The following is a 57,671-nucleotide window of genomic DNA, read 5'->3' on the forward strand; positions in this document are numbered from 1 at the left end:
ATGCCTTCGCCAAAACCGACAAGCACGACAAGAAGAAACAGCCTGAGCCTGACTCGGCCCAACTGTGGGAGGGGGCTTGCCCCCGATGGCGGTGGGTCAGTTGCAGCTGCATCGACTGACAGCCTGCTATCGGGAGCAAGCCCCCTCCCACATTGGATTTTTGCACATCAGATAGATTCCCTGCGCGCGTCATGCCTTCGCCAAAACCGACAAGCGCGACAAAAAGAAATAGCCTGAGCCTGACTCGATCCAACTGTGGGAGGGGGCTTGCCCCCGATGGCGGTGGGTCAGTTGCAGCTGCATCGACTGACAGCCAGCCTGCCATCGGGAGCAAGCCCCCTCCCACATTGGATTTGTGCACATCAGATAGACTCCCTGCGCGTCATGCCTTCGCCAAAACCGACAAGCACGACAAGAAGAAACAGCCTGAGCCTGACTCGGCCCAACTGTGGGAGGGGGCTTGCCCCCGATGGCGGTGCGTCAGTTGCAGCTGCATCGACTGACAGCCTGCCATCGGGAGCAAGCCCCCTCCCACATTGGATTTGTGCACATCAGATAGACTCCCTGCGCGCGTCATGCCTTCGCCAAACCCGACAAGCACGACAAGAAGAAACAGCCTGAGCCTGACTCGGTCCAACTGTGGGAGGGGGCTTGCCCCCGATCGCGGTGGGTCAGTTGCAGCTGCATCGACTGACAGCCTGCTATCGGGGGCAAGCCCCCTCCCACATTGGATTTTTGCACATCAGATAGATTCCCTGCGCGCGTCATGCCTTCGCCAAACCCGACAAGCACGACAAAAAGAAACAGCCTGAGCCTGACTCGATCCAACTGTGGGAGGGGGCTTGCTCCCGATGGCGGTGGGTCAGCTGCAGATGCACTGACTGACCCTCCCACATTGGATTTTTGCACATCAGATAGACTCCCTGCGCGTCATGCCTTCGCCAAAACCGACAAGCGCGACAAAAAGAAATAGCCTGAGCCTGACTCGATCCAACTGTGGGAGGGGGCTTGCCCCCGATGGCGGTGAGTCAGTTGCAGCTGCATCGACTGACAGCCTGCCATCGGGAGCAAGCCCCCTCCCACAGTTGACCTGCACAGACCAGATAGAGCGGTCTTCCCGGTCCCATGTTTTCGCATCCATGCAGTGAATGATCATCGCGGGCAGCCGGGCCCGCATCTATCCTCGATCCACAACCACAAGATCGAGGTAGCCCCATGCGTGAAGTAGTGATCGTCGACAGTGTGCGAACCGGCCTGGCCAAGTCCTTTCGCGGCAAGTTCAACCAGACCCGGCCCGATGACATGGCGGCCCATTGTGTCAACGCGCTGCTGGTGCGCAATGGCATCGACCCGGTCACGGTCGAAGACTGCATCGTCGGCGCCGGCTCCAACGAAGGCGCCCAGGGTTACAACATCGGGCGCAATGTGGCGGTGCTGTCGCAACTGGGCACCGGTACGGCGGGCATGACCCTCAATCGTTTCTGTTCGTCAGGCTTGCAGGCGATTGCCATTGCCGCCAACCAGATTGCCTCGGGTTGCAGCGACATCATCGTTGCCGGTGGTGTGGAATCCATCAGCCTGACCATGAAAAGCGTCAACACCGACCACCTGATCAACCCGCTGCTCAAGGAGCAGGTACCAGGCATTTATTTTCCTATGGGCCAGACCGCCGAAATCGTCGCGCGTCGCTATAACGTCAGCCGCGAGGATCAGGACCTGTACGCCCTGCAAAGCCAGCAGCGCACCGCGCAGGCGCAGGCTGATGGGTTGTTCGACGATGAAATCGTGCCGATGGCGGTCAAGTACAAAGTCGAAGACAAGCGTACCGGTCAAGTGCAGGTGCTCGATGGCGTGGTCGACCGCGACGACTGCAACCGCCCCGACACCACCCTGGCCAGCCTCAGTGGCTTGAAGCCGGTGTTTGCCGAAGACGGTTCGGTGACGGCGGGTAATTCGTCGCAGCTGTCCGACGGTGCGTCGATGACGCTGGTGATGAGCCTGGAAAAAGCCCTGGCGTTGGGGCTCAAGCCCAAGGCGTTTTTTCGCGGTTTTACCGTGGCCGGTTGCGAGCCGGACGAAATGGGCATCGGCCCGGTGTTCTCGGTGCCCAGGTTGCTTAAGGCCAAAGGCTTGCAGGTGGCGGATATCGACCTGTGGGAGCTCAACGAAGCATTTGCCTCGCAGTGCCTGTATGCGCGTAACCGCCTGCAAATCGACAATGCCAGATACAACGTCAACGGCGGTTCGATCTCCATCGGCCACCCGTTCGGCATGACCGGCTCGCGGCAGGTGGGGCACCTGGTGCGCGAGTTGCAGCGCCGCAACCTGCGTTACGGCATCGTCACCATGTGCGTGGGCGGCGGAATGGGCGCAACCGGATTGTTCGAGGCCGTACGTTAGGCCTTGATTGACGGGTTGCAACACGCGCTGACAGGGGGAGCTTTGCTCCCCCTTTTTGCATCTGCCGTTCAGGCATGTCCCTGCACGCTGGTCGAATAGTTAGTTGCAAAATCCCTGTAAGGTTTATTGTTTTAACGGCTATGTAGCCCTATTCTTACAGCTGTTTCCAGTACTAAATAATTCTCATCTAACTTCAGTGTAGTCCTAATCCTTCAGTTGTTTTTAAAGTTTTGGCAAATGGCCATAATTTTCCTGCAAGCCTTGATATACAAAGGCTACGTCATTAAACGAAACGGCTGGCTTACTTCTTCAAGTGTGAAGTGGACACTTGCCCGGCGTTGAGCGTGATCCTGAAATGCAATACAAAAAGTTGGAAAAGCACGTCAGGAATTCCTCTCGATGCAAAGGTCAAACCGCTCTTTTAATCAGCCCTGCGCCTATCGGTGGCAAGGCTCCTTAATGACACTTGTTAGTGGGAATCTGTAGATGAAAACCAAAATGAAAACTGTGCTGTTGTCTGTCGGTCTGCTGGCGGGTTCGATGTCGATGGCGCACGCGGCGGATGGAACAGTGACGTTTATCGGGTCGGTCCACTCGGGTGCCTGCTCTATCAAGCCTGACTCCGTCGACCAAACCGTTCGCTTGGGCGCGATTGCAAAGCATCAACTGCAAGCGGGGGGCAAATCGGAAGCGCGGACCGTGAAGATCGAGCTGGAAGGTTGCGATCTGACGGGCCTCACTGACAACACGGTCACCACGACCTTCACCGGCGCGCCATCCTCGGTTGTGCCCGGTGCTATCGGTACGGTCGGCGGTGCAGGCAACCTGGGCATCATGATGACCCATGGCGGGGACCTCGTTAAGTTGGGTGTGCCTACCGCCCCGCAAGTCATCAGCGTGGGTGATAACACGCTGGAATTCGGCGCGTACGTACAAGGCGCCGCCACTGGGGACATCATTCCTGGCGACTTCAGCGCGGTCACCAATTTCACTTTGGCTTATCAGTAAGTTTCACCCCCGCCACCCGGTGTGGCGGGGGGATTCTGACGGGAGATCCAGGTGAACACATTCATACGTCTGGCTATCGCCTCTTCATTAACGACATTCATCAGCCCTTGTGTTGTCGCCCAGGCGGCTGCGCAAGGCGATGGGGTCGTGCTGCTGGGAGGGGAAGTCGTTGATTCCGCCTGCGGGCTGGAATTGGCCAGCATCGATCAAACCATCGAGATGCCGCCCGAGCCGGTGGGTCGGCTCTTGCGCAACACGCGGGGCGAAGACCATCCCTTTCAGCTGCGTCTGGTCAATTGCTCGTTGAGCCGCCCGGACCCGTCGCGCCCGGGTGCAAGCCTGCCGGATTGGGAACACATGCGCGTGACGTTCGAAGGCCCCACCGACAGGGCAGGGCTCTCCTTCGCAGTGTTTGGCGACTCGCAGGGGGTTGCCCTGCACATCGTCGACGCCGCCGGCCAGGAAAGCCTGCCGGGGCAACGCATGGCGCCGGTCCCGCTGGCGGAAGGTGACATGACACTCAACTACCGGTTTTTCCTGGTCGGCAACGGCTTGCCATTGGTGGTCGGGGCTCACAGTGCCGCGGTGCGGTTCAAGTTGGAATACTTTTGAACAGTGATGGACAGGCTTGCATGTTGAATACGTCGAAGATCAAAAATACGCTGCGTCCCGGGCTGTTCGGCGGGTTGATGTCACTGGCAGGCACTGCAATGGGTGCTGGGGATATCGAGTTCAATACCGACGTCCTCGATCTGAGTGATCGCGCCAACATTGACTTGTCTCAATTTGCGCGCAGCGGATTCATTCTGCCAGGCACTTACTCGATGGCTGTGCACCTCAATGCCCATCCTATTGCTGAGCAATCGGTGGCGTTCTATCCCCCCGATGACGACCCCAAGGGCAGCCAGGCCTGTTTGTCGCGCAGTCTTGTCGAGCAACTGGACCTGAAAGTGTCCGAAGCCGGCAAACTGATGTGGTGGAAGGACGGCGAGTGCCTGGATATAACAAGCTTGCCCGGCATGGAGGTCAGGGGTGATTTGGCCACCTCGACCCTGAGCGTCAACGTGCCCCAGGCCTACCTTGAATACAACGCTATCAATTGGGACCCGCCTTCCCGATGGGATGAGGGGGTGCCGGGGCTGTTGGTGGACTACAGCCTGACGGCGCAGTCCAATTACCAGCGCGACAATGGCCAGCGCAAAAACCTCAGCGGTAATGGAACCGTGGGGGCCAATGCCGGTGCCTGGCGTCTCAGGGCGGATTGGCAGGGGCGTGTGGAGAGCGGTCGGCAGGAGGCCGCCGGCCCGCAAAAACTGGAGTGGAGCCGCTATTACGCGTATCGCGCCATCCCGGCGTTGCAGGCGCGCCTGGTGGTGGGTGAGAACTATCTGTATTCGGACCTGTTCGACAGCTTCCGCTTTACCGGCGCCGCGCTCAATTCGGATCAAAGTCAACTGCCCCCCAACTTGCGCGGTTACGCGCCGGAAGTGGTCGGTGTGGCCAGGACCAACGCCAAAGTCATCATCAGCCAGCAGGGCCGTGTGCTCTACGAAACCCTGGTTGCGGCCGGCCCCTTTCGCATTCAGGACCTCAATGATGCGGTGACCGGCAAGCTGGATGTGCGGGTGGAAGAACAGGACGGTTCGGTCCATACCTTCCAACTCAATACGGCCGGTGTGCCTTACCTGACGCGCCCAGGCCAAGTCCGTTACAAGCTGGCAAGCGGGCGACCGTCCAACCTTCAGACGGGCTCCGATGGTGCAGTCTTCGGTACCGCAGAGTTCTCCTGGGGCGTGAGCAATGGCTGGTCGTTGTTCGGTGGCGGTATCACCGATAACAACTATCGGGCGTTAGCCGTGGGCGCCGGGCGGGACTTGCTGGCGTTCGGTGCCGTCTCGCTGGATGTCACGCAGTCGCGTGCCAATGTCTGGAACGAGACGCTCTCGGGTAAATCCTACCGCCTTCAATACTCGAAGAACTTCGAAGAGTACGACAGCCAGGTGACCTTCGCCGGCTACCGCTTTTCCGAGAAGAACTTCCTGAGCATGAGTGAGTACCTGGATGCACGGCATTACGGGTTGAACGGCGAGCTCGGCGGGCGAGGGGACTACCGCGATCCCAACGAGGGTTGGCGGCCCATCGGTGGCAGCAAAGCGCTGTATACGGTGACGGTCAACAAGCAGTTTCGTGACCTGGGCGCCACTGTCTACGCCAGCTACAACAAGCAAACCTACTGGGACCGGCCGGACACGCATCGCTGGAACCTGTCGCTGTCGCGCTACTTCAATGTGGGCACGGTCAAGAACATGAGCCTGTCGCTGAACATGTACCGCACCCAGGAATACAACTACAAGGACAACGGCATGGCGCTGACGGTCAGCCTGCCGTTGGGGCGTACCGGCACGCTGTCGCTGGACGCCAATCGAGCCGCCGGCAAAAACGGTTTTGCCTCGCGCTACAGCGACCGCCTCGATGAGCGTAACAGCTACCAGCTCAGTGCCAGCGACACCTCCGCCAGCGGTTACCTGAGCCATATGGGCGACAACGTCGACATCGACGTGAGTGCCAGCAGGCAGCAGGGCGGTTCCAGCAACCTCGGTGTCTCCGCACGCGGCGGTGCCACGCTCACGGCCTACGGTGCGGCGCTCCATCGAACCACCAGTACAGGCGGCACCCGCCTGATGGTCGATACCGCCGGTGTGCCCGATGTGCCGGTGCGCGGTTATGGCGCGCCGACCCGCAGCAATGCCTTTGGCAAAGCCGTGATCTCGGATATCAGCAGCTATCAGCGCACCGCCGCCAGCGTTGATTTGGAGCGCTTGCCGAGCAATGTCGAAGCCACTCAATCAGTCACGCAATTGACGCTCACCGAAGGGGCAATCGGTTATCGCTCGCTGGATGTGATTGCCGGTGAAAAAGCCATGGCGGTACTGCGCCTGGCGGATGGCAGCTCGCCGCCCTTCGGCGCGACGGTGCAGAACCTCAAGCAACAGGATACCGGCATTGTGAATGATGGCGGCGAGGTCTACCTGAGCGGCATCCAGGCCGGCGAGCAGATGACCGTCAGTTGGGGCGGCGGCGCACGCTGCCTGCTCACGCTGCCTGCCACGTTGCCTGCCGATGGGTTGACCGATGCCCTGCAATTGCGCTGCCTGCCGGTAGCCGCCGATCCATCCTTGCCCGAGCCCGCCGGGCTGTCCGGCATGCCTATCGATACGGAGAACACAGCCTCATGATGCCCAATACACGTCGCCTATTCCCACCCTTCGCGCTGTTGGCCCTGGCCTTGACTCAGACCGCCAACGCTGCCGTGGGCCTGGACCGTACCCGCGTGATTTTCGACGGTGGCAAAGAGGCCACCAGCGTGAATATCACCAACAACAACACCCAGTTGCCCTATCTGGCCCAGGGCTGGATCGAGGATGAAACCGGTAAGAAAATCACCACGCCGTTGATCGTGCTTCCACCGGTTCAACGCCTGGAGCCGGGCAAACAAAGCCAGGTGAAGGTCCAGGCGTTGCCGGCGGCCAAGTCGCTGCCGCAGGACCGGGAGACGGTCTACTACTTCAACTTGAGGGAAATTCCGCCGCGCAGCGATAAGTCCAACACCCTGCAGATCGCGCTGCAAACCCGTATCAAGTTGTTCTACCGCCCGCAGGCCATCGAGCCGAGCCAGCAGGATTTGTCCAACCCGTGGCAGGAAAAACTGACCCTGACCCGTGAAGGCGATCAATACCGGGTGAGTAACCCCACGCCCTATTACGTGACGTTGGTGGATGCACGCAGCAGCAAGGACAGCACAACCGTGCCGGGTTTCGTGCCACTGATGGTTCCCCCCAAAGGCTCCCTGGTCTTGGGGCCTGCCGCCAAGGCACTGGGCACGAGCCCCTATCTGGCCTACGTGAACGACTACGGCGGTCGCCCGCTCCTGGCCTTCACCTGCACGGGGGACACTTGCACCGTGGACCGGCAGGCCGCGCCGGCGAATGAGTAATGGTGCTGGAGAACGTCATGAAGTCGCAAAAAGTGAAGGTCCTGGGCGGCCTGTTATGGGCCTTGGCGATGGGCGCGCAGGCCGCGGATGAGGACGATATCGAAGGCATGAGCGGCATGCTGAATGTGCTCGGGTCCATGCATGAGTCGCCTTGCAGCCTGGAGATGACGTCGCTGCACCAGACCGTCGACCTGGACGCCGTGTCGACCAGCCAGTTGCAACGGCCCGGTGACCAGGCGACCCCCAAGGCTTTTCAGCTGCGGTTCACCGATTGTCTGCGCACCGCCGGCCGTATCCGCAATGAACGTACCGGCAACCTGACCTGGAGTGCTTACCAACCGGTGCTGTCGGTCACATTCGAGGCGCCGGCCGATGCCGACGATCCGCGGCTGGTCAAAGTGCAGGGCATTACCGGCATGGGCCTGCAGTTGACCGATGCCCTCGGTCGCGACGTGCAGTTGGGCTCAAGGGGCCAGCCGCTGTTTTTGCCCGTGGGCCGCAATACCCAGACCTGGAATGTACGGCCCACGCGCACCGCTGCGCCGTTGACCAGCGGGGCATTCAGGGCCGTGGTGGATTTCAGGCTCACTTATGAGTAGGGGTGCAACGATGGCTAAATCAATCGGCTTGATTGCCGGCGGCGTGTGGATGGCGGTCAGCCAGGCCTTGCAGGCCGAAACCAGTTTGACCATTCGCGCGGTGATCATCGCGCCCCCGCCGTGCGTCATCAACGGTGGCAGCACGCTGGACGTACCGTTCGGCAATGACCTGCTGACGTCACGGGTCGATGGGGTCAATTACCGGCGCGGGGTGCCGTATACCGTGACCTGTGATTCGCCATTCAGCAATGCGTTGAGCCTGGAACTCAAGGGCACGGCGGCGTCGTTTGACAACCGCGCGCTCGCCACCCGCAAGGCGGACCTTGGCGTCAGGCTGTTTGTGAATGGCGCTGACTGGCCGCTCAATACAGCGGTGAATTTTACCTATCCCAATTTCCCCGTGGTGCAGGCGGTGCCGGTCAAACGTGCGGGCAGCACGCTGACCGGCGGGGCCTTCGATGCCACCGCGACCCTGGTGGTCGACTACCAATGATGGTTACCGATAAAGAGAGGAATGACCCATGACAGCTTGGCAGCCGCGAGCCTTGCTCGCTCTGTGCGTCATCGGCCTGTGCAGTGGAGCGTCGGCCAACTTGACGTTCAGCGGGACACTGAACGAGCCGCCTCCGTGCACGATCGATGCGGGCAACACCATTGAGGTCGATTTTGGCGATGTCGGGGTAAAACGCGTCGATGGGGTGAGGTATCGCAGAGCGGTCGGCTACGCGATCAACTGCGGCACCGACACCCTGCCATGGGCATTGAAACTGAGTCTCAACGGCACGCCCACGGCGTTTGACGGTTCAGCGGTGCAGACCAGCGTGCCTGCGCTGGGCATTCGGGTGTTTCAGAACAACCTGCCATTCCCACTCAATACGCCCCTGGACATCACCTTGTCGTCACCGCCGACCCTGGAGGTAGTGCCCGTGCAGCAGCCCGGTGCAACGCTGCCTCCGGCCAGGTTCACGGCGGTGGCCACGTTGTTGGCCGAATACCAGTAGGAGCTGAATCGATGCGATATCAAAGGGTTCAAACGGCAGGCCTGGCCGTTCTGCTCGCCATCGGCCTGATCCCCCTGGGCCAGGCGGCGGACAATCTGCGTTTCAAAGGCAACCTGGTTGAAGAGGCCTGCACCCTGCGCCCCGGCGACGAGGCCGTCACGCTGGAACTCTGGGACCTCACCAGCAAGTACCTGTATATCAACACGCGCTCGGTGGGCAAGCGTTTCAAGCTGCACCTGGAAGACTGCGATACCACGATCGGCAACTCGGTGACCATCACCTTCGGCGGCGCCGAGAACAGAGAGCTTCCCGGCTTGCTCGCACTGGACGGTGGCAGCGGCGCCTCGGGCATTGGCGTCGGCATGGAGACGCTGAGCGACAAACCCTTGCCCTTGAATACCGTCAGCGACAGACAGGTGTTGAGCGACGGCAGCAATGCCATCGAGCTCAAGGCCTATGTGCAGGGCGAGCCGACCGCCATCAAGGATCAGACCATCGGGCACGGTGCGTACACGGTGACCTCAACTTTTACGCTGGACTATCCCTAGGCTGTGGCCGGGTAGAGCAGAGCAACAAGAGATCAAGATGAAACGACTCTATGGCGTTATAGCGCTTCTCGTCCTGCTGGGTGTCAACACGGCCGTTCGAGCAGCTGATTGCCGCGTGAATGGCGGAGCGTGGCGATATGTTGGAGACGGTGGGATCCTGAATCTGCAGGTCCCCGTCACGGTCAGAGTGGGCTCGGACAGTACCCGTCTGATCCTTGAAGGTGCATGGCTGGAGTGCCGATTTACTCCATCCCCCGCTCACCCTGCGCGCATAGATTATTGGGGAACCTCTGCGCAGGCCGGTTCCCCCTGGGTGCCCGGCCCGAAATTTTCCGCGCAAGGTACTGGCTTACGCATAAACGGCGCGTTTTATAACACCCCTGTGCCGTATAACATCCGGATCGCGACCATGCCTAATAACGGTCTGGGGTACCCCATCAACGTAGCCCCCTATATCTTGCTGAGAAACGATCCGAGCAACCCTATCGACGTTCGAAGAGGGGACATCCTGGGCGCGTTGAATCTTCACCAGACCAACAACTACAGTTCGGGAAGTACCAGGCTCGTACTGACGTACACCGCCGATAACAACTTCGGCATCTCTCCATCGACCTGCACGATCAACAACAACAATCCCATCGATATCGACTTCGGCACCGTGAATCAACGGGCCATTGGCACTGACCCGCTGACAACCTCGATTGTCAGCCACCGCAGGCTCACCTACTCATGTCCGGATGGCGGGATCACTACACCGATCACCATTACTTACAAAGGCGGCCCGTCGTCGTTCGATTCACGTTTGTTGCTGATGAACAATCCGGACGTGGGCACGGCGCTTGTCCGCGCGGGTTCAGTGGTACCTGTGAACGATGCGTTCCTGACCCGTATCACCAACAGCACAGGCGGGGACGATGTGACGTTTGCTCTCGTTCGGCGCAACGGGGCGCTACCGAGCGCGGGGGGCGTAAGCGGCAGCGGTGTGCTGGTGATGGGGGTGCCCTGATGCATAAGATCCAGCCCGCTCGCACAGGGTGGCACGCTTTATTTATCAGGCGTTCGAGAGAGATCAGAATGAAACGACTATCTGGAGCCTTGGTGCTTCTTGCTCTGACGGGTTTTGCTACGACCGCGCAAGCTGTCCATTGCCGTGTCAATGGAGGAAACTGGGAAACCGGCAACCCTAATCTACAGGTCCCCGTTACGGTCACCCTCAACGCCGACCGTACACGCATCATGATGGAAGGGGCGAGGCTGGAATGTCGTTACTCCGCTGGGCAGGGCCCGGGGTGGGGGGTGGACTATTGGTCGACGGGTAACGCTTCAGGTACCCCTTGGACGCCCGGCCCGTCATTCGGCGGTCAACAGACGGGTTTGAGTATCAACGGGGCGTTCTATAACACCCCGGTTCCTTCTGGCATAAGGGTGGCGACCATGCCCAACAACGGGGTCGGTTACCTGATCAATGTCGTCCCGTTTATATTGGTGCGTAATTTTCCTTCCAACCCCATCAATGTTGTAGCAGGGGACAATCTTGGTGTACTACGCCTGATCGCCACGAACAACTACAGCTCGGAGACTGCAAACCTCAGGGTTACTTACTTTGCCAAAAACGACTTCACCGTCTCCCCGTCAACCTGCACGATCAACAACAACCACCCCATCGAGATCAACTTCGGTAACGTGCACCAGCGAGGGATAGGCACCGACCCGCTGACATCGTCCATCGTCAGTAACCGCAGGCTCACCTATTCATGCCCGGATGGCGGGATCAATACACCCATCACCATCACGTACAAAGGCACCCGCACCGGTTTCGACTCTCGCCTGCTGTTGATGAACAATGCCGATGTGGGCACAGCCCTGGTGCGCAATGGGTCCGCCGTACCGGTCAACGGTTCGTTCCTGACCCGCATCACTAACAGCACGGGCGCCGACGACGTGACGTTTTCCCTGGTTCGTCGGGCGGGCTCGTTGCCGGCCGCCGGCCCCGTCAGCGGCAGCGGGATACTGGTGATGGGCGTGCCCTGAACACAGCGCGATACCCAAAGCGCACCGCATGCCCCTAGAATGCCCGTTCCACTTCCTCTGGCATCTGGGGCACTCATGCACATCTCTTCGGGCCGCTGGGTCTACGGTTTTCTCCTGACCCTGTTGACCGCGCTGCTCTGGGGCATTCTACCGATCAAGCTCAAACAGGTATTGCAGGTGATGGACCCGATCACGGTGACCTGGTTTCGCCTGATCGTCGCGGGCAGTTGCCTGTTTATCTACCTGGCGTTCACCCGGCGCTTGCCCAGCCGCAAGGTACTTGGCCCCAAGGGCGGCTGGCTGGTGGCGATGGCCGTGTGCGGGCTGGTGGGCAATTATGTGTTGTATCTGGTGGGTTTGAAGATGCTGAGCCCCGGTACCGCACAACTGGTGGTGCAGATGGGGCCGATCTTCCTGATGGTTGCCAGCGTATTTGTGTTCAAGGAGCGTTTCAGCCTTGGGCAGGGCGTGGGGCTGATGGTGCTGATCATTGGCTTCGGGTTGTTCTTCAACCAGCGCCTGGCTGAGTTGCTGACCTCGATGGGCACCTACACCGCCGGCGTGTTGACGGTGCTGCTGGCGACCAGCATCTGGGTGTTCTACGCCCTGGGCCAGAAGCAGTTGCTGACCGTGTGGAATTCGCTGCAGGTGATGATGGTGATCTACCTGTCGTGTGCGCTATTGCTCACGCCGTGGGCGCATCCGCTGCAAGCGCTGCAACTGAGCCCGCTGCAAGGCTGGCTGCTGCTGGCGTGCTGCATGAACACGCTGGTGGCCTACGGCGCCTTTGCCGAGGCGCTGGCGCATTGGGAGGCGTCGCGGGTCAGTGCGACCCTGGCCCTGACGCCGTTGGTGACCTTTGTGGCGGTGGCACTGGCGGCGTGGCTGTGGCCGGATTTTGTGCAGGCCGAAGCGATCAACGCCTTGGGCTATTTTGGCGCGCTGGTGGTGGTGATGGGCTCGGCGATGGTGGCGCTGGCGCCTTCGCTGGTGGCGGGGCTCAAGGCTCGGCGTGCGCGGTTGGTCTAGGGGTATCAAGAGCCAAATGTGGGAGGGGGCTTGCCCCCGATAGCGGCCTCAGGGCTGGCCAGTATTTTGGATCAGACCGAGTACATATCCATTATTCAGTAACGGCCATTGACGGGGCGCCTAAGATCAAAAGCAAAAGCGCGGCGGCCTTGGAGCCGACCGGCATCTTGTGCCGAGCCCGGTACAAATGTGCCCTCTGTAGGAGCGAGCTTGCTCGCGAAAAACGTTAACGATAACGCGTGCTTTCTGAACGAACGCGGTGCCTGTGAGTTTTTCGCGAGCAAGCTCGCTCCTACAATGGGTATCAGGGCAAGCCTCCCACCTTTGATCATCGGTAACCGTTGGCGCTTAGTGCCCGGCCTCCAGCATGTTTTCCGGGCGTACCCACTGGTCGAACTCTGCGTCGGTGAGGTAGCCCAGCTCCAGCGCCGCCTCCCGTAGCGTCAGGCCTTCGGCATAGGCCTTCTTGGCGATCTGCGCGGATTTGTCATAGCCGATATGCGGGTTGAGGGCGGTCACCAGCATCAGCCCACGTTCCAGGTGTTCAGCCATGTGTTCGGCGTCAGGCTCAAGGCCGGCGATGCAGTGTTCCTGGAAGTTGTTGCAGCCATCAGCCAGCAGGCGGATCGATTCCAGCAGGTTGTGGATGATCACCGGCTTGTACACGTTCAACTGCAAGTGCCCTTGGCTTGCGGCGATGCCGATGGTCACGTCATTGCCGAGCACCTGGCAGGCCAGCATCGACAGGGCTTCGCACTGGGTCGGGTTGACCTTGCCGGGCATGATCGAACTGCCCGGTTCGTTGGCTGGCAATTTGACTTCTGCCAACCCCGCGCGCGGGCCGGAGCCGAGCAGGCGCAGGTCGTTGGCGAGTTTCATCAGGGCCACGGCCAGGGTTTTCAGCGCGCCGTGCAAGGTCACCAGCGGCTCATGGCCGGAGAGGGCGGCGAATTTGTTTGGCGCGGTGACGAACGGCAGGCCCGACAGTGCGGCCAGCTCGGCGGCAATCGCTTCGCCAAAGCCATGGGGCGAATTGAGCCCGGTGCCAACGGCCGTACCGCCCTGGGCCAGCTCGCACACGGCGGGCAGGGCGCTGCGGATGGCGCGTTCGGCGTAGTCGAGCTGGGCGATAAACGCCGAGAGTTCCTGGCCGAAGGTGATCGGCGTGGCATCCATCATGTGGGTGCGGCCGGTCTTGACCAGCTTCATGTGCCGCGCCGCCAGCTCCGCCAGGCCGCCGGACAGCACCGTGATGGCCGGCAACAGCTGCTCGTGCACGGCCTTCACGGTGGCAATGCTCATGGCGGTGGGGAAGCAGTCGTTGGAACTCTGGGAGCGGTTGACGTGGTCGTTGGGGTGCACCGGGCTCTTGCCACCGCGGTTGCCGCCGGCCAGTTCATTGGCACGGCCGGCGATCACTTCGTTGGCGTTCATGTTGCTCTGGGTGCCGCTGCCGGTCTGCCACACCACCAGGGGGAACTGGTCGTCGTGCTGGCCGTCGAGGATTTCATCGGCGGCCTGTTCGATCAGGCGGGCGATATCAGCGGGCAGGTCGCCGTTGCGGTCGTTGACCCGTGCAGCGGCCTTCTTGATCAGCGCCAGGGCATGCAGGACCGCCAGCGGCATGCGCTGCTCGCCGATGGCAAAATTCACCAGCGAACGTTGGGTCTGGGCGCCCCAGTAAGCGTCATCCGGGACGTGGACTTCTCCCAGGCTGTCGGTTTCGATACGGCTCATCGGGCACACTCCTTCAGGTTCGTTTGCGCAGTTTAGGCTGTGATTGGCCAAGGGGGTTCCATAAAAGACGTTTCATCGATCAAACCACACCTGACACGGCCCGGGGTTGAGCCGCGAGGTTTTTTAGGCGCAGAATGGTCGCCCTTGGGGGTAAGACCTCGCCAGCTAGAAAAGGAAACTCGATGACTCGTCTTCGTGCCATCTGTACCGCGGTTGCTCTGGTTTGCGCCAGCGGCCAGGTTTTTGCCGATACCGCCAGCCACAACGCCAGTGCCGAAGCCTTCCTTACCCTGGCCCACGCTGACAAGCTGGGGACCCCGGTGTACATGCAAGTGCAGCAAATGTTCGCCCAGCGTTTCGAACAGACCAAGGCGCCTGCCGCCAAGCAGTCCGTACTCGACAGCTACCAGGCCAAAGCCAACGCCGCTTTGGACCAGGCCATCGGCTGGCCGAAGCTGAAACCGGACATGGTCAAGCTCTACACCACCAACTTCAGCGAATCCGAGCTCAAGGACCTGGTCGCGTTCTACCAGTCGCCTCTGGGCAAGAAAGTCCTGGAAAAAATGCCGCAACTGACCCAGCAATCGGCCCAGATGACCCAGGCCAAGCTGGAAAGCGCGGTACCGGTGGTGAACAAGCTGTTGGAAGACATGACCAACGAGCTGGCGCCAAAAGCCGCCGCACCGGCCAAGAAGAAGTAAGCAGGAATGACCATGCAACAGCGTATCGAAACGGCGCTTGCCGCCCTGGCCCCGGATCACTTGAATGTGCTGGACGAGAGCCACATGCACAGCCGTGGGTTGCAGACCCACTTCAAGGCCGTGCTGGTGAGCCAGCAGTTCGAGGGGCTTAATCGCGTCAAGCGCCACCAGAAGGTCTACGCCACCCTGGGTGACCTGATGAGCGAGTTTCATGCGCTGGCGCTGCACACCTACACGCCTGAGGAATGGGCGAAGGTCGACGCGGCACCGCCTTCGCCGACCTGCGCCGGCGGGCATTGAGTGTGGCCCCGACCCGCGTGAGTGGGTCGGGGCGATGCCAGTACCCGGACACACAAAACATCCTCCAGCACCACCTTGCTCAACCCCCCATCCTTAGGCTTTCAGGACTACTTATTCAGCAATAAGGTCTTGAGGTCATGTCTTATTCCCTCCATCGACACACGCCGTCCCTGGTCGCCATCGACCCGCGTGGGTTAATTGTTCGTAACGTCGATTACCACCGCTCAAGCGCAAAGGTTGAACCGCAGGCGCGCATTCATCGTCAGGTGTTTGGCAGTTCCGGCTTGATGATTGAGCAGTGGGATCCGCGCCTGTGGCAATTGTCGCGTTCACAGGCCGGCACTCAGGCCAGTCAACACACGGTCTACAGCCTTGGCGGGCATGCGTTGCGCGTTGCCAGTGCGGATGCCGGCTGGCGGCTCATGTTGCCGGGTGAGGCTGGGCAGTTACTGGAAGAGTGGGATGGGCGGGGCGCCCATCAGGCTCATCACTACGATCAATACGTGCGGCCCGTCGCCGTGTTCGAGCAAGCGGCCAATGACGAGCAACCACTCTGTGTCGAACGTATTGTCTATGCTCCCCACTCGTACGAAGAGGCCGTACGCAACCGCTGTGGCCAGGTGATTCGGCATGATGACGGTGGCGGTTCGTTGTTCCACGAGTTTTATGGGCTGCGTGGAGACGTCGTCCAGCAGACTCGACGTTTCCGGCAGGCGACGGCTGCGCTGGATTGGCCGCCTGCCGATGCGCAACACGACGCACGCCTGGAACCCGAGCGTTTCCAGGCATCAACGGGTTTCAACGCGCTGGGCGAACGCCTGTATCACACGGATGCCAAGGACAATCGCCTGGAGTATGCCTATGGCGTTGACGGCCAGCCGGCGAGCGTCTTTGTTTCGCCCACGGGCGGCGTGCGTACGCAGTTGATGGGCCAGCGTCGCTACAACGCGGCGGGCCAAGTGATCAGCGAACATGCCGGGAACGGCGTTGTGCGTACCCTGCATTACCGTGAAGTCGATGGTCGCTTGCGGCAGATGAGTGCCCGTGTGCCAGGGCCGACGGGCACAGCGCTGCAAGATCTGACTTACGATTATGACGGCATCGGCAACGTTGTGCGGATCGACGATCTTGCCCAGCCGACACAATGGTCGAGCAACACCCGGATCAGTTCGGGCAGCGTCTATGAGTACGACACGTTATCGCAATTGATCAAGGCCACCGGGCGTGAAACCGCCGGCAACAAGGGTGGCCCCGCGTTACCGGCGAGGGTGGCGTTCGGCTCGGCTGACGACAGCGTCTGGCGTCGCTACACCCAGCAGTTCAGCTATGACGAGGCCGGCAATTTGCTTGAGTTGCAGCACGTGCCCAGCAGCGGCACGGGGTTCACGCGCCAGATGAGTGTGGCCGCCGACAGCAATCATTTCGTGCCGCAGGCCGATGGCAGGGGCGTGCCGGGGTTGGGGCAGGGCTTTGACCGCAATGGCAATCTGCAAGCACTGGAGGGCGGGCAAAGCATGGGCTGGGATGTGCGCAATCAGCTGGTGCGCCTCACGCAGGTGTTGCGCGAGGGAGGAAACGACGATGAGGAACGCTACGCATACGATGCGACCGGCAGGCGCATCCTCAAGCGCCGGGTAACCCAGGCCAGGGGCGTGGTGCATACGGCGCAGGTGCGTTACTTGCCAGGGTTGGAGATCCGCCATGACAGTGCAACGGGGGAGCAATTGAATGTACTCGACATCGATGTCGGTACGCTCACCATCCGGGTACTGTCCTGGGATCGTCACCCCTCGGGCGACAGCCAGGCGGTGCAGATCCGCTACGGTTTGTCGGACCACTTGGGCAGCAGCGCACTGGAGCTGGGCGAGCAGGCGCAGCTGTTGAGTCAGGAAAGCTATTATCCCTACGGCGGTACCGCGTGGTGGGCGGCGAAAAGCGCCAGCGAGGCGAGCTATAAATTCATCCGTTATTCGGGCAAGGAGCGCGATGCCAGTGGGCTGTCCTACTACGGCTTCAGGTATTACGCGCCGTGGATGTGTCGCTGGATCAGCCCGGACCCGGCCGGCGATGCCGATGGTTTGAATGCGTACGCCATGGTGGGCGGTAACCCCGTCACGAAAGTCGATGAGCATGGGCTGACGTCGACTCCGGCCTTGGAGCAGCCTCGGCAGACACAACTGCGCAGGCTTTCCATCAGTCGCAGGCTCGCGCATATAGCGCGTATTGCTCGACCCAGGATGCAGGCGGGTGCATCGGCCGCGATTCGCGATGGTTTATCCACCTATATTTCCAATACCTTATGGACGGGCGTCGATCTGGCAGTCTTCAGCACTATCCAACCGACGGCGCAACGCAACCAAATCCTGCGCATTACCGTCGCGGCGCTGGATGCAGTGTCCACGGCGCATATGAGTACGGGTATCGCCGGTAATTGGACGCAATATGCGCCACATATCGGTGCTATTTTTGCAGGTGCCGCAGGTATGGGGTATGCCATGTATGGCGACTCGATAGGCGATCAAGCCGAGCACAGCTGGGACCCGGTGACAGTCCAGCGCTTGGGCGGGCATGTCCGCGCGCTCTCCAGGGAACTTGTGCAGCAGATCATCCGTGGCCACGGTACCGGCGTCTCCTGGGGCAGCACGCCGCTGCGGGGCAGGGTTACGCGCACCGCCGGAGCGACGGCGGCCTATGGCCTTGCAACCGTGGCCAATGCGATGTACGGCGGGGAAGTACCCGCCCTGATGCAACCCAATGTCTCACCTCTGATAGAAGCCTACGATGCAGCAATGGGAACGATGATTCGTGGCGGTCACCCGACGGCCAGCCAAGATATCCATGGTCAAACCCTGCAGCTGCCGGACCCCGCCGCGACGGCGCACGGTGGGCTGAGCCGAATGTTCAATCAGGTGTGGACGCACTGGGCCGCGCGCGGTGTCGAAGCATTGGCTGTTTCGTTGACGGGCTTGCCCATGGCGGCCCAAGGTCGGGTCACTCAAAACCTTGTGATGGCGGCCCGCGGCGTGTTTTCTGCGCTGACCGAATGGCGTGGCTTTTTCGTGCAGTTTGCCAGGGGCGGGTACTCGGCCTTGGCGATGGGCTGGCGCCGAGGCCCGCGGTCCAGATAGGAGGATGAATGGGCCGGCGTCCTGCCGGGCGGCCACGGATTCAAGCCTGCGGTGATCGTTCCCAGGCGTGGGAACGATCAAAAACTGGAGTGCACCTATCCGATCAGCCGGGCCCTTATCGCTCGTCAGTCAGTGCTTTGGAGGCGGCTGCTTGCAGTTCTTCGTAGGTATCGTTTTCATCCTCGTTGACGGTGTACCAGGCCCAATAGGTGGTACGCCGCATGAATCCTCCTGCGGTCAGTGTCTTTGTCGGGCGCCCGAGGGGGTCGTAGAACTGTCGGTCGCTGTGGCCCAGCTCGCGCATGGATTGATCATTGACGTAGGCGTGCTTGTCGGCGAAGTAGGGGCGGTAGACGCGAATGACCAGGCCCTTGTTGTTGTATTCGACACGCTCGCTGACGCGCCAGCGGGGGTCGGCTTGCACGTGGCGCAGCTGTTTCTTGAAGGTGCCGGGTACCGTATCGGGTAGGCTGTCGACCAGCAAATTGCCCTTGTCATCAACCGCATTGGCCAGGCCTGGCTCAGTCTTTTGCTTGGTCTGCAAGGTACGGCTGAAGCCATCCCAACAGGTCAAGGTCATACGGATCTGTCGGGCGGCATCGTCCGGGTAGCGGTCGGCTTGCAACATGAGCCCATGTACCGGTGTCCGGCTGGCTTTGTCGATCAACGCCTTGAGTTGTTTGTCGCTGTCGCTGAGCCCCTGGCGCGCCCGTGGGCCCAGACGCATCCTCGCGCTCGCGCGGATATGCCCGCTGGGGAGCAAATAGGCTGCGGCGACCCACTCTGGCTTGACCAGGGCCATGTCGACCGTGCCCATCCAACTGAATGGGGCATAGCAGTGCAGGCTGGCCATGCTCTGCAACACGCTTTGCGCGTGTTCTATGGCAAACCCGGGCGTTACATCCTTGGGCGGGCGGTAGCTCTCCAAGGCGGCGAAACCTACTTTGCGGTTGTGTTCGTGACCGTGAAAGGTGTTGACGAGCAGTTGCCCGAAACCGTCATAAAGTGCTTCTTGAATATTGCCATTGGGGTCGACGATTTTTGTCGGCAGCAGCAATCGATAGTCATATTCGGCTTTGGTCACACAACCATCGGGCATTTTCACACGCACGGTTTGCAACACGCAGGCGTCATAGCTGAGCGTTGTTTCACCATGGGCCTCGGTGGCTCGCAGCGCCCTTAACCGATAAAACTGGGTGGCTGTGCCATAGCGGGGAAAGTGCCGGCGAATCGACCATAAGCGATTTTCCTTGGGCGGCACTTCGCCGTCGAATAGAAAAAACAGCTCCAGGGTGTGATAGCCGCTGTCGCTGAGCTTTTTTACCAGATCAACTGCAGGTTGGTTGGGCATCGCCGGTATGTCCTTGTAGGCATTCAGGGCGTTGTCATCCAGCTCTGCGGTTTCCAGGTAATCGGTCAAAGCCTGGGCTGTAGCGTTGCCGGGCTCCAGGGTTTTACCCAAGCCACCGGCTTGTCGATAACGCTGCACGGACAAGCCGCTCAGTTCGCGTTTGGCACCAGCGGCCAATGGCCCGTCGCGGTTGTCGATGAACCCTTCATAGGCGATACGCCCAAGGTCTAGCCCGCCGGCCGCTGGTGCCTTGCCCAGCACCAGGGCATTGTTTCGTTGGCGGTACGGTAACGCCAGACGCCAGTTTTGTGCGTCGTCCAGATGAATGTGCTGTGCCAGCGTTTCGCTCAGGTAATAGAACTGCTGCGCGCTGTCATGGGTGTCGCGCCACCAGCGCTTGTGATGTTCATCGACCAGCACGGCGGGCGGTAAGCTGGAGGCGCTCGTACGGCGGGCGTAATGCAGGGTGACGCCATGCACCAGGCAGCCATAGGCATCCCAGCGCAGGTTGATCTGGTGTTGGCAGACGGGATCGTCTTTCACCCCTTCATATTGGTAGGTGATCGACTCCAGGGCCAATGGCAGTAGCCGGGCATAGGGCGTATGGGCACTGTTCGGCGCCAGTTCGCGGATCAGATAACGCTGTTGCTTGACGCAATAGGGCACGGTGCCTTGTGCCGGATCCGCCGCTGCCACCTCCACCCGTAGCACACTGCCGCTGAGTGCGCGTGCCACTTCGCGTGCCAGCGATGGCGCGGGATCGCTGATCAAGTCGTCGTGATGGTCCAGCGGTTGTGCCCCGGACGTCGCCTTGTATCGGCTGACCAGCGTGCGGCCCATGGCCTTGGCCTGTGGGTCGTGAGTGCTATGGCCGAGGGTGGGCATGTCGATGGATTGCCCGGTATGAAACCAGGTCTTGGTGCGCACAGGTGCGCTGAAACCCTGGGAGTGTTGTTCGTCCTTGTTGCTTTCGGTGTCGGTTTGCAGTACCAGCCCGAAACCCCGAAATTCGCGGTCTGTGCGGTCGTAATAAGCCTGGCGATAGCGCCAGTGTCGGGTCAGTTGGTTGCCGGTAATTGCGTCCCGTTGGGTTTGTTGGCTGACCAGCAGCAGCGCAAAGGGTAACTGGCTGACCGCAGGCTGGCCGTTGGCGGGACGCTCACGTTTTTCATCCAGCCATTCCTGGGCACTGCTGCGATACTTGATCAAGGCCTGAGCACCCATGTTGTTGTCGGTTCCCAGGAGCAGCCAGGGCTTCTGGCTGAAAAAGTCGTAGCGCCAGTGTACGGGGGTCTGGTGGGCGGCGGTCAGGATCAGGCTGGGGCAGCCCAGGCCGTCCACGTCGACGACGTTGACCTGACAGTGGTCGTCGTACCGCACGCCCTCCGGCCATGGGACTTTGATCGCCTGTGCTTCGAAGCCGTTGCCCCCTTTATTGAGAAAAATACACAGGTGAGCGTTGCTCAAATACAGCAAGTCGGTAGCGCCACCTCCATTCAGGTCGACGAGCAGTACATCGGCCGCCTTGAATGTTTCATAACGCAACGGCAACGTGGCCAACACAAACCCTTGGGCAAAACGCCCGCGACCCAGGTTTGGCCAACATTTTATTTCGTTATGACGGATACGTACCAGATGCTGCTGGCCTGTGGCGAGCACATCGCTGAACGCCACCAGTTCATTGGGTGAGTCAGAAACGATCGGCAAGGTGTCGTCGAGCGTATGCGGCACTTCGATGGAGGGTTCGAAGCCTTTTTTTCGGCGGTTGGCATACAGGCGCACGCTACGCGGGCCGATCATGGCAACGTCAGGGCGTCCCGTGCCCATCAAGTCGGCAAGTATTCCCTGGGGATGGAAAAATTCCGACGGGAACGCGTCGAACGGCGTGAAGGTTGACCAGTTGCGCTGTTCGTCCAGGCTGAAAAAGCCGTTCATCCCAGGTTGGGCAACCAGCCAGTCCAGACGGCCATCGCCGTCCACATCGGCCAGCGCCTGGTGGATGGGCCGGGTGCTGTCGGCGACCGGCACCCGCGCCAACTCCCGGGCGGCGCCGTAAATCACCTCGTCGCCGGTCTTCGTGTGCTGCGGCCTGAGGGGTTCACGGTAGTACCAACTCTTGTCAGCGCGATACAACACACCGGGTATGCCCTCGCCATACAGATCGACCAGTTGATAACGATCGCTGTCATGCAGCCCGGGCAGTGAACTGAAGGGTTGATAGCGGCTCGGGTCCACCTTGAGCTGGCTCGACTGGTAAAAGCACTCCAACGGCGGGCGGCTCACACTATTGCCCGCGCTGTCGTAGGCCTGCTCATGGACCGCGCTCAACAGGCTGACATGGCTGGAGGTGCGGTATTCCAGCAGCAGACGCTTGACCAGCACCGGGTCAGCGCCCATTCGCGCTTCTTTGGGGAAGTGGTGAAACATCAGGATCTGGCTGCAACGGCGTAGGGTGCGCAACTCGAAGCCGTAGGCAAAGTCCGAGCAGGGGTCGGGTCGTGCCGGCCAGTCCCGGGTTCTCCGGTACGTCGGCCGCTGATCCAGTGCGAGGGCGCGTTCGCCGTAATCGAACAGCAAGTGAAAGTGCCAGCCCATGTCCGGCTCATCGTCGGTCTGCCAGAGGTAAAGCTGTTCCTGCTCCCTGGCGGTGAAGTTGGCGTAGCAGACGCGCTCCAGGTAATGCCGGGCTCGACAGTCCCTCGGGTAGCGTGAGCGATCGGTTTCTTTTTTGTAGTGATAATAAATATGCTCGCCGTGGGCACTCAGGCTTTCCTGCAACAACCATTGCCCCACATGGTGCGGGTGGTCCGGATCGGCAATTCGGGCCAGTGGGGTTTTCCCGTAAAAGTGCTGACTGCCATCGGCACCGCGTAGCAACCAGAAGCCCGCCGTGTCAGCTGCCGATTGCCAGTGTTCGATACGGTCGAAGCGGGTCTCGACCCTGGGGAAGTGGCGGGTAACCGTATATGCGCGGGGCAGTGGCAAGCCATTGAAGGATGCAAGGCTGCTACGGATGATCGCCCCCTCGGCGTCGCGTTCCGGTAGCCAGATTTGCCCGTCGGGGCCCAGCACCGCATCGTGCACCGTGTACCCCGGCACGCCATGGGAGGTGCGTTGGCTGACGGCGCCCAGGTGCACGCCCCAGCCCAGGCCGAAGGGGCCGTTACCGGCGCCGCTCTGGTAGGTCAGCGACATGGCTGGCGTGTAGCCACGCGCGGGCGAGATCGGCAACGCAATTTCAAAGCTTGCCGTACCACTGGAACCGATATCGCCCCAGCCCTTGCCGGTGCCCTGGATAGCGGCACCGCTCTTGGGCAGGGCCGGGGTATTGACCTGCAGGTTGTGAGTGTCGTCGCTCATGCCTGACCCCCGCCGGCAGCGGCCACCCTGGCGGTGTAGCGCAGGTGAATGACAATATCGTTGATGGATTCCAGCACGGCTTTCTGCCGGTCCGGGTTGGGAAACTCCAGGGTCCAGTCGGAAATGGCCCCGGTGTATTCGAAGGGCAAGTAGCGATCGTTGCTCTCGAAGTTGAGCGTGAACAGACCGTTGTCATCCAGCCCGGTGGACAGTGCGATTTGCTGATGGGCACGCATGTCGCTGCGTCGAGCGCCCGTGGGCAGTACGATTTCGTTGTGGGTCTGGGTCAGTATCGCCTTGATGTCCTCATAGGGCCCCAGGGTTGCGGGCAACGACACGCTGATGCCTTTGATTCGCCGCAGGATGTGCTTGGGGTAATCCTCGTCAAACAGCGTCCCGGTCAATTTGAAGCACAGCGTGCCTTTAGCGACCAATTGTTTTTTATGCTCGGCCCACTTGTCTTGCGTAGTCGAGGGTTGAGTGTCGTTTGTACGGGTGGGGGGCGTGGTGACTACGCAATCGATCAGGCGATGACGCAGGGAGATGGTCTTGACGATCTCCAGGTCTCGCACGTTTTGGTTCAGGTAAGCTGCATTCATGTTCAACAGCGACAGCTTCAGGGCCTCACCCGCCAGGTAACCGCGGTAGTTGTTGTTCCAGGCACTGGGCTGGATAAACGTGCGCTCATAATCTGCTATTTCGTACTGCCAGCACGCTTGCGCGGTACGGCACAGGGAAAGGCCAAGGTCATAGACTTGGTAGTAGAACTTGCTCAGTTGTGCATTGAGCCAGTCATATAGTTGCGCCTTGGTAAAGCGCTTGGCCAGTAATTGGTAGTTTGACCAGGCCTGGGCCAGGGAGGTCTCGGCCAGGCGTAATTGCAGGCGCGTGGCTTTTTCCTGCTCCGCATAGGCGTGTGACTGGGCATCGATCTGGGCCAGTTCGAGTTGGGCTTGATCCTGGGCATGCGCCCATTCTTGCGCCCGGCGGTTGAATTGCTCGGTACGGTCCAGGTCCGCGGCAGTGCCGCGCAAGTGCGTCGCAATGCCTTGGGCCACGGCTTGGGCGGCATAAAACGGGCCTTCCCAACGCCACCCGCCGCTACTTGTACCGAAGATGTTCGGCGCCATCATCGCAATGCCGGCCGCTGCGGCGGCGACGGAGCCTGCGGTCTCGAATCCGCTGCTGATCAGGTAGAGTTGGCCCGCGTTCGCTTCTGCGAGGCTGATGCCTTCGGTGAGCAGGCGTTCGTAGTGGCGCATCCGGGACTCGATCATGCTCCGACTGGCGCCGAGTGCCTGGCGGTTTTTTTCGTCGATCAACAACGCCTGGTGTTGTTGGGTTACGACGATATTGGCCAAGTCCCAGGCTTGTTGTTGCTGCAACTCCAGGTATTCAGCCTGTTCCTTGCGCTCAATCAGGCTCAGCACCGTGTTGCCCAATTGAATCACGGCTTCAGTTGCTGTGAGGGCGTGGCCCAGCATGGTCTGAAAGCGATAATGACCGACTTGCGCGTCAATGAACGTCGCCACGCCTCCTTCACCGAAGGCACCTTTGCTCTGGCTGGCCAATAGTTTGAGAGGGGAAAGCGGGGTTGCGTACAGCGACAGGCGCAAGGGCTTGCCGGTGATATCGAGATTATGCCGCAGGTTATGCAGACGGCTTTCGAGCTTGTCCCAGCGTGCGACTTGCTCGGTATTGAAGGGGAGGCACAGATTATCGGTGTCTGTGAGCGACGCCAGTGCGGTAGCTTCGGTCGCAGGGTTCACAGTGATTGATGGGGTTTGCTGCTCCAGTTTTACCAGGGCTTTAGAGCGCTCCTTCGTCAGGTGTTCGAGGGTAATTTCATCCCACGGTTCAGTGGTGGTGACGCGGGGGCGTGGCCCGAGAAAATGATTGGCTCGTGTGTACCAGAGTTTGGCTTGGGTGAGGCTGTCGGGGGTGAGCTGTCGATAGGCTGCATCGCCACGATTGAGCAGTATATCGAGATAAAACAGGTAGATTGCTTTGCGAAAATGCACGGGTGCGCGCATCGCCAGTTTGTGTGGGTCGTTGGTGACGGAACCGGGGCGCAGGTCGGTACGAACAAGCTCTTTGAACCCCCAGAATGCAGGGTGTTCGCTGGCCTGATCGGCCAACCGCCCTGGGTCGAAGAGGTATTTGAGCCAGGCTTGTGCTTGGCCATACTGCTGCTCCTGATTCAGGCGATGGGCAACCAGCCAGGGCACGTACAGGAACAGCTCCCAGAAGTGCTTGCTATTAGCCCGTTAAAATCAATGTCTGCTGCTGCTCCACTGGGTGTGAGTGGAGGTTCTTGCCACGTTTTCGGCGTTAACGAGAACAACGTATCAAGGCTGTCATTGGCCGCCTGGGCCAGCTTGCCGGCAATACAGGTATTTGTGCGAACGGTGGTGGGCATGTTGGCCGGTGGGGTGGAGGCGCTCTCGGAGAAATCAATAAATTCGGCGGTGCCGAGTATTCCTGACGTATGCCTTTTGATCGTCGGCGCCAGTTGCTGGTTGAGCGTTGCGTCAGCGTCGGAAGCGGCCGGTTTCAGGGTTGTCGCTTTCAGGGCATAACCGAGGATTGTCGAGTCCAGGTTGGCAGGCTCAAGCGTCGCCACCCCATGTATCAGGGTGATGCCGGACTCTTTCTGCTCCTGTGTCAGTGCAATACGAGCCGTGACCCGATGCCCCTTGGTTAATTCGGGGGTTGATCCGTGGAGGCTTTCGTGGGCAGTGTTCTGATAGTTGATGATTTGATGTGAGTTGGCGCTGATGAACTCGGTAAATGGATAGTCTTTGAAATTTGCACTCATGATGATGTGCTTATAGGCACGTAATGTGGACGTGGTCACCTCGGCCTTTTTGATGGTCAATGTATTTTGTGCGTGCAGCGAGTTCTTTTTATTGAGCCCTGTGTATCGACTGTAGCGGTTGAGGGCGACAGCGATGTGTTTACCTCCACTGGTGTATAAATTTATGAAGGCCGTCTTGTCGATGAAATTACCTGCCAGTGAGAAGCCGCCTGCGATCTGGTTGTTGTTCGTCAGGCTGATCAGTGATCCGTTCTCGGCATGTACAGCGTTGGGGAACTCCTCGTGTGTGACCGGGTTTTTAAAATAAAGGCTGTAAAAGTCCGTGTTCAATTCGTCAGTCGTGCCGGTGATGTAAGAGCCAGAGGCCAGTTTGAGCTGAGTGGTTTTCGGATTGTCCAGTGCGTCGTCTGTTTTCAGCGTGATCGTAATGTCCCTGGGCGCTTTTGCTTTTAATGTGACACTGTAGGACTGTTTGAAATCGCCATTGAGGGTGGAGAAAAATACAATCTCGTTGGTGTTTGAATCAAAAGAAACATCACTGGGTTCGGTGTCTTTTATCTGTTCTCGAGATTTTTCCAGGTTCCAATCCTTGTTGTCTTCGATATTTGTTTCCAGCGTGATGGTCAGCGAATGCCTGGCTGCGGGCGTCACCTTGAACTGCAAGTTACCCTGGTTTTTGTGAGCGAAGAACGTGAGGTATTGCCGAGCGCGGTCAGGCAGTAACTCGCTGTAATACCCGCTGACGCTTTGATCTTCACCTTTTGCTACAGCCTGCACTTTTGTCTTCTGTGACGGATCGAAGGATTCCAGGAGTCGGTTTATCTCCTCGGCCACCTGTGAGCCGGGCAGCACGCTGTAGCGTTCGGGGCTGCCGCCGTCGGCGATGGTGGTGATGTTGAAGGACTGGTCGATATGGACAGCCTGGAAAAATTTCCCAATAAAATGCTCCTGCTGTTTAGGGTCTTTACGGCTGGTGGCGAGCACACTTAAAAACAGTACAGGGGGACCGTTGCTGTCGACGATTGCCACCGTTTGTGTAATGGTTTTCAGAAAGGCTGCAGTCAATGCGTTGACGTCTTCGGTGGCGCAGTATTGCTCGATGCAGGGTTTAGGTGCACTCCAACTGCTGTCGTGCTTTTTATAAGAAAAATTGAGGCGAAATTTGACGTAACGACTGTTGATCCATTCGGTCTGCTGTTTTTTTTCCGCAGGATCGGGTTGCGTCGGTTTGACGGGACTGGTGGCGGCGGGCTTGATGCATTCGGCCCAGATGAGAAATAGCCGGTTATTGAAATACACCGGCCGGATACTTTGCTCGGCGGTGGCGTCGGAGACCGACACGTTGATTTTTTCCCAGTCTGTCCAAGCGTCCTGAAAAAGTACCGAGCCTGCGCGTTTGGACAGGTCGAGGGAGCGCCAGTAATAGGTGTGTTCGGAACTCGATTTACCGACGAAGTAATAGGTGCCGCTATACAGGTCGCTCAAGCCGGCGTCGATATAACCGTTGATCGTGCGTATGTTGGCGATTTCCTCGAACCTGGCCAGGTAATTGTGAACCGCCGTGGTGACGGTATCCGCTTGAATTCGATACTGGCTCAGGTCGTTTTCCAACTGCTCAAAGCTGTCGGTCTTGGCATGCCGTAATGTCGGGTCCAAGTAGTTGGCGGGGTGATACTGCAACTGCTGGCTGGCGTTCCAGAGTGCGTAGGTGTGCAACTGTTCGCGCCATAACTTGTCCTGTGCCGGGGTCATGCGCCGCTCTTCATAGCCCGGTTCCAGGCCCAGCTGGATGCGCGTGATGTACTGTTGCAGGCTGGAGATGGCACAGGCTACCGTGCTGGTCTGCACGGCTTGGCTGACTTGTACATCGAGCAGCCAGTATTCGTATAGGTCGGCGGCATGGGTGATGTTGTTCTCTAGTTTGCCAGGTACCTTGTGGGTCAGGTAGTACGCGAGCATGGCGTCGCGCAGGCTTTCATTGAGCAATTGATTAAACGAGTGAGACATGATCAGTCCTTGAGCAGGTCGAAAGCGGATAGGGGGTCAATAGGTTATGGATGCGCACTTACGACCGCTTCTCCGACGGTCTTCCAGTCAGCAAATGTCGAGTCGGCCTTCAGTTCGCTGGCTTTAATCAGCATCTTGGCGGGCAGGCCTGTGTCCTTGCTGGCTTGGCGGCAGCGCAGTACCCAGTCCAGGCGGTTCATTGAGGTAATGCGTGGCGGTTTCAGTTGGCTGCTGAAGGCATCTATTTCACTGGCACTCCAGTCTAAAAGTTGAGCGAGACGCTCGTTTGTTTCGTCACTGTCGTTCTGCGCAGCGCTGTTGGGCAGGGTATTGGCTTGTTCGAAATAGTTGAGAAGCTGTTCTTCCGTTACACCACTGCGGTCAATGCAATGTTTGAACTGCTGCATGAGGTAGAGGTTGTTCGGGGTCAGTTCCAGCAACGAAGACTCTTTGTACTCGCGCGCAAGCCAGTGCGGGTTGACCAGAAACTGATGAAGCGCATGTGGGCTGAGGGGCAGTTGCAGAAAACCGGCGGCGTGAGGCAACCGCAGTATCAAGTAGGCGAGGGTTTGCAGCGGCGGGTCATCGGGGGCATGTAAGCGCAAGAAATGGTGGTGAAAGTCGTATTTTTTATAGCCGTTGGCGTTGCCTGGCGCATGGGGGACGTCCTGGATGATTTTTTTAAGGCGTCCATACAACGACCACAACTCATTACGCACCGTGCTCAGCAGATTGCTGAGTTCAGACTTCGCTTGGTCGATCAAGTGTTTCGTACGTGTAGCGTCAATGCTGACTTTAACGGAAGAGAGCACTTCATCGAGCGCCGCCTCGATGGTTGTGTCGAGGCGCATCCGTTGCAACGCTGTATAGGCTAAGGATTTCCAGTCAACGACAGGCAGGCTGGCTGGTTCGTCATCGGGTTGCTTGGGAAGAGTGAGCCGTTGCAACTGTTTGGAAAGAGAGGCCTGGTCATAGCTGGCGAACTCCTTCAAAAGCAGGTTGATGGCCGGGTCCTGGGCTTTGTGATCCAGCAATAGCTGGTGTCTGAACAGCGCCAGGCTGCTGCCGTTTTCCTTGAACCAACGGCTGGCCCATTCCAGGTGCATGAGCATATCGAGAAAGTCAGACACACCTTTCGGCTTGTTTCGTAACGTTGGGTTGCGCAACTGCATGAGAAAGTTTGCTTTCCCGAGCATTTGCGCCAGTTGTCGGCATTCCATGACCGACACGCCAAACAGGCGGGCGATGCGCGCTTGTCGATAGATCTCGCTGACCGTCTCGATCGTACGGGTTGCAGGCTGGTCGGGGCTGATCAGTAGTTGCAGCGACTCCTGAGTGTCTTGCAGGCCCAACCCGGTGCACAGTTGTTGCCGGGTGGTAGCGTCGAACGTAGCACTGTCCAGATACAGGGGGGGCAGGGCAGAGCCGGCGCGATTGAATACCTGGTCGAACAACGACATGCGGTCGCCTGAGGCATGAACGGGCAATTGATGGAGCCAGGCGGCAAACTCTTCGGCTTGCAACCCGTAGCGCTTGCTTAGATAGCAAAACACCCCCAGCGCCCGGAGGGTGTTATGGGTGATCCGCAGCGCGCTGTTTCTGGTGCCTTCGCAGCGCATGGCGCTGACTATCAGAGTGTCCAATTGCGCGAAATGCACGCCCAGCCAGCGCTGTAGGCGAATCATGCGTTGCAGTCTGTCGAAGCGTTCAAGGCTGACGTTGACCAGCTTGGCGGGCGTGCCGTTGTCCAGGCTGATAGTGGGCGTTGCCGTGCCGTTGATGTAGCACGCACCGTAAGTGAGGCCGGTGTCCTGCTGGCAGTGAGGTGATTTGCGCGGTGATTGCGTCTGTTGTGCGAGCAGCGCCTGAAGTTGTCCGGCATCCATTTGTGTATGGTGCAGAAAGTCAGTGAGCGCCTGCGGTCCCAGCAAATCAGTTTTCCAGTTGTAGTACTTGAGATAGAACTTTTGCGCATCCGTTGCGGCTACCCAGCTATCTTTCAGCATCGTCTGTAGTTCAGGGCTCAACCCCGATAACTGACATTGGACCTCGTTGTTCTGTTCGCTGACCTGCCCGTAATGGCTGGTTTCTCCCGCCAGGGGCAGTTGGCGGCTGATGCGATAGCTCAACTCCTCCAGCGCCGGCCTGTCTCCCACCAGGCGCCGTTGGCATTGCTGATGGTGGAAGTGATAGGGCAGCGAAAACGGGTACCAGGTTTTACTCAGCACCTCATAGGTCGTTTCGTCTGTGCCCGGCGCGATATTTTCGAGCAGGATCTGGTTGACGATCGACAACATGGGCACCTGGCCCGACACGCTGTGTTGGTTGATCGTCAATGCCCCGAGGTCCGGGCGTCGCTCCGACAGCTTGACCGCATTTGCGCCCTTGGCGTTTTGTTCCAGTTGCAGGGCGAACAGATAGAGCGCCCGTAGGTAGGCCGCCGGCGAATCGATCGCTGCGATGGAAGAACTGGCACAGAACTGATGCCAGTTTTCGTTGAATAAGGCCTGGTAGGTGGCGCTGGTTTCGGGGGCGACACTGCGTTTATCACGCGGTGAAGGAGGGGGAGATGAGACTTGTTGTTCGCGAAACAGCGTTTCCAGCTGCGCTGCAGCGTTCTGGGCCTTGAGGTACACCGCGCGGGCATCGTCGTCGTTGCAGGTGGCCAATTGCTCTGCAAATGCCTTTTCGCCGAGACGCACAATGTCGAATACCGAGCGAATGTCGAGGCGCTGCAGCGCGGTTTTGAAATCGTCCCGGCCGGGGGCGGGAGGGCGTGAGTGATCAATCAGTTGAGCGAGCAAGGAGCTGCTGTCGGCTTGCATATTCATACGTTCCTTCACGTCCGCCGACGGGTCCGGCGGGCAATGAAAAACGCTATCACGCAGATTAACGGGGCCAGGTATAGGTATTTACAGGCATCGCCGGCACCCATACGCCGATACCACCTTTATCCAGGGTAACAAGCCCAGGCTTTGCTGACCTTTGTGCAATTGAGGTCATGAGATCATGTCTGCTTCACTTCATCGAAATACGCCCTCGCTTGCGGCATTCGACCCCCGTGGGTTGACCGTGCGCAGCGTCGCTTACCTGCGCGATACCCCCCAGGCTGCGCCAACGGCCCGTGTCAGGCGCCAGGTCTATGGGGCCAGCGGCCTGCTACTGCAGCAGTGGGACCCACGCCTGTATGCCCTTAAATTGAGCGTGCCCTTGACCGAGGCGAACCAGGAGTCGGTGTACAGCCTGTCCGGCACGCTGATCCGCCGCAACGATGTGGATGCCGGCATGCGGCTGATGCTGTCGGCGCCCTCCGGGCAACTGCTGCATGCCTGGGACGGGCGGGGTGCGTATCAGCGCCACGACTACGATGCTTTTCAACGCCCGGTGGCGGTGTTCGAACAACCTGCCGACCAAGCGCAACCCCGCTGTGTCGAACGCTTGGTGTATGCCCTGCCAACCCCTGAGCACCGTGCGCTCAACCGCAGCGGCCGTTTGGTCCGCCATGCCGATCCGGTGGGCACACAGGTGTACGACGAGTACGGGATTACCGGCCAGGTGCTGCAGCAAACGCGGGGGTTTCGCGAGCTCGCCGGCGAGGTTGACTGGCCACTTGCCCAGGCCGATCAGAACCAGCAATTGGAGCGCGCGCGTTACACCACACGCTGGACGTTTGACGCCCTCGGCGGCACCTTGAGACAGGTCGACGCCAAAGGTAATGGCCGCCACTTTGCCTATGGTCTGGATGGCCAGGCGAAACATATCTACCTCGCTTTGAAAAGCGGTGTGCGCAAGACCGTCATAGAACGCTACGACTACAATGCCGCCGGTCAGGTGGAGGCGGCCCTGCTGGGCAATGGTGTGAGCAGCCTGTCCGCCTATCGGGCTGAAGATGGCCGTATGCATCGGCTGATGGCTTACCGTAAAAATGAGATGGCCGAGCCGCTGCAGGATTTGAATTACGACTATGACCCGGTGGGAAATATTTCAGCCCTGCGGGATCGGGCGCAACCGACACAATGGCGTCACAACACGCAAGTGGAGGCTTGCTCTCGCTATGTATACGACTCGCTGTACCAACTGACCCAGGCGAGCGGTCGCGAGAGTGCCGCCGCCGCCATCGGCCCGGCACTGCCCGCGCGTATTTCGTTCGGTTCCACCGATACCGGTTTATGGCGCAACTACACCCAGCACTATGCCTATGACGAGGGGGGCAACCTGACCCGGCTGCGCCACGTGCCGTCCAGTGGCGTCGGCTACACCCGCAGCCTGCAAGTGGCGACGGGCAGTAACCGAGGATTGTCGAGCGAGCATCCGGTAGCCGAGCTGACGCAGGGCTTTGATGCCAATGGCAATCAGCAACAGCTGGAGCGCGGCGTGCCAATGACGTGGAATGTGCGTAATCAGTTGGCCCGCGTTACGTCAATTTTGCGCGAGGGCGGGGCCTCGGATGAGGAGGCTTATGTGTATGCAGGCGACGGTCAGCGTGCGCTCAAGCTCACTCACCAGCAGGTGGCCGGCAGCCGGCAAACGGCCCGTGTGTATTACCTGCCAGGCCTGGAACTGCGCCAACGGCCGTTGCGTCGGTTGAACGTGGTGCGCCTTGAAGTGGCGTGTTGCACGGTTGAGGTCTTGCAATGGGAGCTGGGACGCGATGAGGGGGCCGCCGATGAAACCCTGCGTTTTTGCCTGAAGGATCAGCAATCGAGTCATGGTCTGGAGCTGGGCGAGCAAGCCGAGTTATTGAGCCAGGAGAGTTATTTTCCGTATGGGGGGACGGCGTGGTGGGCCTCACGCAGCGCGGTAGAGGGCAGCTACAAAACCCGCCGATATTCGGGCAAGGAGCGGGACGGCGGTGGTTTGTATTATTACGGTTTCCGCTATTACGCCCCGTGGTTGCAACGCTGGATAAGCCCCGACCCCGCAGGGGATGACGGGCAGCTCAATCCTTATCTCATGGCGTTCAATAACCCGGTCACGTTCGTTGATTCAATGGGGCTGCAGCCTGCCTCCGTGGAAAATACCCGGATACAGGGCGGTATTGTAATTTTGCTGTTTTTAGTCTTGCTGGGCCTGGGTGTGGGAGCGTTGCTGGGGAATGCAAACTTGGGGGCTGCCGTGGGCGCGCTGGTGGGAGGTGCACTCTTTGGTGCCAGCCGCCTGAGTGCCTATCGACAAATGCAGCCGGAGGCCGTGGCCAGTGCAGCGCAACAAGTGGAACAGCAGTTCGCCAGGGATACTACGGAGATGGCAATCAATTTGGCGCAGCAGGGGTCGTTGAGTGACGAAGAAACAGAGCGGCTGGTGAATTTTGCCTATGCGCGTCGCCCTGCTGAAGGAGGCATTTTCCTTGGAGTCCATGAACGTCAGGGGACCCTCTATGGCTACGCGGGACCTATGGACCAACGGCCCGCTGTCGAACGCGTATTGGAGGGGAGTGGTAACCCGATGCCTGAGTTGAGGCGCATGGGTTATAACGAAATAGTGCTGCGAAGGCCTGGGCTTGAATCCGTTGGCGCGCGTGGTCAGCAGGCAGGGCCAAGTGCGTTTGAGGTCGAGGCGACCACGCAGGTGGCGGGTTCAAGTCACGCCCGCGGTGCTCGGCAAGCACAGGCGCAGGTGCCGTTGGCGCCGCCGGCGGCAGCGAGAGCCGCTGCCCCGCCGATGATGATTGACACCGCCAGGCTTGCAGATACCCAGCTATCGGGCCGCGAGCGCCGCAGTATTGCCCTTGCCCTCGGCCACTTGCGTGAAGGGCGTTTCGCTGCGGTTCATTGGCATCTTCACGCAGATCAACTGTGGTCCGCTGATTTGCACGGCTACGCCGGTGCGCGTGGACGCGGTGTCTATCGTTTGATGCTCAGCCATCAGGGTGGCCGGCGGTACCGAGTGGAGGGCGTACGCAACCCACACCGCTGAGGGCATATCAGCGGCTGCGTGTCGGTGCGGTGGCGGCGTGGTTTTGCTAGAATGCGCGCCGCGTCGCCTGGTCGGCGTCATTTTGCATCCGGTTCACCCCTTACGAGGGTAGCCACCTGGAGAGATTACCCATGACTCAACCTATCGTCGTGGCGGCACTGTACAAGTTCGTCACCCTTGAAGATTACGTCGCCCTGCGCGAGCCACTGTTGCAGGCGATGGTCGACAACGGCATCAAAGGCACCTTGCTGATCGCCGAAGAAGGCATCAACGGCACCGTTTCCGGCAGCCGCGAAGGCATCGATGGCCTGATGGCCTGGCTCAAGAAAGACCCACGCATGGTCGATATCGACCACAAAGAGTCCTACTGCGACGACCAACCGTTCTACCGCACCAAGGTCAAGCTCAAGAAAGAGATCGTGACCCTGGGCGTGGAAGGCGTGGACCCGAACAAAAAGGTCGGCACCTACGTCGACCCCAAGGATTGGAACGCGCTGATCAGCGACCCCGAAGTGCTGCTGATCGACACCCGCAACGACTACGAAGTGTCGATCGGCACCTTTGAAGGCGCAATCGACCCGAAGACCACCAGTTTTCGCGAATTCCCCGACTACATCAAAGCCAACTTCGATCCGGCCAGGCACAAGAAGGTCGCCATGTTCTGTACCGGCGGCATTCGTTGCGAGAAAGCGTCGAGCTACATGCTCAGCGAAGGCTTCGACGAGGTCTATCATCTCAAGGGCGGTATTCTCAAATACCTCGAAGAGGTGCCGCAGGAAGAGACCAAGTGGCAGGGCGACTGCTTCGTGTTCGACAATCGCGTCACCGTGCGCCACGATTTGAGCGAAGGCGACTACGATCAATGTCATGCCTGCCGCACACCGGTCAGCGTGCAAGACCGCGCGTCCGAGCACTACGTGGCCGGCATCAGTTGCCCGCATTGCTGGGATAAGCTGCCGGAGAAAACCCGTCGCAGCGCCATCGACCGGCAGAAGCAAATCGAACTGGCCAAGGCCCGTAACATGCCGCATCCGATTGGTTTCAACTACAAGCAAACCCCTTCCGAGGCTTGAACCATGACCGCGCGCCTGCTCTATGTAATGGACCCGATGTGTTCCTGGTGCTGGGGCTTTGCCCCGGTGGCGCAGGCGCTGGTTGAGCAGGCCCGGGCGGCCGGCGTGGAGTTGCACCTGGTGGTGGGCGGATTGCGCACCGGCAGTGGCGCGGCGCTGGAACCGACTACGCGGCGTTACATCCTCGAGCACTGGCAGGCGGTGACCGACGCCACCGGCCAGCCGTTCAAGCGCGAAGGCGCGTTGCCCGATGGGTTTGTCTATGACACCGAGCCTGCGTGCCGGGCCATCGTCACTGCGCGCAGCCTGGCGCCCGATTGCGCCTGGAAGCTGGTGGGGCTGATCCAGCAGGCGTTCTATGTAGAGGGCCGCGACGTCACCAATGCCCATGTGCTGGTGGAGCTGGCCGAACAGGCCGGTATTCCGCGTATCGAGTTTGCCGGCGAGTTCGACCGTGCCGAGCAGCACGCGGCCACGGCAGCGGATTTCACCTGGGTGCAGGATCTGGGCATCGCCGGTTTCCCGACCTTGCTGGCCGAGCGCAACGGACAATTGGCGCTGCTCACCAATGGCTACCAGCCGCTGGACGAGTTGTCACCGTTGCTCGCCCGATGGCTGGAGCGAGCCACCTGTGCAGGATGAGTCAAAAACCGGCGACCGCCTGACCTGGGCGGAAATCCGCCGCCTGGCCCTGCGTCACAAAAAATCCCTGTGGATCGCCAACAGCGTCGCCGTGCTGGCGACCTTGTGCAGCGTACCCATCCCGTTGCTGTTACCGCTGCTGGTCGACGAAGTGCTGTTGGGCCATGGCGACGCCGCGCTCAAGGTGATGAACCACGCGCTGCCCCTGGGCTGGCAGAAAGCTGCCGGCTATATCGGTCTGATGTTAATGGTGACTCTGGCCCTGCGTTGCGGTGCTCTGGTGTTCAACGTGGTACAGGCGCGGCTGTTTGCACGCCTGGCCAAGGACATCGTCTACCGCATCCGCGTGCGCCTGATCGAGCGGCTCAAGCGCATCTCCCTGGGCGAATATGAAAGCCTGGGCAGCGGCACGGTGACCACCCACCTGGTCACCGACCTGGACACCCTGGACAAATTCGTCGGCGAAACCCTCAGCCGCTTCCTGGTGGCGATGCTGACCCTGGTCGGCACCTCAGCGATCCTGGTGTGGATGCATTGGCAGCTGGCGTTGCTGATCCTGCTGTTCAACCCGTTGGTGATCTATGCCACGGTGCAGTTGGGCAAGCGTGTCAAACACCTGAAAAAACTGGAAAACGACAGCACCTCACGGTTCACCCAGGCGCTCACCGAAACCCTGGATGCCATCCAGGAAGTGCGCGCCGGCAACCGCCAGGGTTTCTTCCTCGGGCGCCTGGGCCAGCGTGCCCGTGAGGTGCGGGACTATGCCATCCACTCGCAATGGAAAACCGACGCGTCCAGCCGCGCCAGTGGCTTGCTGTTCCAGTTCGGTATCGACATCTTCCGCGCCGCAGCCATGTTGACCGTGCTGTTTTCCGACCTGTCCATCGGCCAGATGCTCGCGGTGTTCAGTTACCTGTGGTTCATGATCGGCCCGGTGGAGCAGTTGCTCAACCTGCAATACGCCTATTACGCGGCAGGCGGCGCGTTGACGCGTATCAACGAACTGCTGGCCCGCGCCGACGAGCCGCAATACGCGGGAGGCGCCGACCCCTTCAGTGGGCGTGCGACCGTCGGTATCGACGTGCGCGGCCTGGACTTCGGCTACGGTGACGACCTGGTGCTCGACCAATTGAACCTGGCCATCGCACCGGGGGAGAAGGTCGCGATTGTCGGCGCCAGCGGCGGCGGCAAAAGTACCCTGGTGCAACTGTTGCTGGGTCTCTACACACCGCAGGCTGGCAGCATTTGTTTTGGCGGCGCGAGCCAGCAGGAGATCGGCCTGGCGACCATCCGTGAAAACGTCGCGGTGGTGCTGCAGCACCCGGCGCTGTTCAACGATACCGTGCGCGCCAACCTGACGATGGGCCGCGAGCGTACGGACCAGGCCTGCTGGCAGGCACTGGAAATCGCCCAGCTGGATGCTACCGTCAAGGCATTGCCGTTGGGCCTGGACAGCATAGTGGGGCGATCCGGCGTGCGTTTTTCCGGTGGTCAACGGCAACGCCTGGCTATCGCGCGCATGGTCTTGGCCGAGCCCAAAGTCGTGATTCTGGATGAAGCCACCTCGGCGCTGGACGCGGCCACCGAGTACAACCTGCATCAGGCGCTGGCGCGGTTTCTCAGTGGGCGTACTACACTGATCATCGCCCACCGGCTCTCGGCAGTGAAACAGGCTGACCGTGTATTGGTGTTCGATGGCGGGCATATCGCCGAGGATGGCGACCATCAGCAATTGATTGCCGATGGCGGGCTGTACGCCAAATTGTATGGACACCTGCAACAGGTACGTTGATTTAGCTTAGGCTGTGCTATCGGGAGCGGATTTTCGCGTGCGTATTGAGCTGTGCATGTGCAAGGGACTTCATGAAGCAAAAGCGGACTCTCGGAACGCCACGGCTGCTGGGCATTGTCTGGCCCTTTATTGCCGTTGTACTGTTCCAGGCATTGTTAGGCTGCGTCAGTCTCTACGTGCTCTCGGCGGTGCGTGGCTATGTGGCAGGTGAAAGTCTGTGGTCCAAGGGCCAGAAAGACGCTATCTATTACCTGACCCTCTACGCCGATAATCGCGAAGCCGCCACCTACCTCAAATATCAGCAAGCCATTGCGGTGCCTCAGGGCGGGCACGAGTTGCGCATCGCCCTGGACAGCCCCACCCCTGATATCCCCGCTGCGCGCCTGGGTATCATCAAGGGCGGCAACCACCCGGACGACGTCTCCAGCCTGATCTGGCTGTACCTCAACTTCCGTCATTTCAGCTACCTGGAAAAAGCCATCGAACTCTGGACGGTGGGCGACGGCTACCTGTTGCAACTGGACGACCTTGCTCGCCAAATGCATGACGCCATTGCTGCCGATCGGGTGAATGCCGACGATGTGCGGCGGTGGAAAGCGCGTATCACAGCCATCAACGAAGGTGTGACACCGGCCGCCAAGGCGTTCAGCGATGCCTTGGGCGAAGGTTCGCGGATGATCCTGCGCCTGCTGTTGATCACCAACCTCGCCACGGCCCTGGGCCTGATCGTTCTGGCGCTGCTGCGCACGCACAAGTTGCTGGCCCAGCGCCATGCGTTTGCCGATGCCCTGCAAGCGGAAAAAGAGCGGGCGCAGATCACCCTGGAGTCGATTGGTGACGGTGTCATCACCACCGACGTGGACGGTTCGATTGCCTATATGAACCCCGCCGCCGAAGCACTGACCCACTGGACGTCGGCCCAGGCCCAGGGCCTGCCGCTGGCGGCGTTGTTCAAATTGCTGGATGAGAACGCCGAGCCGGACGGCTTCACCCTGATCGAGCACATCATCAAGGGCGAACTCAGTGGCGGCAGTGAGCATTCCAAGCTGATACAGCGCCTGGACGGCAGCACTGTCTCGGTGACCCTGGTGGGCGCGCCGATTCGCAGCGCGGGCAAGGTCAGTGGCGCGGTGCTGGTGCTGCATGACATGACCCAGGAGCGCCAGTACATCGCCAATCTTTCCTGGCAGGCGACCCACGATGCCTTGACCGGCCTGGCCAACCGGCGTGAATTCGAATACCGCCTGGAGCAGGTGCTGCAGCAGGTGGTGCGCCAGCCAAACGGCCGGCATGCCTTGATGTTCCTCGACCTGGACCAATTCAAACTGGTCAATGACACCTGCGGCCACGCCGCGGGCGACGAGTTGCTGCGACACATTTGCGCGCTGCTGCAATCGGACTTGCGCGAAGGCGATACCCTGGCGCGGCTGGGCGGCGATGAATTTGGCATCCTGCTGGAGCACTGCCCGGCACCCGTGGCCGAGAAGATTGCCGAGAGCCTGCGCCACACGGTGCAGAGCCTGCACTTTGTGTGGAAGGGCCGGCCGTTCATGACCACCGTCAGCATCGGCCTGGTGCATATCTCACAAGCGCCCACCACCCTGGAGACGTCGCTGCGCGCCGCCGACATGGCGTGCTACATGGCCAAGGAGAAAGGGCGTAATCGGGTGCAGGTGTATCACGCCGATGACTCGGAGCTGTCCATACGCTTTGGCGAGATGGCGTGGGTGCAACGCCTGCACATGGCCCTTGAGGAGGACCGCTTTTGCCTTTACTCCCAGGAAATTTCGCCTCTGGGCCCTACCGAAGCGGGCACCGGTCACATCGAAATACTCTTGCGCCTGCACGACGAAGCGGGGCGAATCATCCTGCCCGACAGTTTCATTCCGGCGGCCGAGCGTTACGGCTTGATGACTTCCCTGGATCGCTGGGTGGTGGACAACGTATTCAAGATCATTGCCCGTTGCATGCACGAGCGTCCGGGCCGACCCATGGCCATGTGTGCGATTAATCTGTCAGGCATAACCATTGGCGATGATGATTTTCTCGGGTTTTTGCGTGAAAAATTCGGCACTTACAGCATTCCCCCGGAAATGATTTGTTTTGAAATAACTGAGACCAGCGCTATCGCCAATTTAGGCAGTGCAATTCGTTTTATTAATGAACTCAAGGCGTTAGGTTGCCACTTTTCCCTTGATGATTTTTGCGCCGGAATGTCCTCATTCGCCTATCTCAAACATTTACCTGTAGACTTCTTGAAGATCGATGGAAGTTTCGTAAAGGATATGCTGGACGACCCGATTAACCGCGCCATGGTCGAAGTGATCAATCACATCGGCCATGTCATGGGTAAACGCACAATTGCCGAGTTTGTTGAAACGTCGCAGATCGAACAGGCGTTACTTGAGATAGGTGTGGACTACGCTCAAGGCTATCTGATCGAGCGCCCGCAATTGTTTACCTGTGATCGCCTGCAGTGCCGACCCGTGCGGCCGCAGCCCCTGTTATTCAAGGCGCCCGGTACATTCCGCTGAAACTTGCCGGTCTGTACATCACACTTAAAAAGGAGCCCTACAGTGATCGACACATTCAACAGAACCGGCCCGCTTATGGAAGCCTCGAGTTACCCCGCCTGGGCCCAGCAACTGATCCAGGACTGTAGCGAGAGCAAGCGTCGAGTTGTCGAACACGAACTGTACCACCGCATGCGCGATAACACGCTCAGCGCCAGGACCATGCGCCACTACCTGATCGGCGGCTGGCCTGTGGTGGAGCAGTTTGCCTTGTACATGGCGCAGAACCTCACCAAGACCAAATTTGCCCGTCATCCTGGGGAGGACATGGCGCGACGCTGGCTGATGCGCAATATTCGCGTTGAATTGAACCATGCCGATTATTGGGTGAATTGGGCGCGTGCCCATGGTGTCAGTCTCGACGACCTGCAGGCCCAGGACGTGCCACCGGAGTTGCACGCACTGAGTCATTGGTGCTGGCACACCAGCTCGTCTGATTCATTGATCGTCGCGATTGCCGCCACCAACTACGCCATCGAGGGCGCGACAGGGGAGTGGTCCGCCGTGGTCTGTTCCACCGGCGTGTATGCCGCTGCCTTCCCCGAGGAAGAGCGCAAGCGTGCGATGAAATGGCTGAAGATGCACGCCCAGTATGATGACGCACACCCTTGGGAAGCGCTGGAAATCATCTGTACCCTCGCCGGCACGAACCCGAGCAGGCCCCTGCAGGTAGAGTTGCGCCAGGCCGTGTGCAAGAGCTACGACTACATGTATCTGTTCCTGGAAAGTTGCATGCAACTGGAACAAGAGAAAGAAAAGGCCCCCGCGCTCGTGCGTGAGCGCCAGGCCCGAGTCGCCAGCGAGGCGTGATGCACAGGCAATGGCGGGGGTTACCCCGCCATTGCCAGGCGATTACGGCCTTCGCGCTTGGCCACGTACAAGGCATTGTCGGCTCGGCGCAGCAGGCTTTCAGCCGACTCAGCCGCCAGTAACGTCGAGCAGCCGAGGCTTACCGTCAATTCGATTCGCGTCCCTTCTACCCAGTAGTCCTGGGCTTGCGCCGCCTGGCGCAGGCGCTCGCCGACCATCCGCGCCGCATCGCGGCCGGTGTTGGACAGCAGGATCAGAAATTCTTCGCCGCCAAACCGAAACACCATGTCCACGTTGCGCAGCTGGCCTTTGATCGCCGCCGCCACGGCGCGCAATACGCTGTCGCCGGCGGTATGGCCATGGGTGTCATTGATGCGCTTGAAGTGATCGATGTCCAGCATCAACAGGGACAGCGGGTGCATGTGCCGCCGCGCCATGTCGATTTCCCGTTGCAGTGTCTGGTCCATGGCGATCCGGTTGCCGGTTTCGGTCAACGGGTCGCGCAGGGCGCTGCGGGTGGCGGCGCGGTAGAGCAGGGCGTTACGCATCGGATACAGCAGGGCTGCCAGCAGGGATTCGAGTTGGCCCAGTTCCTCTTCCGTAAAGCGCTGGTTGCGGCGGAACACCAACTCGCCCAGGTGCTCGCCGTCATGGCTCAAGGTGTAGCTCATCGAATGATGGCCGCGATGGCCGAACTCCAGGCGCAGGTCACTGGTGACGTGGCGATATTGCAAGGCATCGAGCGGCACCAGGCGTTGAATTTCGCGAAAGAACAGGCCAAGGATGCGTTCCGGCTCGAGGCTGGTTTGCAATTGCTGGTTAAGTTGCTGGCGAAGCTGGCCAAGAGTGGCGGGGCGAGGTGAACGGAGGGCGGGCTGACCAAATCCCAGGCGTTGCAATTTGGCACTGTCAAAGTCAATTGCGTTGGTCTGGGTGGGTGTTTTCATAGGTGAACGGCCTCTAAGCACATGACTGTCTTACAGGCGGATGAGAGTGGCAAGTGCCAGGCGTCTTACTGCTCCTTCAGTTCCGTAAAACAGTAAGGATCAGTTTAAACCGCTTTACGCCGGGTTATAAGGCCGGGGCACTGCCACACGTCTTGTCATCGCTTGACCTGCTTGAAGGGTGTTAGAGCGAGATTCGTGCCAAATCGTTTTATTTAATAAATAGCGATATGAATCAATTGACTGCCTCGACTCGAAAAACAGTCGACAGCGCGTGGCGTCATTTATCTGGCTGGGGCAGTTGAAGGATTACGTAGCGACCAGCGTGGAACCGTCAATTTGTTCGATCGACGTGACACCGGTCAGCGTCATCGCCACGCGCATTTCCTTGGCAAAGATATCCAGCAGGTTTTCCACACCGTTCTGCCCGTCGGCGGCCAATGCGTACACGCTGGCGCGCCCGAGCAGGCAGGCCTTGGCCCCCAGGGCAAGCATGCGCACCACGTCGAGCCCGGAACGAATGCCGGAATCCACCAGCACGGTGAGGTCATCGCCGACGGCCTCGGCAATGGGCGGCAACGCCTTGGCGGTAGACAACACGCCATCCAGCTGGCGGCCACCATGGTTGGAGACCACGATGCCGTCGGCACCGAAGCTCACGGCATCCTTGGCATCCTGTGGGTCGAGGATGCCCTTGATGATCATCGGCCCCTTCCAGAAGTCGCGAATCCACTCCAGGTCTTTCCAACTGATCGAGGGATCGAAGTTATTGGCCAGCCAGCCTATGTAGTCCTCCAGATGGGTGGGTTTGCCCAGGTACCTGGAAATATTGCCCAGGTCATGGGGACGGCCCATCAACCCCACATCGAACGCCCATTGCGGCTTGGTCATGGCTTGCAGCATCCGCCGTTGCGCCGCATACGGGCCGGACATGCCGGAGTGGGCATCACGATAACGCGCGCCCGGGGTCGGCATATCGACGGTAAACACCAGTGTCGTCACGCCCGCCGCCTGCGCGCGCTCCAGCGCATTACGCATGAAGCCGCGATCCTTGAGCACATACAACTGGAACCATATCGACTGCGGGCTTTGCGAGGCGACTTCTCCAATCGAACACACCGACACCGTCGACAAACAGAAGGGCACCCCCTTGTTCGCTGCAGCCTTGGCTGCTTGCACTTCACCGCGCCGTGCATACATGCCCGTCAAGCCGACCGGGCTGAGGATGACCGGCATGGCCTGCTCCTGGCCGAACAACGAGGTTTTCAGGCTCAGGTTATCGACATTGCGCAAGATGCGCTGGCGCAGGCTTATCTCGGCCAGGTCCGAACTGTTGGCACGCAGCGTGTGCTCGGCGTAGGCGCCGCCATCGATATAGTCGAATAGAAAGCGCGGCAACCTGCGTTTGGCGGCAGCGCGGTAATCGGATGCGGACGAAATGATCATGTAGAGGGGCTCCACTCGGCGAAGCGCTCTACGATAAGCAAAATTCTGGCATGATAAAAACAACTTTTATCGCTGCAATCGAGTCGCAAAAGGAATACTGATGAATCTGCGAACACTGCGGGCGTTTGTCGAAGTGGTGCGTCAGGGCGGTTTTTCCCAGGCGGCTGAAGTGGTGTCCCTGACCCAGTCCACGGTCAGCAAAGCGGTAAAGACGCTGGAGGAGGAACTGGGCACCCCATTGCTTGATCGTCTCGGCCACAGGAACGAACTCACTGCCGCTGGCGAAATTGCCTACCGGCGTGCCTTGGTTATGCTTGCTGAGCGCAACGACCTGATAGCCGAGATCAACGACCTGCGCGGCCTCAAGCGCGGCGTGCTGCGCATCGGCCTGCCGCCGGTGGGTTGCGGCGTATTGTTTGCCGCAATGTTTGCCACCTACCGCACGCGTTACCCCGACATCGACATCGAACTCACCGAGTACGGCAGCAAAAAACTGCGCGAATGCCTGGAAGCGGGGGAGGTCGACCTGGCGGCCCTGCTGCTGCCCGTCGACGAGTGTTTCGACTACCAGCCCGTGCGCAACGAACCGCTGATCGCCGTGCTGCCCATCAACCACCCGCTGGCGCGCCGCGAACGCATCGACTTCATTGACCTGGCGGACTCTGCGTTCATCCTGTTCGAAGCCGGTTTCGCCCTCAACGCGAAAATCCTCGCCGCCTGCGAACGCAAGGGCGTTGTGCCCAAGGTAACGGCACGTAGTGGGCAGATCGATTTTATCGTCGACCTGGTCGCAGCCGGCCTGGGCGTGGCCTTCCTGCCGCGGATGCTGGCGCACAAGCACCAGCATGCTGGCATTGCCCTGATCCCCCTGGACGAACCTCACACCGACTGGCACATCGCCCTGGCTTGGCGTGCCAGTGCCCACCTGCCACCGGCAGCCCGGGCGTGGCTGGAGCTGGCCGGGGAGCAGGCGGTTTCGACCGGTCAGCCTGTTCAGTCGTGACAAATGTCAGAGGAGGCTTGACTTCTTCTTTTTAATCAGTAACATACGGCGCATTCCGCGATAGCTCAGTTGGTAGAGCAAATGACTGTTAATCATTGGGTCCCTGGTTCGAGTCCAGGTCGTGGAGCCAGATAGAGAAAAGCCTGCAGCGATGCAGGCTTTTTTTTGCGTGGGATTTGCCCCGTCAACCAAAGTACACAGCGACGATCATTAATTTGATCCAGTGCAGAGTCATGCGACCCTCACTTACCCCTGCCATCAGTCTCGACGATTGCCTCTTCGAGAGGCCCCAATCGCCATGAAGACACAGCCTGGTATCCAAAAACCAGGGTTTGCGGTGCCCAAGCCTACTGCGACTAGCGCCACGCCTACTGCGAACATGATGCGTTCTCCATAACCGAAATATCCACTGACGGCTGAGCTGAATCAGCATTGCCCTTTATAACCGGATACCCGCTGGGTTTCCCTATGACGCAACGTTGCGATGGGGCGGGACAGTCGCGGCGGCGATATCCCAAGTCTGCATGATCTGGCCGATGGCTGCATCGATAACGGCGTGAGGAACGTTGTCCCGCGCCTGGATCGACAGCCCTTGCAGGAAACTGTCAAACACCGTCGCCATCGACGCGGCGTCAAGGGTGTCCGGCAGGTATCCGCCGCTGATTGCGCGTTCAACGCACGCCACAATCCCGGCCCGCGTGCGTGCCCGTGACTGGGTCAGCGCATCCGCCACGCGGGCGTTCTCGGGGCTCGGCGCGCTCATCACACCGAGTGTCACCATGCAGCCCTTGGGGTGGGCGTTGTCACACTGCATGCGCGCCGACTGGCGCAATGCAGTCTCGATGGCCTGGCGCGGTGGCAGGGTTTCGTCCCAAAGGCACTCGGTGACCTGGGCGTAGGTCGCCAGGTAACGCTGCACGCACTCATCGAACAGCGCTTGCTTGGAACCGAATGCCGCGTAAAAACTCGGTGCGGAGATGCCGCCCCCCAGGCCGTCCTTGAGCTGGGCGAGCGACGTGGCGTCGTAGCCGTGTTGCCAAAACAGGTGCATGGCCTGTTCCACGGCCTGTTCACGGTCGAAGGTACGGGGCCGGCCCATTTTTGCCATAGCGAGAGTCCTCTGAATACCTATATAAATACTAGTCGATACATAAGTCGTTGACAACGACTGTGCTCGCCTGCAACATTTGTATCGATCAGTATTTAAGTTCGCCCAAGGAGTTTCCCTCGTGACCCCCTCACTCAGTTTATCGGCGTCATCCGAACGTCTGCCCATCGGCGCCTTGCTCGCCCTGGCCATGACCGGCTTTATCTGCATCGTCACTGAAACACTGCCCGCCGGGCTGTTGCCGTTGATCAGCAAGGGCCTGGCGATTTCACCGTCGATGGCCGGGCAAATGGTCACCGCCTATGCGCTGGGCTCGGTGTTGGCGGTGATCCCCATGACCATCGCCACCCGTGGCTGGCGCCGACGCAATGTGCTGTTGCTGACCATCGTCGGCTTCCTCCTGTTCAATTCGATTACGGCGCTGTCGTCCCACTATGGCGTCACGCTGGTCGCGCGCTTTTTTGCCGGTGTGGCGACAGGGTTGGCCTGGAGCCTACTGGCCGGTTATGCACGGCGCATGGTCGCGCCCGGGCAACAGGGTAAAGCGCTGGCATTGGCGATGGTGGGGACGCCGATTGCGCTGTCCCTGGGGGTGCCGCTGGGTACCTGGCTCGGCGGGTTGCTGGGCTGGCGGACCACCTTTGGCTTGATGTCGGCGCTGACGCTGGGATTGATCGTGTGGGTACTGGTGAAAGTCCCGGATTACCCGCCGCAGCCCGCGCACCAGCGTCTCTCCCTCGTCAAGGTGTTGACCACCCCCGGAGTACGCCCGGTGCTGGCCGTGGTCATCAGTTGGATGCTTGCCCATAACATTCTGTACACCTACATCGCGCCATTCCTGGCACCGGCCGGGCTGGCGCAGCGGGTGGATCTGGTGCTGCTGGTGTTCGGTATCGCCGCGTTGGCGGGTATCTGGCTGACGGCCAGACTGGTCGAGCCGATGCTGCGCAAGACGGTATTGGTGAGCCTGGCGGCCTTCGCGGCAATCAGTGGCGTGTTCGGTTTTCTAGGCAACCAGCCGCCGGTGATCTACCTCGGGGTGGCGGTCTGGGGGTTGAGTTTCGGCGGTGCCGCCACCTTGCTGCAAACCGCCCTGGCCGATGCCGCAGGTGACGGTGCGGATGTCGCGCTGTCACTGAATGTCGTGGCGTGGAACAGCGCGATTGCCGGCAGCGGGGTGGTGGGGGGCGTACTGCTTGACCGTTGGGGTGTGGCCTCGTTTGCCTGGGTAATGCTGTTGTTGGCGGGCGTGGCGCTGGTGATCGCCTGGTCGGCGCATGCCCATGGCTTCAAGCCGGGACGGCGGTCTGCCGATGGGCCTGCGGCGGTGGGGCACTGAGTTAAGCGAGTTTCACATTCATGGTGATGTGGGCCGTGAACACTTTGACGTCGCCCTCATCAAATACGTCCACCGGCACAACTTTGTCCCCGGCCGTTTGCCAGTCGATGGCACTGCCATCGGCGACCGCGCGGATGTCTGTTTTTGCCTTGGCCAGGTATTGCACGGTCATGCCCTTGGGAATCCAGCGGGCGCCAGGGGGAATGGACGCGTCGGTCATCATCCCGCCGGCCAGTTCGGCGGCGTTGCACAACGCAATCGCGTGCACCGAAGCCAGATGGTTGGTGATTTCCTTGCGAAACGGCACGTTGACCACCGCGTGGTTGGGGCGCAACTCAGCGATCTCGGGCGTGATCGTGCTGAAGTACGGTGCCATTTGGCAGGCCAGGTTGCTGAACGCGGCAGGGCCTACGCTGTTGAACATGCTGAGTGCTTGGCTCATTGGGTGTCCTCATGATGGGTTTTCAGAATAATATTCTGTAACGGAACAATATTCCGTCAATTCGCTGCGTGTCAAGCCAGGCTTTCTCTGCCGCCCGCAGAACCTATAGACTCTGTTCATTTGGCGTCCCTGTGCATGCATTCCATCGACCTTATCGAGCGCACCTTCCCGGGCCGGCGCAGCGACCTCAAACGCACTATCCTGCGCGAGGCGCTGGCGTGTTTTAACGAGGCGGGGATTGAAGCGACGAATATCGAAACCATCCGCGCCCGCTGCGAGACCAGCGTGGGTGCCATCTACCACCACTTCGGCAATAAAGAGGGGTTGGTCGCGGCGCTTTTCTTCGCCGCGCTGGAGGACCAGGCCAGCCTGCGCGAACGTTATTTGCAAACGGCGGATACCGCCCAGGCGGGGGTGACCGCGCTGGTGTACAGCTACGTAGAATGGGTGACTGAACAACCGGACTGGGCGCGTTTCGTATTCCAGAGCCGCTTCGCCGTGTCCAATGGCCCGTTCAGTGACGAGCTGGTTTCACGCAATAAACAACGTAACCAGCAGTTGAAGGATTGGCTGAGTGGGGCAGGGCGCAAGGAGCATTTCAGCCACTTGCCCGCCGAACTGATCCCTTCGCTGATCATTGGCGCGGCAGAAAGCTACTCGCGTGCGTGGTTGTCGGCGAAGGTCAGGAAGAGCCCCTGGGAGTACCGTGAACTGCTGGCTGAGGCCGCGTGGAGCTCAATCAACCCACGCGAGACCCAGGCGGGCAACGTCAGCGCCTGACCGCCATCCCGCCGGGTTTATACTGGCCACCTTCAAACACGTCGAGATTCCCATGAGCACCTCTGTTTCCCTGACGCCGGCACGCAAGCCGGTCGCGCCCTTGGTGGCCTTTATCATCTTGGTGGCAGGCGCCCTGTTCCTGCAAAGCGCAGTGGGCATGCGCCAAGTCTGGTTGCTGATCGTCGGCGCCGCACTGGGCCTGACGCTGTACCACGCCGCCTTCGGTTTCACCTCGGCCTGGCGCGTGTTTATCAAGGATCGGCGCGGCGCCGGGTTGCGCGCGCAGATGGTGATGCTGGCGGTGGCGGTGGTGCTGTTTTTCCCGGCGCTGGGCGCGGGGACCCTGTTCGGCCAGCCGGTGGTCGGGCTGTTGGCGCCGGCCGGAGTGTCGGTGGTCTTCGGCGCGTTTATCTTCGGCATCGGCATGCAGCTGGGCGGCGGTTGCGCGTCGGGCACCCTGTTCACCGTAGGCGGCGGCAATGCGCGCATGCTGGTGACCCTGTTGTTCTTTATCTGCGGTTCGTTGATTGCCACCCATCACGTCGACTGGTGGTTTGCCTTGCCGTCGTTCCCGCCGGTTTCAATCGTCAAAAGTTTCGGTGTACTGCCGGCGTTGCTCCTGAGCCTGGCGGTGTTCGCATTCATTGCGTGGGTGACTGTGCGTCTGGAGAAGGGACGTCATGGCGGGCTTGAGGCTGGCGTGACCAGTGAACACCGGGGGTCGCGTCGCTTCCTGCGTGGGCCTTGGCCGTTGGTGTGGGGGGCGATAGGCCTGGCCTTGCTCAACTATGCCACGCTGGCGCTGGCCGGGCGGCCGTGGGGCATTACTTCAGCGTTTGCGCTGTGGGGCGCCAAGGTGGCGAGTGGGCTGGGTGTAGACGTAGCCAGTTGGGCGTTCTGGCAGATGCCGGCCAACGCCAAGGCCCTGGCCGCACCGGTTTGGGAAGACATCACCAGCGTCATGGACATCGGCATCGTGCTTGGCGCGTTGTTGGCCGCGGGCCTCGCCGGGCGATTTGCGCCGAGCTTGAAGATACCGGCGCGTTCGTTGATCGCGGCGGTCATTGGTGGCCTGTTGCTCGGTTATGGTTCGCGCCTGGCGTATGGCTGCAACATCGGCGCCTACTTCAGCGGCATCGCCTCGGGTAGCCTGCACGGCTGGCTGTGGCTGGTGGCTGCGTTTATCGGCAATAGCGTGGGCGTGCGGCTGCGACCGTTGTTCTTCGCTGGCGAACGGCCTCAAGTGGCCTTGAGTGGTTGCTGAACGAGCGGCTCAAGGTTTGCCTGGAATGTCCGAATCGGTCCTTAGCCAGTCCGCCTTGCGCCTGTTGCGAACCTGTTGAGGGCTTTACCATGGTTTGCAGTATCGGCCCCTAATCCAAGCCTAAAGGACCTACCATGAGCCGCAAAGCCCTGATCGTAATCGACGCCCAGCATTCATTTCGGCATGCACCCTACTGGTCCGAAAACGACCTGCCAACTTACCTGGAAAACCAGCAGGCCCTGATCGATGGCTGCGTTCAACAAGGTATCCCGGTGGTGCAGGTGTTTCATGTGGAGGACCAAGACCACTTTTCGCTGGCATCGGGTAACGTCAGGGTATTGAGCGAGCTTTCAATCGATCCGCAGTTGGTCATCCATAAGTACTACCACAGCGCCTTCGCCGGTACGCCGCTGGCCGCGCGTCTCATCGAGATGGGCGTCAACAGATTGATCATCAGTGGTATTCGGACCGAACAGTGCTGCGAGACCACTACGCGACAGGCCTCGGACAGCGGGTTCAGCGTCGATTTCGTCAGTGAGGCCACGCTGACGTTCCCGATGACCCACGCCCGCAGCGGCCGCGTGTACACCCCGGCAGAGATTCGCGAGCGTACGGAGCTGGTGCTGGAGGGTCGGTTTGCGCGCATCGTCACCGTCGCCCAGGCATTGGCGGGGTGACTCGATGAGCGTGCCGGTGCTGTTCGTGTTGTTGCCCAATGTGCTGATGCTGGATCTGGCCGGGCCTGCCGAAGTGCTGCGCCTGGCCGCGCAGATGGATGATCCGGCGGCGGTGGATTTCGCGCTGCAATACGTCAGCCCGGTGTCGTCCCTGCACACCTCCATCGGCTTGCCGTTAACGGGCCTGGCACCTTTGCCGGCCAGCTTGGCGCCCGGCACCCTGGTGGTGTTGGTGGGCTCGAGCATGAAGGTAGACAAGGCCGGCCAGCGCGCCTTCGAATCCGCCAGCGACAGCCTGGTGCAGTGGCTGCAAACGGTGTTTGCGCCCTCTGCCGAGCATTTGATTTGCGTGTGCGCCGGCGCGCTGACGGCCGCCCGCGCCGGGCTGCTTGACGGACGCCAGTGCACCACGCACCACGCGTTGTGCGCTACCCTCCAGGCCCTGGCACCCAAGGCCCGGGTCCTGGAAAACCGGCTGTACGTCACCGATGGGCCGGTCAGTTGCAGCGCCGGGATCACCGCCGGTATCGATATGATGCTGCACCTGGTCGCCGAGCGCGCCGGGCCCCGTCTGGCCTGCGCCGTCGCGCGGGATATGGTGGTGTACCTGCGCCGCAGCGGCACTGACCCGCAGCTATCGCCGTGGATCACCGGACGCAATCACCTGCACCCGGCTGTCCATCGCGTACAGGACGCCATTGCCGCCGCGCCCTGTGACGCCTGGACCGTCACCCGCATGGCGAACCTGGCCTGCACCGGCAGCCGCCACCTGGCGCGCCTGTTCCACGAGCATGTCGGCATCAGCCCGCTGGATTACCTGCACCGTCTGCGCCTGGCCGTGGCCCGCGAGTTGCTGGTGGCGTCGAGCCTGGACATCGAAACCGTCGCCGAGCGCGCAGGCTTTGGTTCGGCGCGCCATCTGCGGCGTATCTGGGGCAAATATGAAGCGGGTACGCCTTCGGCGATGCGTCTTATTGAGCAGGCGTCTCGGGAGGCGTAACGGACTCTAGGTCACCCTCGGCCGCAAGCTTCAAACGGTCCGCCTTGCTGATGTATTTATCTTTGCTTTTCGGCGCGAGCTTGGCGTTGGCCTTCTTGGCTTTGGCCTTGAAAAGCTGCTGGAGTTTTTTCTGGCGGTTCATGTGCGTTGGCCTGGCAGGTAAAGGCGCGAATGATACCAGCTAAAAAACCGTGGATTGGAAGGTTTACCTGGCGAGGATGCCACCGATCAAGGTGCCAGGAACGCGCTGATCAGCGTGATCACCTGTTGCTGAATCTGCGCCCTGGACCTTCCTGCCTCGCCGTCTCGGCAAATCATGCTGTCACCGGGTACATCCTCGTCGAGTATCGCCGCCGCGCCGGGTTTGCACTGCGCCATAAAGCTGAAGTGGCTCGCATCGCCGATCTCCACGTATTGCGTGGATGCTTTCGGCAGCCGTCTGGCCAAGTCGGCAGACTCCAGCCCCACAGCCATGTCCTCCGAAGGTACGCCTCCAGCAATCACCAGCGCCGGCACGGGCAGCGCGGCCAGGCTGGCATCGGTCATGCCCCGCGACAGGCCCAGGTCCAAAGACACCACGGCGGCGACGCGCTTGTCGCTCAAGTCAGCGGCCAGTTGGGCTTTGCCATCTGCCGCTCCGGTGGGGTTCATCTGCGCGTAGCCGATGCAACCGCCCAGCTTGGGATGTGCCAGGCAGTCCTGGGCGAACAGATCAGCGTCGAAACGCGCACCGGCGATTTCCAGCACCGTCCAGCCACCGAGAGAATGGCCCACTGCCGCAATCCGGTGTTGCGCGACCGCGCCAAATTGCTGCGGTCGCGCAAGCACTGCATCGATGGCGCGGCTCAGGTCTTTGGGGCGTTGCCATAACTGCGCCGCTGCGTCTGCACTACGGTCCTTGCTGGTGGTGCCTGGGTGATTCACCGCCGCCACAATATAACCCCGCTGTGCCAGCGCACTCGCCAGCCACACCTGGTTGCCCCAATTGCCGCCATAGCCGTGGGAGAGCACCACCAACGGATATTCACCACCGGCCGGCGGCGCATCGGGCACTGCCAGAGCGCCGAAGAACACCGCGTCGTCTCGGATCAACTGGGGAGCGGCCCGGACTGCCGTGGGGTACCAGACGACCATTTCCAGCGCGCGCTGGTTGCGTGCGTCGGGCAGGTTGGTGGTTTTGAAACCGATGGGGTTGTCGTTGGCGAATGCGGGAGTGGCCAGGCCAATCAGGAGCAAGGCGGCGAGGGTGGTTTTCACTGTTTTTTATCGTCCTTGAAGTGAGAGGCGCAGCATGATCTGAAACAGGCCGTTTGGGTAGCGCGCAAGTGGCGTGATCCCTGTTCCGCGCCCACATGGTAGATCGTGCTGGCGCTGCTTAGTCGTAGGCGAACTGATCAATCAACCCCAAACGCGGAATACGGCTGTTGGACTGCAACAGTGCGCCGGGAGCTATAACGGCGTTTGCGCCAATTTTGCAGCCATCGCCCACCAGGGCGCCGAATTTGTTCACCCCCGTCTCAATGACCTGATCGGCATAGCGGATCCTGATATCCGCCCCATCCAGTTCGTTGCGATAGTTGGCGATGATCGCTCCGGCCTCGATATTGACGCCTTCGCCGATCACCGAATCGCCGACGAAGTTGAAATGCGCCAGCTTGCTTGCCCCAAGCATGAAGCTGCTTTTCAGTTCGCAGCTTGGGCCCACGATGCACTGTTTGCCCAGATAAACGCCGCCACGCAGGTAGGCGCCTGCGGCGACGAACGAGCCTTCGCCAATGATGATCGGCCCTTTCAGCACGGCGCCTTCTTCGACGGTGGCGCTTTCATGGATGGCGCAGTTTCCGTGACGGCGGTAGCCTGCGCCGAGGCGTGAAAGCAACGCCAGGACGTGGTTTTCGCAGTCCTGAGTCACCTGCCAGGCGGCGATAGGGCCCAGGTCAAGCGAGTGCCATTGCGCAATGAATGTGCTGATCTCAGGGAGCTTCATGGAGAATTTTTCCAGTGAGTGAGAGGGCGGTAGGCGCCGCGCGGCGGGCTCAGGCCATATCTTATAATGGTCGGCCCCGGATTTGGCCAAGGGCGCGCAAGCCGCGATGTGGGAGGGGGCTTGCCCCCGATGGCAGCCTCAGGGCCGACCAGGATGTTGGATCAGACTGAGTACCTATCCATTATTCAGGTAACGGCCACTTAGGGTTCCGCCCTGACGGCGGCTTACTTTGGAAAAGCGCAACAGTAAGCAAAACGCTCTTGCCCCACCACTCGGCACCTCGCTCATGCTCGGTGTGCCCTCACTCCGGCTTGAATCCGTGGGCCGCCGCCACGCGCCATCCATGGCGCGGGGCGGCTAACCCGGCGTCCTGCCGGGTTACCCACGGATGCAAGCCTGCGTTCGGCCAGCGTGGTTTAACGGGGCGCCTGAGATCAAAAGCAGATCAAGATCAAGAGCGACTCGCTGCGCATCGTGGTTAGCGGGTTAGCGTTGGGCGCTACTACGTTGTTCGATCGTTCCCACGCTCTGCGTAGGAATGCCGCCCTGGACGCTATGCGTCCGCTGTTGAGGTCGTGACGCAGAGCGTCACAGGCTGCATTACCACGCGGAGCGTGGGAACGATCGATGAGCATGAACGACCACGCTCGCTCCTGCGTAAAGCCGTCTCACCGCACCAGGCAAGGCTGTTTGTTGTTAAAACGCCAACCCGGAATCAGGAACTGCATCGCCACGCTGTCATCCCGCGCGCCCAACCCCATGCCTTTGTACAGTTCGTGGGCCTTGGCCACGGCGTCCATGTCGATATCCACCCCCAGGCCAGGCCTGGCCGGGACCTTCACGTAGCCGCCTTCAATTTTCAGCGGCTCCCGGGTCAGGCGTTGGCCGTCCTGCCAGATCCAGTGGGTGTCGATGGCGGTGATCTCGCCCGGCGCGGCCGCCGCCACCTGGGTGAACATGGCCAGGGATATATCGAAGTGGTTGTTGGAGTGCGAGCCCCAGGTCAGGCCCCATTCATGGCACATTTGCGCCACGCGCACCGAGCCTTGCATGGTCCAGAAGTGCGGGTCGGCGAGGGGAATGTCCACCGATTGCAACTGGATCGCATGGCCCATTTCGCGCCAGTCGGTGGCGATCATGTTGGTGGCGGTTTTAAGGCCGGTGGCGCGGCGGAATTCGGCCATGACTTCGCGGCCCGAATAGCCGTTTTCCGCGCCGCAGGGGTCTTCGGCGTAGGCGAGAACATGATGCTGGTCGCGGCACAGGCGGATGGCTTCCTTGAGTGACCAGGCGCCGTTCGGGTCGAGGGTGATGCGCGCCTCCGGGAAGCGCTCGGCCAGGGCGGTGACCGCTTCGATTTCGGCATCGCCACTCAATACGCCGCCCTTGAGCTTGAAGTCGTTGAAACCGTATCGGGCCTTGGCGGCTTCGGCCAGGCGTACCACCGCGTCGGCAGTCAGGGCTTTCTCATGGCGCAGGCGCAACCAGTCGTCGTCGGATTCTGCCTCGTTGCGGTAGGCCAGGTCCGTGGCGGTGCGGTCACCGACGTAGAACAGATAGCCGAGCATCTTCACCGCATCGCGTTGCTGGCCCTCGCCGAGCAGAGCGGCCACCGGCACCTCGAGGAACTGACCGAGCAAATCCAGGAGCGCCGCCTCCATCGCGGTAACGGCGTGAATGGTGATCCGCAGGTCAAAGGTTTGCAGCCCGCGGCCGGCCGCGTCCCGAGAGGCAAAGGTGCTGCGCATCTGGTTGAGGATGCGTTGGTACTGACCGATCGGCTGGCCGATCACCAGGCTGCGCGCGTCCTCCAGGGTTTCCCGGATGCGCTCGCCGCCGGGCACTTCACCCACGCCAGTGTTGCCGCTGCTGTCCTTGATGATCACGATATTGCGCGTGAAGTAAGGGCCGTGGGCGCCGCTTAAGTTCAGCAGCATGCTGTCGTGACCGGCGACCGGGATGACGTGCAAGTGAGTGATGACGGGAGTATTCATGGCAAGGTCCTTAATACGCTCAAAGAGGTTTGCTGATGGCGTTGGCGGTGGGCGCAATGCTGGGCGACGTCAGCCCGGCGCAAGGTGAGGTCCTGGCGAAAAACACCAGGATGGCCGCGAGCACCGAGGTGCCGGCCAGGCCGTAGAGCCCGCCCTGGATCGAGCCGGTGGTTTGCTCCAGAAAGCCAAAGGTGGTCGGCGCGACAAAGCCGCCCAGGTTGCCGATGGAATTGATCAATGCGATCACTGCAGCGGCGATGCGCACGTCCAGGTAGCCCTGGGGGATCGGCCAGAACAACGAAGACGCGGATTTGAAACCGATGGCCGCAAAGCAGATCGCCACGAACGCGAAGATCGGCCCGCCCGTGGTGGACATGAACATCCCGGCCGCTGCGATCAACAAGGCTGCCGCGACCCAGGCCTGCTGGAACTTGAACTTGCCTGACAGCGCTGCGAAGGCGTACATGGCGATGATCGAGATCAACCAGGGAATCGAGTTGAAGAAGCCGACTTGTATATCACTCAGGTCGCCCATCTTCTTGATGATGCTCGGCAACCAGAACGTCGCTGCATAAATCGTCAGTTGGATGCAGAAATACAACACGCAGAACAGCAGGATCTGACGATCCTTGAGCAGCTTGCCGAGGGTCGGTTTGACCGTGGTCAGGGTTTCGCGGTCACGCTGTTCCTGATCGATGGCCTCAACCAGCGCGTCCTGTTCTTCGCGGCTCAGCCACTTGGCGTCATGAGGTTTGGAGTCCAGCCAGAACCACACAAAGAAGCCCAGCGCCACCGAGGCCAGGCCTTCAATGGCGAACATCCATTGCCAGCCGTGCAAGCCGAAACCTTCGATCTGTAACAGCGCACCCGACAGCGGGCCCGAGATCAATGACGCCACCGCAGAACCGCTGAGGAAGATCGCGATGGCCTTGCCGCGCTCAACCCCAGGCAACCAGCGCGTGAAGTAGTAGATCACCCCGGGAAAGAAGCCCGCTTCAGCCACACCCAGCAAAAAACGCAGGATGTAGAAGTGGGTTTCGTTCTGGATGAACGCCATCAGCGTGGCGACGATGCCCCAGGTGAACATGATGCGGGTCAGCCAGATGCGCGCGCCGACCTTTTGCAGCAGCATGTTGGACGGTACTTCAAAGATCGCGTAGCCGATGAAGAACAGGCCGGCGCCGAAGCCATAGGCCGCCGCGCCGATGCCCAGGTCGTGCTCCATGTGCGTACGCACGAAGCCGATATTGACCCGGTCGATGTAGTTGAGGATGAACATGACCACGAACAGTGGGAGCACATGGCCCTTCACTTTGCTCACGGCGCGGGTGAGCACCGAATCGGTTTCTGGTGCAGCGGATGCACGACTGGAATGGTTCACGATGGAAAACGCCCCCTGATTTGTTTTTATGCGGGTTGTGGGTTTTGTTAACAGACATCATACAAGTTGTTTTTTATAAATCGCAATGCGGTGCAGTGTGTATTTCTTCTCATAAGCGCGCTTATGGGGTGATGATTTTGGTTATTTGCCAGCGTTATAAGGGCTTGCGTGTCAGCGAAGTCCTGTCTGGTTCGCAGGAGGGGGAGAGCGTAATGCCGGTCTATCAGATTGGTTGTCATACAAGTTGGTCGCCTCGTCAATCAACTCGGCGCCGTCCGTCTGCAGGATGTTAAGCTCCCCTCAGCCCAACCCCGTGGACCCGTTAGCGATGCCCATTGAGAACGCACCCCCTGTGCGCAGACGCTCCACCAACCTGGCCCAAGGCGTGGTCGACGCGCTGACCCAGCGCATTCTGCTCGGCCAGCTCAAGCCGGGCGAAAAACTGCCGTCCGAATCCACCATCGTGCTTGAGCATGGCGTGAGCCGCACGGTGGTACGCGAAGCCCTCTCCAAGCTGCAGGCGTCGGGGTTGGTGGAGACGCGCCACGGCATCGGCACGTTCGTGCTGGAGCAACACGCCCGGCAGGGCCTGCGCCTGCACGTCGACACTGTCGCCAGCGTGCGCAACATGCTGGAACTGCGCCTGGGTCTGGAAGTGCAGGCGGTGGCGTTGGCCGCGTTGCGCCGTACCGACGCGCAACTGGCCCACATGCGCCAGGCGCTGGACGACTATCAGGCTTCCCTGGCCAACAACGACAGTTGTGTGGAAGAGGACAAGCGCTTTCACCAACTCATCGCCGAGGCTACCGGCAACACGTTTTTCAGTGAAATCATGCAGCACCTGGGCAGCGCAATGATCCCTCGCACCCAGGTCAAGGCTGACGAACGCGGCGGGGCGGATTTTGCCAGGCTGGGTCAACTGGCGAGCCTGGAGCATGAGGCGATCTTCAATGCGCTCAAGCGTCAGGACCCGGATGCCGCGCGGGCGGCAATGGTGCTGCATTTGACCAATAGCCGGGATCGATTCTCCGGCGAATGAAAAGGAACCCGCGTTGAACCCACACACATTGTCCATGCGCCTGGAGCGCGTGGCGGCGCACGTACCGGCCGGCGCGCGCCTGGCCGATATCGGCTCGGACCATGGTTACTTGCCGGTGGCGCTGATGCGTCGTGGCGTAATTGCCAGCGCGGTGGCAGGGGAGGCCGCGACCACGCCTTTTCATGCGGCCCGGCGCACCGTGCGCGACAACGGCCTTGAAGCGCACATCAGCGTGCGCCTGGCCGACGGTCTGGCGGCCATCGAGCCGGGCGACGCCATCACGGCCCTCAGTCTGTGCGGCATGGGCGGCGAGACCATTCGTGACATTCTCGACAGCGGCAAGGCGCAGTTGAATGGCCAGGAGCGGCTGATCCTGCAACCCAATGGTGGCGAGTATCCGTTGCGCCACTGGTTGATGCACAACGGCTACCGAATCGTGCGCGAAGAGC

Annotated in this window: 43 protein-coding genes and 1 tRNA gene (1 of these 44 running past the window's edge); 30 read left to right on the top strand and 14 right to left on the bottom strand. The window is 60.4% G+C overall.

Features of this window, described 5'->3' with window-relative positions; translation table 11 throughout:
- Positions 1-1,215: 1,215 nt before the first annotated feature.
- The 12 genes from PspCFBP13528_RS25740 to PspCFBP13528_RS25795 all read left to right on the top strand — a co-directional run bounded on the left by PspCFBP13528_RS25740 (position 1,216) and on the right by PspCFBP13528_RS25795 (position 12,610).
- The gene (locus tag PspCFBP13528_RS25740; protein ID WP_101218589.1) at positions 1,216-2,400 is read left to right on the top strand and encodes a thiolase family protein; all 1,185 of its coding nucleotides are present in this window, start codon (positions 1,216-1,218) and stop codon (positions 2,398-2,400) included.
- Positions 2,401-2,886: 486 nt separating this feature from the next.
- On the top strand, positions 2,887-3,408 hold the full coding sequence (locus tag PspCFBP13528_RS25745; RefSeq protein WP_065950229.1) for a fimbrial protein: 522 nt from the start codon (positions 2,887-2,889) through the stop codon (positions 3,406-3,408).
- Between the two features lie 51 nt (positions 3,409-3,459).
- Positions 3,460-4,020, top strand: a complete 561-nt coding sequence (locus PspCFBP13528_RS25750; RefSeq protein ID WP_065950228.1) for a fimbrial protein — start codon at positions 3,460-3,462, stop codon at positions 4,018-4,020.
- 20 nt (positions 4,021-4,040) lie between these two features.
- Positions 4,041-6,644: an outer membrane usher protein gene (locus PspCFBP13528_RS25755; protein ID WP_153227157.1), complete on the top strand. Its 2,604-nt coding sequence runs from the start codon at positions 4,041-4,043 to the stop codon at positions 6,642-6,644.
- Entirely contained in the window at positions 6,641-7,402 is a 762-nt protein-coding gene (locus PspCFBP13528_RS25760; protein WP_065950227.1) for a fimbria/pilus periplasmic chaperone, read from the top strand. The genes PspCFBP13528_RS25755 and PspCFBP13528_RS25760 overlap by 4 nt, the downstream gene beginning before the upstream one ends.
- Positions 7,403-7,419: 17 nt before the next feature.
- Entirely contained in the window at positions 7,420-8,001 is a 582-nt protein-coding gene (locus PspCFBP13528_RS25765; RefSeq protein WP_101218659.1) for a fimbrial protein, read from the top strand.
- A gap of 10 nt (positions 8,002-8,011) precedes the next feature.
- The gene (locus PspCFBP13528_RS25770) at positions 8,012-8,494 is read left to right on the top strand and encodes a fimbrial protein (protein ID WP_065950226.1); all 483 of its coding nucleotides are present in this window, start codon (positions 8,012-8,014) and stop codon (positions 8,492-8,494) included.
- 28 nt (positions 8,495-8,522) lie between these two features.
- Positions 8,523-9,002 carry a fimbrial protein gene (locus PspCFBP13528_RS25775; protein ID WP_065950225.1) on the top strand — a complete coding sequence of 160 codons (480 nt, stop codon included), beginning with the start codon at positions 8,523-8,525 and terminating at the stop codon, positions 9,000-9,002.
- Positions 9,003-9,013: 11 nt separating this feature from the next.
- Positions 9,014-9,550, top strand: a complete 537-nt coding sequence (locus PspCFBP13528_RS25780) for a fimbrial protein (protein ID WP_101218591.1) — start codon at positions 9,014-9,016, stop codon at positions 9,548-9,550.
- A gap of 37 nt (positions 9,551-9,587) precedes the next feature.
- Positions 9,588-10,556, top strand: a complete 969-nt coding sequence (locus tag PspCFBP13528_RS25785; RefSeq protein ID WP_065950223.1) for a fimbrial protein — start codon at positions 9,588-9,590, stop codon at positions 10,554-10,556.
- 68 nt (positions 10,557-10,624) lie between these two features.
- Complete coding sequence (locus tag PspCFBP13528_RS25790) at positions 10,625-11,581, top strand: fimbrial protein (protein WP_065950279.1); 957 nt, start codon at positions 10,625-10,627, stop codon at positions 11,579-11,581.
- A gap of 75 nt (positions 11,582-11,656) precedes the next feature.
- Complete coding sequence (locus PspCFBP13528_RS25795; RefSeq protein WP_137201786.1) at positions 11,657-12,610, top strand: DMT family transporter; 954 nt, start codon at positions 11,657-11,659, stop codon at positions 12,608-12,610.
- A 348-nt stretch (positions 12,611-12,958) separates the two neighbouring features.
- Here PspCFBP13528_RS25795 and PspCFBP13528_RS25805 read toward each other — a convergent pair whose 3' ends face one another.
- A complete protein-coding gene (locus PspCFBP13528_RS25805) occupies positions 12,959-14,347 on the bottom strand; it encodes a class II fumarate hydratase (RefSeq protein WP_065950221.1) in 1,389 nt (462 codons plus the stop codon).
- 182 nt (positions 14,348-14,529) lie between these two features.
- Between PspCFBP13528_RS25805 and PspCFBP13528_RS25810 the strand changes: the two genes are divergently transcribed.
- From PspCFBP13528_RS25810 to PspCFBP13528_RS25820, 3 genes are all read left to right on the top strand, one after another.
- Positions 14,530-15,048: a DUF2059 domain-containing protein gene (locus PspCFBP13528_RS25810; protein ID WP_003175221.1), complete on the top strand. Its 519-nt coding sequence runs from the start codon at positions 14,530-14,532 to the stop codon at positions 15,046-15,048.
- A gap of 6 nt (positions 15,049-15,054) precedes the next feature.
- Positions 15,055-15,348, top strand: a complete 294-nt coding sequence (locus PspCFBP13528_RS25815) for a BolA family protein (protein WP_065950220.1) — start codon at positions 15,055-15,057, stop codon at positions 15,346-15,348.
- Between the two features lie 137 nt (positions 15,349-15,485).
- The gene (locus tag PspCFBP13528_RS25820; protein WP_137201787.1) at positions 15,486-18,476 is read left to right on the top strand and encodes an RHS repeat-associated core domain-containing protein; all 2,991 of its coding nucleotides are present in this window, start codon (positions 15,486-15,488) and stop codon (positions 18,474-18,476) included.
- A gap of 115 nt (positions 18,477-18,591) precedes the next feature.
- Here PspCFBP13528_RS25820 and PspCFBP13528_RS25825 read toward each other — a convergent pair whose 3' ends face one another.
- From PspCFBP13528_RS25825 to PspCFBP13528_RS25835, 4 genes are read right to left on the bottom strand one after another with little or no spacing between them, the layout of a single operon-like run.
- Positions 18,592-23,187: a SpvB/TcaC N-terminal domain-containing protein gene (locus tag PspCFBP13528_RS25825; protein WP_137201788.1), complete on the bottom strand. Its 4,596-nt coding sequence runs from the start codon at positions 23,185-23,187 to the stop codon at positions 18,592-18,594.
- A complete protein-coding gene (locus PspCFBP13528_RS28000; protein ID WP_241669143.1) occupies positions 23,184-25,415 on the bottom strand; it encodes a hypothetical protein in 2,232 nt (743 codons plus the stop codon). The genes PspCFBP13528_RS25825 and PspCFBP13528_RS28000 overlap by 4 nt, the downstream gene beginning before the upstream one ends.
- Positions 25,388-28,012 (bottom strand): neuraminidase-like domain-containing protein, encoded by a 2,625-nt coding sequence (locus PspCFBP13528_RS28005; RefSeq protein ID WP_241669144.1) that lies wholly within the window; start codon positions 28,010-28,012, stop codon positions 25,388-25,390. The genes PspCFBP13528_RS28000 and PspCFBP13528_RS28005 overlap by 28 nt, the downstream gene beginning before the upstream one ends.
- A gap of 44 nt (positions 28,013-28,056) precedes the next feature.
- A complete protein-coding gene (locus PspCFBP13528_RS25835) occupies positions 28,057-30,837 on the bottom strand; it encodes a Tc toxin subunit A (protein ID WP_241669145.1) in 2,781 nt (926 codons plus the stop codon).
- Between the two features lie 184 nt (positions 30,838-31,021).
- On the opposite strand from PspCFBP13528_RS25835, the gene PspCFBP13528_RS25840 reads away from it, so the two are divergent.
- From PspCFBP13528_RS25840 to PspCFBP13528_RS25865, 6 genes are all read left to right on the top strand, one after another.
- Positions 31,022-33,928, top strand: coding sequence for an RHS repeat-associated core domain-containing protein (locus PspCFBP13528_RS25840; RefSeq protein ID WP_137201790.1), 2,907 nt, complete (start codon positions 31,022-31,024; stop codon positions 33,926-33,928).
- A 131-nt stretch (positions 33,929-34,059) separates the two neighbouring features.
- Complete coding sequence (locus tag PspCFBP13528_RS25845) at positions 34,060-35,001, top strand: rhodanese-related sulfurtransferase (RefSeq protein WP_065950214.1); 942 nt, start codon at positions 34,060-34,062, stop codon at positions 34,999-35,001.
- A gap of 3 nt (positions 35,002-35,004) precedes the next feature.
- Positions 35,005-35,643: a DsbA family protein gene (locus tag PspCFBP13528_RS25850; protein WP_101218609.1), complete on the top strand. Its 639-nt coding sequence runs from the start codon at positions 35,005-35,007 to the stop codon at positions 35,641-35,643.
- Positions 35,633-37,435, top strand: coding sequence for an ABC transporter ATP-binding protein (locus PspCFBP13528_RS25855; protein ID WP_065950212.1), 1,803 nt, complete (start codon positions 35,633-35,635; stop codon positions 37,433-37,435). The genes PspCFBP13528_RS25850 and PspCFBP13528_RS25855 overlap by 11 nt, the downstream gene beginning before the upstream one ends.
- A gap of 71 nt (positions 37,436-37,506) precedes the next feature.
- Positions 37,507-39,969, top strand: a complete 2,463-nt coding sequence (locus PspCFBP13528_RS25860; protein ID WP_101218611.1) for an EAL domain-containing protein — start codon at positions 37,507-37,509, stop codon at positions 39,967-39,969.
- Positions 39,970-40,011: 42 nt separating this feature from the next.
- Positions 40,012-40,818 (top strand): iron-containing redox enzyme family protein, encoded by an 807-nt coding sequence (locus tag PspCFBP13528_RS25865; protein ID WP_065950210.1) that lies wholly within the window; start codon positions 40,012-40,014, stop codon positions 40,816-40,818.
- 20 nt (positions 40,819-40,838) lie between these two features.
- Here PspCFBP13528_RS25865 and PspCFBP13528_RS25870 read toward each other — a convergent pair whose 3' ends face one another.
- Positions 40,839-41,765, bottom strand: coding sequence for a GGDEF domain-containing protein (locus PspCFBP13528_RS25870; RefSeq protein WP_065950209.1), 927 nt, complete (start codon positions 41,763-41,765; stop codon positions 40,839-40,841).
- Between the two features lie 306 nt (positions 41,766-42,071).
- Positions 42,072-43,208 (bottom strand): FMN-dependent L-lactate dehydrogenase LldD, encoded by a 1,137-nt coding sequence (lldD, locus tag PspCFBP13528_RS25875; protein ID WP_137201791.1) that lies wholly within the window; start codon positions 43,206-43,208, stop codon positions 42,072-42,074.
- Between the two features lie 100 nt (positions 43,209-43,308).
- Here lldD and PspCFBP13528_RS25880 point away from each other — a divergent pair, with 100 nt between their 5' ends.
- Together PspCFBP13528_RS25880 and PspCFBP13528_RS25885 are read left to right on the top strand one after the other, a co-directional pair.
- Positions 43,309-44,211 carry a LysR family transcriptional regulator gene (locus PspCFBP13528_RS25880; protein ID WP_065950207.1) on the top strand — a complete coding sequence of 301 codons (903 nt, stop codon included), beginning with the start codon at positions 43,309-43,311 and terminating at the stop codon, positions 44,209-44,211.
- A 54-nt stretch (positions 44,212-44,265) separates the two neighbouring features.
- A tRNA-Asn gene (locus tag PspCFBP13528_RS25885) sits at positions 44,266-44,341 on the top strand.
- 336 nt (positions 44,342-44,677) lie between these two features.
- Here the strand turns inward: PspCFBP13528_RS25885 and PspCFBP13528_RS25890 are convergent.
- The gene (locus PspCFBP13528_RS25890) at positions 44,678-45,319 is read right to left on the bottom strand and encodes a TetR/AcrR family transcriptional regulator (protein ID WP_137201792.1); all 642 of its coding nucleotides are present in this window, start codon (positions 45,317-45,319) and stop codon (positions 44,678-44,680) included.
- A gap of 121 nt (positions 45,320-45,440) precedes the next feature.
- Here PspCFBP13528_RS25890 and PspCFBP13528_RS25895 point away from each other — a divergent pair, with 121 nt between their 5' ends.
- Complete coding sequence (locus PspCFBP13528_RS25895; protein ID WP_137201793.1) at positions 45,441-46,658, top strand: MFS transporter; 1,218 nt, start codon at positions 45,441-45,443, stop codon at positions 46,656-46,658.
- A 1-nt stretch (position 46,659) separates the two neighbouring features.
- Here the strand turns inward: PspCFBP13528_RS25895 and PspCFBP13528_RS25900 are convergent, their stop codons facing one another.
- Entirely contained in the window at positions 46,660-47,100 is a 441-nt protein-coding gene (locus tag PspCFBP13528_RS25900) for a hotdog fold domain-containing protein (RefSeq protein WP_065950204.1), read from the bottom strand.
- A 135-nt stretch (positions 47,101-47,235) separates the two neighbouring features.
- On the opposite strand from PspCFBP13528_RS25900, the gene PspCFBP13528_RS25905 reads away from it, so the two are divergent.
- From PspCFBP13528_RS25905 to PspCFBP13528_RS25920, 4 genes are all read left to right on the top strand, one after another.
- On the top strand, positions 47,236-47,880 hold the full coding sequence (locus tag PspCFBP13528_RS25905) for a TetR/AcrR family transcriptional regulator (RefSeq protein WP_137201794.1): 645 nt from the start codon (positions 47,236-47,238) through the stop codon (positions 47,878-47,880).
- A gap of 52 nt (positions 47,881-47,932) precedes the next feature.
- A complete protein-coding gene (locus tag PspCFBP13528_RS25910; protein WP_137201795.1) occupies positions 47,933-49,144 on the top strand; it encodes a YeeE/YedE family protein in 1,212 nt (403 codons plus the stop codon).
- A 134-nt stretch (positions 49,145-49,278) separates the two neighbouring features.
- A complete protein-coding gene (locus PspCFBP13528_RS25915; protein ID WP_137201796.1) occupies positions 49,279-49,821 on the top strand; it encodes an isochorismatase family protein in 543 nt (180 codons plus the stop codon).
- Between the two features lie 4 nt (positions 49,822-49,825).
- Positions 49,826-50,821, top strand: a complete 996-nt coding sequence (locus PspCFBP13528_RS25920; protein ID WP_137201803.1) for a helix-turn-helix domain-containing protein — start codon at positions 49,826-49,828, stop codon at positions 50,819-50,821.
- Here the strand turns inward: PspCFBP13528_RS25920 and PspCFBP13528_RS25925 are convergent.
- The 5 genes from PspCFBP13528_RS25925 to PspCFBP13528_RS25955 form a co-directional block, all read right to left on the bottom strand.
- Positions 50,793-50,963, bottom strand: a complete 171-nt coding sequence (locus tag PspCFBP13528_RS25925; protein WP_065950199.1) for a DUF2986 domain-containing protein — start codon at positions 50,961-50,963, stop codon at positions 50,793-50,795. The genes PspCFBP13528_RS25920 and PspCFBP13528_RS25925 overlap by 29 nt on opposite strands.
- Positions 50,964-51,049: 86 nt before the next feature.
- Positions 51,050-52,078 carry an alpha/beta fold hydrolase gene (locus PspCFBP13528_RS25930; RefSeq protein ID WP_137201797.1) on the bottom strand — a complete coding sequence of 343 codons (1,029 nt, stop codon included), beginning with the start codon at positions 52,076-52,078 and terminating at the stop codon, positions 51,050-51,052.
- 118 nt (positions 52,079-52,196) lie between these two features.
- Positions 52,197-52,808 (bottom strand): transferase, encoded by a 612-nt coding sequence (locus tag PspCFBP13528_RS25935; protein ID WP_137201798.1) that lies wholly within the window; start codon positions 52,806-52,808, stop codon positions 52,197-52,199.
- A gap of 668 nt (positions 52,809-53,476) precedes the next feature.
- Positions 53,477-54,802: a glucarate dehydratase gene (gene gudD, locus PspCFBP13528_RS25950; RefSeq protein WP_137201799.1), complete on the bottom strand. Its 1,326-nt coding sequence runs from the start codon at positions 54,800-54,802 to the stop codon at positions 53,477-53,479.
- Between the two features lie 19 nt (positions 54,803-54,821).
- A complete protein-coding gene (locus PspCFBP13528_RS25955; RefSeq protein ID WP_137201800.1) occupies positions 54,822-56,183 on the bottom strand; it encodes an MFS transporter in 1,362 nt (453 codons plus the stop codon).
- Positions 56,184-56,511: 328 nt separating this feature from the next.
- Between PspCFBP13528_RS25955 and PspCFBP13528_RS25960 the strand changes: the two genes are divergently transcribed.
- Complete coding sequence (locus tag PspCFBP13528_RS25960; RefSeq protein WP_065950192.1) at positions 56,512-57,222, top strand: FadR/GntR family transcriptional regulator; 711 nt, start codon at positions 56,512-56,514, stop codon at positions 57,220-57,222.
- Positions 57,223-57,235: 13 nt separating this feature from the next.
- Positions 57,236-57,671, top strand: the 5' portion of a protein-coding gene (locus PspCFBP13528_RS25965) for a tRNA (adenine(22)-N(1))-methyltransferase TrmK (protein ID WP_101218637.1). The gene runs 260 nt beyond the window's last position; only the first 436 of its 696 coding nucleotides appear in the window; the start codon lies at positions 57,236-57,238; the stop codon falls past the right edge of the window.

The organism is Pseudomonas sp. CFBP13528 (assembly GCF_005233615.1).
In the GTDB taxonomy this organism is placed as follows: Bacteria; Pseudomonadota; Gammaproteobacteria; order Pseudomonadales; family Pseudomonadaceae; genus Aquipseudomonas; species Aquipseudomonas fluorescens_AM.

Coding starts and splice junctions, on each gene's coding strand:
- PspCFBP13528_RS25900 (WP_065950204.1), bottom strand. CDS start 47,100: ATGAGCCAAGCACTCAGCATGTTCAACAGCGTAGGCCCTGCCGCGTTC.
- PspCFBP13528_RS25775 (WP_065950225.1), top strand. CDS start 8,523: ATGACAGCTTGGCAGCCGCGAGCCTTGCTCGCTCTGTGCGTCATCGGC.
- PspCFBP13528_RS25755 (WP_153227157.1), top strand. CDS start 4,041: ATGTTGAATACGTCGAAGATCAAAAATACGCTGCGTCCCGGGCTGTTC.
- PspCFBP13528_RS28005 (WP_241669144.1), bottom strand. CDS start 28,012: ATGTCTCACTCGTTTAATCAATTGCTCAATGAAAGCCTGCGCGACGCC.
- PspCFBP13528_RS25910 (WP_137201795.1), top strand. CDS start 47,933: ATGAGCACCTCTGTTTCCCTGACGCCGGCACGCAAGCCGGTCGCGCCC.
- PspCFBP13528_RS25845 (WP_065950214.1), top strand. CDS start 34,060: ATGACTCAACCTATCGTCGTGGCGGCACTGTACAAGTTCGTCACCCTT.
- PspCFBP13528_RS25920 (WP_137201803.1), top strand. CDS start 49,826: ATGAGCGTGCCGGTGCTGTTCGTGTTGTTGCCCAATGTGCTGATGCTG.
- PspCFBP13528_RS25880 (WP_065950207.1), top strand. CDS start 43,309: ATGAATCTGCGAACACTGCGGGCGTTTGTCGAAGTGGTGCGTCAGGGC.
- lldD (WP_137201791.1), bottom strand. CDS start 43,208: ATGATCATTTCGTCCGCATCCGATTACCGCGCTGCCGCCAAACGCAGG.
- PspCFBP13528_RS25860 (WP_101218611.1), top strand. CDS start 37,507: ATGAAGCAAAAGCGGACTCTCGGAACGCCACGGCTGCTGGGCATTGTC.
- PspCFBP13528_RS25935 (WP_137201798.1), bottom strand. CDS start 52,808: ATGAAGCTCCCTGAGATCAGCACATTCATTGCGCAATGGCACTCGCTT.
- PspCFBP13528_RS25745 (WP_065950229.1), top strand. CDS start 2,887: ATGAAAACCAAAATGAAAACTGTGCTGTTGTCTGTCGGTCTGCTGGCG.
- PspCFBP13528_RS25795 (WP_137201786.1), top strand. CDS start 11,657: ATGCACATCTCTTCGGGCCGCTGGGTCTACGGTTTTCTCCTGACCCTG.
- gudD (WP_137201799.1), bottom strand. CDS start 54,802: ATGAATACTCCCGTCATCACTCACTTGCACGTCATCCCGGTCGCCGGT.
- PspCFBP13528_RS25780 (WP_101218591.1), top strand. CDS start 9,014: ATGCGATATCAAAGGGTTCAAACGGCAGGCCTGGCCGTTCTGCTCGCC.
- PspCFBP13528_RS25815 (WP_065950220.1), top strand. CDS start 15,055: ATGACCATGCAACAGCGTATCGAAACGGCGCTTGCCGCCCTGGCCCCG.
- PspCFBP13528_RS25790 (WP_065950279.1), top strand. CDS start 10,625: ATGAAACGACTATCTGGAGCCTTGGTGCTTCTTGCTCTGACGGGTTTT.
- PspCFBP13528_RS25835 (WP_241669145.1), bottom strand. CDS start 30,837: ATGCAAGCCGACAGCAGCTCCTTGCTCGCTCAACTGATTGATCACTCA.
- PspCFBP13528_RS25905 (WP_137201794.1), top strand. CDS start 47,236: ATGCATTCCATCGACCTTATCGAGCGCACCTTCCCGGGCCGGCGCAGC.
- PspCFBP13528_RS25870 (WP_065950209.1), bottom strand. CDS start 41,765: ATGAAAACACCCACCCAGACCAACGCAATTGACTTTGACAGTGCCAAA.
- PspCFBP13528_RS25765 (WP_101218659.1), top strand. CDS start 7,420: ATGAAGTCGCAAAAAGTGAAGGTCCTGGGCGGCCTGTTATGGGCCTTG.
- PspCFBP13528_RS25805 (WP_065950221.1), bottom strand. CDS start 14,347: ATGAGCCGTATCGAAACCGACAGCCTGGGAGAAGTCCACGTCCCGGAT.
- PspCFBP13528_RS25890 (WP_137201792.1), bottom strand. CDS start 45,319: ATGGCAAAAATGGGCCGGCCCCGTACCTTCGACCGTGAACAGGCCGTG.
- PspCFBP13528_RS25915 (WP_137201796.1), top strand. CDS start 49,279: ATGAGCCGCAAAGCCCTGATCGTAATCGACGCCCAGCATTCATTTCGG.
- PspCFBP13528_RS25810 (WP_003175221.1), top strand. CDS start 14,530: ATGACTCGTCTTCGTGCCATCTGTACCGCGGTTGCTCTGGTTTGCGCC.
- PspCFBP13528_RS25825 (WP_137201788.1), bottom strand. CDS start 23,187: ATGAGCGACGACACTCACAACCTGCAGGTCAATACCCCGGCCCTGCCC.
- PspCFBP13528_RS25925 (WP_065950199.1), bottom strand. CDS start 50,963: ATGAACCGCCAGAAAAAACTCCAGCAGCTTTTCAAGGCCAAAGCCAAG.
- PspCFBP13528_RS25760 (WP_065950227.1), top strand. CDS start 6,641: ATGATGCCCAATACACGTCGCCTATTCCCACCCTTCGCGCTGTTGGCC.
- PspCFBP13528_RS25840 (WP_137201790.1), top strand. CDS start 31,022: ATGTCTGCTTCACTTCATCGAAATACGCCCTCGCTTGCGGCATTCGAC.
- PspCFBP13528_RS25960 (WP_065950192.1), top strand. CDS start 56,512: ATGCCCATTGAGAACGCACCCCCTGTGCGCAGACGCTCCACCAACCTG.
- PspCFBP13528_RS25850 (WP_101218609.1), top strand. CDS start 35,005: ATGACCGCGCGCCTGCTCTATGTAATGGACCCGATGTGTTCCTGGTGC.
- PspCFBP13528_RS25740 (WP_101218589.1), top strand. CDS start 1,216: ATGCGTGAAGTAGTGATCGTCGACAGTGTGCGAACCGGCCTGGCCAAG.
- PspCFBP13528_RS25770 (WP_065950226.1), top strand. CDS start 8,012: ATGGCTAAATCAATCGGCTTGATTGCCGGCGGCGTGTGGATGGCGGTC.
- PspCFBP13528_RS25785 (WP_065950223.1), top strand. CDS start 9,588: ATGAAACGACTCTATGGCGTTATAGCGCTTCTCGTCCTGCTGGGTGTC.
- PspCFBP13528_RS25820 (WP_137201787.1), top strand. CDS start 15,486: ATGTCTTATTCCCTCCATCGACACACGCCGTCCCTGGTCGCCATCGAC.